The 54798-nt window shown below is 73.4% G+C and carries 56 protein-coding genes and 1 tRNA gene; 33 read left to right on the top strand and 24 right to left on the bottom strand.

Annotated elements, in window-relative coordinates; translation table 11 throughout:
• The first annotated feature begins 99 nt into the window (after positions 1-99).
• A complete protein-coding gene (locus ACWEMJ_RS10550) occupies positions 100-852 on the top strand; it encodes an MBL fold metallo-hydrolase (protein WP_452136604.1) in 753 nt (250 codons plus the stop codon).
• Here ACWEMJ_RS10550 and ACWEMJ_RS10545 read toward each other — a convergent pair.
• The gene (locus ACWEMJ_RS10545; RefSeq protein WP_452136603.1) at positions 801-1757 is read right to left on the bottom strand and encodes a branched-chain amino acid transaminase; all 957 of its coding nucleotides are present in this window, start codon (positions 1755-1757) and stop codon (positions 801-803) included. The genes ACWEMJ_RS10550 and ACWEMJ_RS10545 overlap by 52 nt on opposite strands.
• A gap of 141 nt (positions 1758-1898) precedes the next feature.
• On the opposite strand from ACWEMJ_RS10545, the gene ACWEMJ_RS10540 reads away from it, so the two are divergent.
• Positions 1899-2846 (top strand): LuxR C-terminal-related transcriptional regulator, encoded by a 948-nt coding sequence (locus tag ACWEMJ_RS10540; protein ID WP_452136602.1) that lies wholly within the window; start codon positions 1899-1901, stop codon positions 2844-2846.
• A gap of 3 nt (positions 2847-2849) precedes the next feature.
• Here the strand turns inward: ACWEMJ_RS10540 and ACWEMJ_RS10535 are convergent, their stop codons facing one another.
• Positions 2850-4094: a PTS transporter subunit EIIC gene (locus ACWEMJ_RS10535; protein ID WP_452136601.1), complete on the bottom strand. Its 1245-nt coding sequence runs from the start codon at positions 4092-4094 to the stop codon at positions 2850-2852.
• Positions 4095-4276: 182 nt separating this feature from the next.
• Positions 4277-5569: a PTS transporter subunit EIIC gene (locus tag ACWEMJ_RS10530; protein ID WP_452136600.1), complete on the bottom strand. Its 1293-nt coding sequence runs from the start codon at positions 5567-5569 to the stop codon at positions 4277-4279.
• 362 nt (positions 5570-5931) lie between these two features.
• Between ACWEMJ_RS10530 and ACWEMJ_RS10525 the strand changes: the two genes are divergently transcribed.
• The 4 genes from ACWEMJ_RS10525 (at position 5932) to rdgB (ending at position 8195) form a co-directional block, all read left to right on the top strand.
• Positions 5932-6165: a glucose PTS transporter subunit EIIB gene (locus tag ACWEMJ_RS10525; protein ID WP_452136599.1), complete on the top strand. Its 234-nt coding sequence runs from the start codon at positions 5932-5934 to the stop codon at positions 6163-6165.
• A 139-nt stretch (positions 6166-6304) separates the two neighbouring features.
• A complete protein-coding gene (gene rph, locus ACWEMJ_RS10520) occupies positions 6305-7030 on the top strand; it encodes a ribonuclease PH (RefSeq protein ID WP_452136598.1) in 726 nt (241 codons plus the stop codon).
• A gap of 101 nt (positions 7031-7131) precedes the next feature.
• Entirely contained in the window at positions 7132-7560 is a 429-nt protein-coding gene (locus ACWEMJ_RS10515) for a hypothetical protein (protein WP_452136597.1), read from the top strand.
• Positions 7561-7589: 29 nt separating this feature from the next.
• The gene (gene rdgB / locus ACWEMJ_RS10510; protein WP_452136596.1) at positions 7590-8195 is read left to right on the top strand and encodes an RdgB/HAM1 family non-canonical purine NTP pyrophosphatase; all 606 of its coding nucleotides are present in this window, start codon (positions 7590-7592) and stop codon (positions 8193-8195) included.
• A 57-nt stretch (positions 8196-8252) separates the two neighbouring features.
• Here rdgB and ACWEMJ_RS10505 read toward each other — a convergent pair.
• Positions 8253-8339 (bottom strand) — tRNA-Leu (locus tag ACWEMJ_RS10505).
• Positions 8340-8815: 476 nt separating this feature from the next.
• On the opposite strand from ACWEMJ_RS10505, the gene ACWEMJ_RS10500 reads away from it, so the two are divergent.
• On the top strand, positions 8816-11155 hold the full coding sequence (locus ACWEMJ_RS10500; RefSeq protein WP_452136643.1) for a chitinase C-terminal domain-containing protein: 2340 nt from the start codon (positions 8816-8818) through the stop codon (positions 11153-11155).
• A 69-nt stretch (positions 11156-11224) separates the two neighbouring features.
• On the opposite strand, the gene bcp is transcribed toward ACWEMJ_RS10500, so the two are convergent.
• The gene (gene bcp / locus ACWEMJ_RS10495) at positions 11225-11698 is read right to left on the bottom strand and encodes a thioredoxin-dependent thiol peroxidase (RefSeq protein ID WP_452136595.1); all 474 of its coding nucleotides are present in this window, start codon (positions 11696-11698) and stop codon (positions 11225-11227) included.
• A gap of 153 nt (positions 11699-11851) precedes the next feature.
• Here bcp and ACWEMJ_RS10490 point away from each other — a divergent pair, with 153 nt between their 5' ends.
• The 10 genes from ACWEMJ_RS10490 (at position 11852) to ACWEMJ_RS10445 (ending at position 21394) form a co-directional block, all read left to right on the top strand.
• Positions 11852-12193 (top strand): DUF3618 domain-containing protein, encoded by a 342-nt coding sequence (locus ACWEMJ_RS10490; RefSeq protein WP_452136594.1) that lies wholly within the window; start codon positions 11852-11854, stop codon positions 12191-12193.
• 139 nt (positions 12194-12332) lie between these two features.
• The gene (locus ACWEMJ_RS10485; RefSeq protein ID WP_400899763.1) at positions 12333-12635 is read left to right on the top strand and encodes a GroES family chaperonin; all 303 of its coding nucleotides are present in this window, start codon (positions 12333-12335) and stop codon (positions 12633-12635) included.
• A 164-nt stretch (positions 12636-12799) separates the two neighbouring features.
• The gene (locus ACWEMJ_RS10480; protein WP_452136642.1) at positions 12800-13600 is read left to right on the top strand and encodes an ABC transporter permease; all 801 of its coding nucleotides are present in this window, start codon (positions 12800-12802) and stop codon (positions 13598-13600) included.
• A complete protein-coding gene (locus ACWEMJ_RS10475; RefSeq protein ID WP_452136593.1) occupies positions 13593-14426 on the top strand; it encodes an ABC transporter permease in 834 nt (277 codons plus the stop codon). Before ACWEMJ_RS10480 ends, ACWEMJ_RS10475 begins: the two co-directional genes overlap by 8 nt.
• Positions 14427-14442: 16 nt before the next feature.
• The gene (locus tag ACWEMJ_RS10470) at positions 14443-15411 is read left to right on the top strand and encodes an ABC transporter ATP-binding protein (protein ID WP_452136592.1); all 969 of its coding nucleotides are present in this window, start codon (positions 14443-14445) and stop codon (positions 15409-15411) included.
• 61 nt (positions 15412-15472) lie between these two features.
• Entirely contained in the window at positions 15473-16675 is a 1203-nt protein-coding gene (locus ACWEMJ_RS10465) for a glycosyltransferase family 2 protein (protein WP_452136591.1), read from the top strand.
• A 41-nt stretch (positions 16676-16716) separates the two neighbouring features.
• Positions 16717-18015, top strand: a complete 1299-nt coding sequence (locus tag ACWEMJ_RS10460; protein ID WP_452136641.1) for a nucleotide sugar dehydrogenase — start codon at positions 16717-16719, stop codon at positions 18013-18015.
• Between the two features lie 64 nt (positions 18016-18079).
• Positions 18080-19360 carry a DUF445 domain-containing protein gene (locus ACWEMJ_RS10455; RefSeq protein ID WP_452136640.1) on the top strand — a complete coding sequence of 427 codons (1281 nt, stop codon included), beginning with the start codon at positions 18080-18082 and terminating at the stop codon, positions 19358-19360.
• Between the two features lie 113 nt (positions 19361-19473).
• Complete coding sequence (locus ACWEMJ_RS10450; protein WP_452136590.1) at positions 19474-20277, top strand: hypothetical protein; 804 nt, start codon at positions 19474-19476, stop codon at positions 20275-20277.
• Positions 20278-20353: 76 nt separating this feature from the next.
• Entirely contained in the window at positions 20354-21394 is a 1041-nt protein-coding gene (locus tag ACWEMJ_RS10445) for an adenosine deaminase (RefSeq protein WP_452136589.1), read from the top strand.
• 76 nt (positions 21395-21470) lie between these two features.
• Here the strand turns inward: ACWEMJ_RS10445 and ACWEMJ_RS10440 are convergent, their stop codons facing one another.
• The 3 genes from ACWEMJ_RS10440 to ACWEMJ_RS10430 form a co-directional block, all read right to left on the bottom strand.
• Entirely contained in the window at positions 21471-22538 is a 1068-nt protein-coding gene (locus tag ACWEMJ_RS10440; protein WP_452136588.1) for a Gfo/Idh/MocA family protein, read from the bottom strand.
• A gap of 9 nt (positions 22539-22547) precedes the next feature.
• The gene (locus ACWEMJ_RS10435; RefSeq protein ID WP_452136587.1) at positions 22548-22808 is read right to left on the bottom strand and encodes a hypothetical protein; all 261 of its coding nucleotides are present in this window, start codon (positions 22806-22808) and stop codon (positions 22548-22550) included.
• Positions 22809-22980: 172 nt separating this feature from the next.
• Entirely contained in the window at positions 22981-23553 is a 573-nt protein-coding gene (locus ACWEMJ_RS10430) for a CGNR zinc finger domain-containing protein (RefSeq protein WP_452136586.1), read from the bottom strand.
• A 161-nt stretch (positions 23554-23714) separates the two neighbouring features.
• On the opposite strand from ACWEMJ_RS10430, the gene ACWEMJ_RS10425 reads away from it, so the two are divergent.
• From ACWEMJ_RS10425 to ACWEMJ_RS10410, 4 genes are read left to right on the top strand one after another with little or no spacing between them, the layout of a single operon-like run.
• Positions 23715-24170 (top strand): VOC family protein, encoded by a 456-nt coding sequence (locus ACWEMJ_RS10425; protein WP_452136585.1) that lies wholly within the window; start codon positions 23715-23717, stop codon positions 24168-24170.
• Positions 24171-24203: 33 nt separating this feature from the next.
• Positions 24204-25127, top strand: coding sequence for a pyridoxamine 5'-phosphate oxidase family protein (locus tag ACWEMJ_RS10420; protein WP_452136584.1), 924 nt, complete (start codon positions 24204-24206; stop codon positions 25125-25127).
• A 10-nt stretch (positions 25128-25137) separates the two neighbouring features.
• Positions 25138-25335 (top strand): ferredoxin, encoded by a 198-nt coding sequence (locus ACWEMJ_RS10415; protein WP_452136583.1) that lies wholly within the window; start codon positions 25138-25140, stop codon positions 25333-25335.
• The gene (locus ACWEMJ_RS10410; protein WP_452136582.1) at positions 25332-26546 is read left to right on the top strand and encodes an NAD(P)/FAD-dependent oxidoreductase; all 1215 of its coding nucleotides are present in this window, start codon (positions 25332-25334) and stop codon (positions 26544-26546) included. The genes ACWEMJ_RS10415 and ACWEMJ_RS10410 overlap by 4 nt, the downstream gene beginning before the upstream one ends.
• Positions 26547-26572: 26 nt before the next feature.
• Here ACWEMJ_RS10410 and ACWEMJ_RS10405 read toward each other — a convergent pair whose 3' ends face one another.
• From ACWEMJ_RS10405 to ACWEMJ_RS10390, 4 genes are all read right to left on the bottom strand, one after another.
• Positions 26573-27352 (bottom strand): HAD-IIA family hydrolase, encoded by a 780-nt coding sequence (locus ACWEMJ_RS10405; protein WP_452136581.1) that lies wholly within the window; start codon positions 27350-27352, stop codon positions 26573-26575.
• A gap of 155 nt (positions 27353-27507) precedes the next feature.
• The gene (gene mycP / locus ACWEMJ_RS10400) at positions 27508-28935 is read right to left on the bottom strand and encodes a type VII secretion-associated serine protease mycosin (protein ID WP_452136580.1); all 1428 of its coding nucleotides are present in this window, start codon (positions 28933-28935) and stop codon (positions 27508-27510) included.
• A gap of 89 nt (positions 28936-29024) precedes the next feature.
• Positions 29025-30632 (bottom strand): WXG100 family type VII secretion target, encoded by a 1608-nt coding sequence (locus ACWEMJ_RS10395; RefSeq protein WP_452136579.1) that lies wholly within the window; start codon positions 30630-30632, stop codon positions 29025-29027.
• A gap of 38 nt (positions 30633-30670) precedes the next feature.
• Positions 30671-31207 (bottom strand): hypothetical protein, encoded by a 537-nt coding sequence (locus ACWEMJ_RS10390; protein ID WP_452136578.1) that lies wholly within the window; start codon positions 31205-31207, stop codon positions 30671-30673.
• Between the two features lie 183 nt (positions 31208-31390).
• Between ACWEMJ_RS10390 and ACWEMJ_RS10385 the strand changes: the two genes are divergently transcribed.
• Both ACWEMJ_RS10385 and ACWEMJ_RS10380 read left to right on the top strand, forming a co-directional pair.
• Positions 31391-32515 (top strand): low temperature requirement protein A, encoded by a 1125-nt coding sequence (locus ACWEMJ_RS10385; RefSeq protein WP_452136577.1) that lies wholly within the window; start codon positions 31391-31393, stop codon positions 32513-32515.
• Positions 32516-32594: 79 nt separating this feature from the next.
• Positions 32595-33302 carry a uracil-DNA glycosylase gene (locus ACWEMJ_RS10380; RefSeq protein WP_452136576.1) on the top strand — a complete coding sequence of 236 codons (708 nt, stop codon included), beginning with the start codon at positions 32595-32597 and terminating at the stop codon, positions 33300-33302.
• A gap of 59 nt (positions 33303-33361) precedes the next feature.
• On the opposite strand, the gene ACWEMJ_RS10375 is transcribed toward ACWEMJ_RS10380, so the two are convergent.
• Together ACWEMJ_RS10375 and ACWEMJ_RS10370 are read right to left on the bottom strand one after the other, a co-directional pair.
• On the bottom strand, positions 33362-34003 hold the full coding sequence (locus tag ACWEMJ_RS10375) for a 3-oxoacid CoA-transferase subunit B (protein WP_452136575.1): 642 nt from the start codon (positions 34001-34003) through the stop codon (positions 33362-33364).
• Positions 34000-34767, bottom strand: a complete 768-nt coding sequence (locus tag ACWEMJ_RS10370) for a CoA transferase subunit A (protein ID WP_452136574.1) — start codon at positions 34765-34767, stop codon at positions 34000-34002. The genes ACWEMJ_RS10375 and ACWEMJ_RS10370 overlap by 4 nt, the downstream gene beginning before the upstream one ends.
• A gap of 261 nt (positions 34768-35028) precedes the next feature.
• Here ACWEMJ_RS10370 and ACWEMJ_RS10365 point away from each other — a divergent pair, with 261 nt between their 5' ends.
• Genes ACWEMJ_RS10365 through ACWEMJ_RS10340 form a run of 6 tightly spaced genes read left to right on the top strand, consistent with a single transcriptional unit; the run spans position 35029 to position 40534 of the window.
• Positions 35029-36267, top strand: coding sequence for a substrate-binding domain-containing protein (locus tag ACWEMJ_RS10365; RefSeq protein WP_452136573.1), 1239 nt, complete (start codon positions 35029-35031; stop codon positions 36265-36267).
• A gap of 5 nt (positions 36268-36272) precedes the next feature.
• A complete protein-coding gene (locus ACWEMJ_RS10360; protein ID WP_452136572.1) occupies positions 36273-37031 on the top strand; it encodes an ABC transporter ATP-binding protein in 759 nt (252 codons plus the stop codon).
• A complete protein-coding gene (locus ACWEMJ_RS10355; protein ID WP_452136571.1) occupies positions 37028-37753 on the top strand; it encodes an ABC transporter ATP-binding protein in 726 nt (241 codons plus the stop codon). Before ACWEMJ_RS10360 ends, ACWEMJ_RS10355 begins: the two co-directional genes overlap by 4 nt.
• A complete protein-coding gene (locus tag ACWEMJ_RS10350) occupies positions 37753-38619 on the top strand; it encodes a branched-chain amino acid ABC transporter permease (RefSeq protein ID WP_452136570.1) in 867 nt (288 codons plus the stop codon). The genes ACWEMJ_RS10355 and ACWEMJ_RS10350 overlap by 1 nt, the downstream gene beginning before the upstream one ends.
• Positions 38616-39689, top strand: a complete 1074-nt coding sequence (locus ACWEMJ_RS10345; RefSeq protein ID WP_452136569.1) for a branched-chain amino acid ABC transporter permease — start codon at positions 38616-38618, stop codon at positions 39687-39689. Before ACWEMJ_RS10350 ends, ACWEMJ_RS10345 begins: the two co-directional genes overlap by 4 nt.
• Positions 39686-40534: an alpha/beta fold hydrolase gene (locus ACWEMJ_RS10340; RefSeq protein ID WP_452136568.1), complete on the top strand. Its 849-nt coding sequence runs from the start codon at positions 39686-39688 to the stop codon at positions 40532-40534. Before ACWEMJ_RS10345 ends, ACWEMJ_RS10340 begins: the two co-directional genes overlap by 4 nt.
• A 67-nt stretch (positions 40535-40601) precedes the next feature.
• On the opposite strand, the gene ACWEMJ_RS10335 is transcribed toward ACWEMJ_RS10340, so the two are convergent.
• From ACWEMJ_RS10335 to ACWEMJ_RS10320, 4 genes are all read right to left on the bottom strand, one after another.
• Positions 40602-41336: a choice-of-anchor P family protein gene (locus tag ACWEMJ_RS10335; protein WP_452136567.1), complete on the bottom strand. Its 735-nt coding sequence runs from the start codon at positions 41334-41336 to the stop codon at positions 40602-40604.
• A gap of 132 nt (positions 41337-41468) precedes the next feature.
• Positions 41469-42800, bottom strand: coding sequence for a glycosyltransferase family 2 protein (locus tag ACWEMJ_RS10330; protein ID WP_452136566.1), 1332 nt, complete (start codon positions 42798-42800; stop codon positions 41469-41471).
• The gene (locus ACWEMJ_RS10325) at positions 42797-43378 is read right to left on the bottom strand and encodes an archaeosortase/exosortase family protein (protein ID WP_452136565.1); all 582 of its coding nucleotides are present in this window, start codon (positions 43376-43378) and stop codon (positions 42797-42799) included. The genes ACWEMJ_RS10330 and ACWEMJ_RS10325 overlap by 4 nt, the downstream gene beginning before the upstream one ends.
• Positions 43379-43444: 66 nt before the next feature.
• A complete protein-coding gene (locus ACWEMJ_RS10320) occupies positions 43445-43645 on the bottom strand; it encodes a hypothetical protein (RefSeq protein ID WP_452136564.1) in 201 nt (66 codons plus the stop codon).
• 343 nt (positions 43646-43988) lie between these two features.
• Here ACWEMJ_RS10320 and wecB point away from each other — a divergent pair, with 343 nt between their 5' ends.
• Positions 43989-45218, top strand: coding sequence for a non-hydrolyzing UDP-N-acetylglucosamine 2-epimerase (gene wecB / locus ACWEMJ_RS10315; protein WP_452136563.1), 1230 nt, complete (start codon positions 43989-43991; stop codon positions 45216-45218).
• Here wecB and ACWEMJ_RS10310 read toward each other — a convergent pair.
• Positions 45134-46399, bottom strand: coding sequence for a hypothetical protein (locus ACWEMJ_RS10310; protein ID WP_452136562.1), 1266 nt, complete (start codon positions 46397-46399; stop codon positions 45134-45136). The two genes, wecB and ACWEMJ_RS10310, sit on opposite strands and share 85 nt — an antisense overlap.
• A 232-nt stretch (positions 46400-46631) precedes the next feature.
• Complete coding sequence (locus tag ACWEMJ_RS10305; protein ID WP_452136561.1) at positions 46632-47249, bottom strand: DedA family protein; 618 nt, start codon at positions 47247-47249, stop codon at positions 46632-46634.
• A gap of 412 nt (positions 47250-47661) precedes the next feature.
• On the opposite strand from ACWEMJ_RS10305, the gene ACWEMJ_RS10300 reads away from it, so the two are divergent.
• Positions 47662-48741, top strand: coding sequence for an LLM class flavin-dependent oxidoreductase (locus ACWEMJ_RS10300; protein WP_452136560.1), 1080 nt, complete (start codon positions 47662-47664; stop codon positions 48739-48741).
• Here ACWEMJ_RS10300 and ACWEMJ_RS10295 read toward each other — a convergent pair.
• Together ACWEMJ_RS10295 and ACWEMJ_RS10290 are read right to left on the bottom strand one after the other, a co-directional pair.
• On the bottom strand, positions 48728-50635 hold the full coding sequence (locus tag ACWEMJ_RS10295; protein WP_452136559.1) for a putative bifunctional diguanylate cyclase/phosphodiesterase: 1908 nt from the start codon (positions 50633-50635) through the stop codon (positions 48728-48730). The genes ACWEMJ_RS10300 and ACWEMJ_RS10295 overlap by 14 nt on opposite strands.
• A gap of 340 nt (positions 50636-50975) precedes the next feature.
• Positions 50976-51401 carry an OsmC family protein gene (locus ACWEMJ_RS10290; RefSeq protein ID WP_452136558.1) on the bottom strand — a complete coding sequence of 142 codons (426 nt, stop codon included), beginning with the start codon at positions 51399-51401 and terminating at the stop codon, positions 50976-50978.
• Positions 51402-51685: 284 nt separating this feature from the next.
• On the opposite strand from ACWEMJ_RS10290, the gene ACWEMJ_RS10285 reads away from it, so the two are divergent.
• Entirely contained in the window at positions 51686-52027 is a 342-nt protein-coding gene (locus ACWEMJ_RS10285; RefSeq protein ID WP_452136557.1) for a chorismate mutase, read from the top strand.
• 88 nt (positions 52028-52115) lie between these two features.
• A complete protein-coding gene (lepB, locus tag ACWEMJ_RS10280) occupies positions 52116-52802 on the top strand; it encodes a signal peptidase I (RefSeq protein ID WP_452136556.1) in 687 nt (228 codons plus the stop codon).
• A 6-nt stretch (positions 52803-52808) separates the two neighbouring features.
• On the opposite strand, the gene ACWEMJ_RS10275 is transcribed toward lepB, so the two are convergent.
• A complete protein-coding gene (locus ACWEMJ_RS10275) occupies positions 52809-53861 on the bottom strand; it encodes a transporter (RefSeq protein ID WP_452136555.1) in 1053 nt (350 codons plus the stop codon).
• Positions 53858-54556, bottom strand: coding sequence for an ABC transporter ATP-binding protein (locus ACWEMJ_RS10270; protein WP_452136554.1), 699 nt, complete (start codon positions 54554-54556; stop codon positions 53858-53860). The genes ACWEMJ_RS10275 and ACWEMJ_RS10270 overlap by 4 nt, the downstream gene beginning before the upstream one ends.
• Positions 54557-54798 lie beyond the last annotated feature (242 nt).

Genomic DNA, 54798 nt, shown 5'->3' with positions numbered 1-54798 from the left:
CCGCCCGGCCCTTACCCTCGACACTCGAAGAAGCCGCTCCGCCACCGGGCGGCGCGGACGGCCGCGGACGTTGGCCCGACGGGGCGGGAAGGGCTCGGCATGAAACTGACCGTGGTGGGGTGCTCGGGGAGCTTCCCGTCCGTGGAATCCCCGTGCTCCAGCTACCTGGTGGAGGCCGACGGCTACCGCCTGGTGGTCGACCTCGGCAACGGCGCCCTCGGCAACCTGCAGAAGCACACCGGCCTGTACGACGTGGACGCCGTCCTGCTCAGCCACCTGCACGCCGACCACTGCATCGACCTGTGCGCCTACTGGGTGGCCCGCAACTACCGGGTCGAGGGCTGCCCCGCACCGCTGCCCGTCTACGGACCGACCGGCACCGCCGAGCGCCTGGCCCGCGCCTACGACATGCCGGAGAAGCCCGGCATGACCGAGGTCTTCGACTTCCGCGACCTCGCCGACGGCGCCCGCCTGCGACTCGGCCCGCTCACCGTCACCGCGGCCCTGGTCAACCACCTGGACACCGAGGCGTACGGCTTCCGGATCGAGCACGGCGGCCGCAGCCTGGTCTACTCCGGCGACACCGGCACCTGCCAGGACCTGGTCGAACTCGCCCGCGACGCCGACCTGTTCCTGTGCGAGGCGGCCTACACGCACGGCAAGGAGACCGCCGAGGCCATCCACCTCAACGGGCGGCAGGCCGGCGAGCACGCCGCCCGGGCCGGCGCCAAGCGGCTGGTGCTCACCCACATCCCGCCGTGGACCGACGCCGAACGCAACCGCCGGGACGCCGCGGCCGTCTACTCCGGGCCGGTCGAGCTGGCCCGCGCCGGCGCCGTCCACGAGCTGTGAACCGGCGTCAGCCAGTGCCGGTAGCGCGGGTCCTCGCCGTGCACCGCCGCCCGGTAGGCCTGCGCCAGCTTCTTCGTCAACTCGCCCTGGTGCGACGGTAGTTCGCGGTTGTCCAGGGAGCCGACCGGGACCACCCCGGCGGCCGTCCCGGAGAGGAACACCTCGTCGGCCGCGTACAGGTCCGAGCGCAGCAGCGGCTCCACCCGGACCTCCGCGCCCAGGTCGCGGGCCAGCGTCAGCACGGTGTCCTGGGTGATCCCCTCCAGCGCCCCCGCGCTCGCCGGGGTGGTCCGCAGCACGCCGTCGCGCACCGTGAACACGTTCTCCGAACTGCACTCGCTGACCGTCCCGTCCGGGGCCAGCAGCAGCGCCTCGTCGAACCCGGCGTCGGTCGCCTCCCGGCGGGCCAGCGCCGAGTTCAGGTACGGGCCGGTCGCCTTCGCCGCCGGGGGAACGGAGTTGGGGTCGGTGCGCCGCCAACTGCTGGTCATCAGCCGCAGCCCGCGCCCCGCCGGCAGGTAGGCCGGCCACTCCCAGGACGCGATCGACACGCCGACGGGCGAGTGGCGCATGTCCAGCCCCATCGAGCCGTAGCCCAGGAACGCCAGGTGCCGCAGGTAGCACTCCCGGTGGCCGTTGGCCGCCACCAGGGCCACCGTGGCCGCCGCCAACTCCGCGGTGGAATAAGGGAGTTCCATGCGCAGCATACGGGCGCTGCGGTCCAGCCGGGCCAGGTGCTCGGGCAGCCGGAACACCGCCGGGCCGTCGGCCGTGTCGAACACCCGGGTGCCCTCCAGCACCCCCGTGCCGTAGTGCAGCGCGTGGGTCAGCACATGGACGCGCGCCTCCCGCCAGGGCACCAGCGCGCCGTCGAACCAGATCACCGAGGACTCTTCGATCGCCATGCCGCCATCCTGGACAGCCCGGCCCGGTGCGCGAAGGGCCGCGGGCGCGCCGGATCCGGCCATGGCCGCCACCGGCGCAGCCGTCTCGCATGCTGAAAAGAAGGCGTCCGCCCACCGGTCGCGGCCCTAGGCTCCGGAAGGGTGGAGACCAGCACCGCCCTGTACGCCCGCCTGCTCGCCGAACCCGGCTGCCCACTGGACGCGCTGCGGGCCGAACTCGGCTGCGAGGAAGGGGAGTTCGAGCGGGCGCTGGAGAACCTGCGGGAGCTCGGGCTGCTCCGGCCGACCGGCGCCACCGCGAACGGCGTGGCCGCCGTCTCCGTCGACACCTCCGTGCGCCGCCTGCTCGCCGACTCCGACCACCGGCTCGCCGCCCTGCTCGACGAGGCCCGCCGCACCCACGAACAGGTCGAGCACCTGCACCGCCACTACCTGCCGCTGCGCACCGCCGCCGCCCACGAACTCGTCCGCGGCCCCGACCGGATCGCCGCCCTGCTGGAGGACGCCGCCCGGGCCGCCCGCACCGAGGCGCTGTCGCTGCGGCCCGGGCAGGACCAGTCCGAGACCGGCCTCGCCGAGAAGCTCGCCCGCGAACGGATCGCCCTCGCCCACCGGGTGGCGCTGCGCACCATCTACCCCGCCGCCGCCCTGCACCAGGGCGCCGTGCTCGCGCACGTCCAGGAGCTCACCGCCGCCGGCGCGAGGATCCGCGTCGCGCACACGCTGCCGCTGTGGCTGATCGTGGTGGACGCGCACCTGGCGGTGCTGCCCGCGCCCGGCGAGCCGCCGGGCACGGCGGCGGTAGTGGTGCGCGACCCGGCCGTGGTGTCGGTGGTGCGGGAGCTGTTCGAGCACTTCTGGGCGGCCAGCTGGGTGCCGTCCGAACTGCTGGGGCGGGCCGCGCCGGACGACCGGCACCGGGAGGTGCTGCGGCTGCTGGCGGCGGGGCTGACCGACCAGGCGATCGGGCGGAAGCTGGAGATCTCGGACCGCACGGTGCGGCGGCTGGTGGCGGACCTGACCGCGGCGCTCGGGGCGCAGTCGCGGTTCCAGGCGGGGGTGCACGCGGCGCGCCTGGGGTGGATCTGACCGCTACCCGTCCTCGAACCCCTCCTCCTCGCGTCCCGGCGTCCTCAGGTCGAAGCGGAGGATGACGAAGCGGAAGGTCGTGTAGTAGACCACCGCGACCACCAGCCCGATCGGGACGATCAGCCAAGGTCTGGTGGCGTAGCCCCAGTTGAGGACGTAGTCGATGACGCCGGCGGAGAAGGTGAAGCCGTGGTGGACGCCGAGCGCCCAGCTGGCGGCCATGGAGATGCCGGTGAGCAGGGCGTGGGCGGCGTAGAGCGCGGGGGCGATGAAGACGAAGGCGAACTCGATGGGCTCGGTGATGCCGGTGACGAAGGAGGTGAGGGCGAGCGAGACCATCATGCCGAGGACGGCCCGGCGGCGTTCGGGGCGGGCGCAGTGGGCGATGGCGAGGGCGGCGGCGGGCAGGCCGAACATCATGACCGGGAAGAAGCCGGTCATGAACTGGCCCGCGCCGGGGTCGAACTGGAAGAACCGGGTCTGGTCGCCGTGGAAGGTGCGGTCGCCCACCGTGTAGGAGCCGGCCTGCTGCCAGAAGAAGGTGTTGGCGAACTGGTGCAGGCCGAAGGGCAGCAGGCCGCGGTTGATCAGGCCGTAGACGCCGGAGCCGAGCGCGCCGAGGCCGATCACCCAGTTGCTGAAGTCGTCGACGACGGAGCCGATCGGGCCCCAGCACAGGCCGAAGAAGACGCCGAGGCCGGTGCCGACGAAGGCCATCACGATGGGGACGAGCCGGCGGCCGTTGAAGAAGCCCAGCCAGTCGACCAGTCGGGTGCGGTGCAGGCGCTGCCACAGCACGGCGGAGAGCAGGCCGACGACCACGCCGCCGAGCACGCCGGGGTCCTGGTAGGTGGCTTCGATGTCCTTGCCGGGCAGTTCGACGTAGCCGGTCTTCGGGAACGCGGTGAGCACCTGGTGGTAGGTCAGGAAGCCGACCAGGGCGGCCAGCGCGGTGGAGCCGTCGGCCTTCTTCGCGCAGCCGATCGCGATGCCGACGCAGAACAGCAGCGGCATCCAGTCGAAGACCGCGTGGCCGGAGGCGGCGAAGACCTCGGCGACCTTGGTCCAGCCGAGTCCCTTGGGGCCGAAGACGTCGTCCTGGCCGAGCCGGAGCAGGATGCCGGCGGCGGGGAGGACGGCGATCGGGAGCTGGAGGCTGCGGCCGATCTTCTGCAGGGCCGGGAAGACCCGGGTGAGCAGGGCCCGTATCCCCGGCGCCGCCTGCGAGTTCGGTGCGGTCGTACTCATAGCGGGCGGTTCCTCACGGCAGCGCGATCCTGGTCTAGACCACTGGTCCGGTCCAGATTCTGGCACGCGCCGTACAGGCTCCGTAACCCTCCGAGCGGCCGCCCCCGGCAAGCGCTGCGCAATCGAAACCTGCGCCCCCGGTGGGGAATTGTCTCCCACCGGGGGCGCGCGGGGCGAATCCCTCAGGCCTTGGTGACGTCCTCGACCTCGTCCTCGTCCTCGCGTCCGGGGGTCTTCAGGTCGAACTTGACGATGATGAACCTGAACAGCACGTAGTAGACCACCGCGAAGCACAGGCCGATCGGGATGATCAGCCAGGGTTTGGTGGCCAGCCCCCAGTTGATCACGTAGTCGAGCAGGCCGGCCGAGAAGCTGAAGCCGTCATGGACGCCGAGGGCCCAGGTGATGGCCATCGAGGCGCCGGTGAGCAGGGCGTGCACCCCGTAGAGCAGCGGGGCGACGTAGGCGAAGGAGTACTCGATGGGCTCGGTGACGCCGGTGACGAAGGAGGTCAGCGCGACCGAGGTCATCAGGCCGTAGATCTCCTTGCGGCGGTGCGGCTTGGCGGCGGCGGCGATCGCCATCGCGGCGGCGGGCAGCGCGAACATCATGATCGGGAAGAAGCCGGAGAGGAACTGGCCGGCGGTCGGGTCGCCGGCCAGGAAGCGGCCGATGTCGCCGGTGGCGGTCTTGCCGGTGTCCGGGTTGGTGTACTCGCCGAACTGGAACCAGACGAAGGTGTTCAGCAGCTGGTGCATGCCGATCAGCAGCAGTGCGCGGTTGGCGACGCCGAAGATGCCGGAGCCGCCCGCGCCCAGGTCGGACAGCCATTTGGAGAAGTCCGTCAGCCCGGTGCCGATCGGCTGCCAGATCCACACCATCAGCGAGCCGAACAGCAGGCCGACCAGCGCGGTGATCATCGGGACCAGCCGGCGGCCGTTGAAGAAGCCCAGCCAGTCGACCAGCCTGACCCGGTGGAAGCGCACCCACAGCCAGGCCGAGAAGAGGCCCATCAGGATGCCGCCGAGCACGCCGGGATTCTGGAAGTCCACCTTCACCACCGATTTGGCGGCGAAGTCCACGCAGACCGTCCCCTGGAGCACCGAGGGGGCCGGGCAGGACTTCGGGAAGGCCTGCAGGACGGCGTAGTAGACCAGGAAGCCGGCCACCGCGGCCAGCGCGGTGGAGCCGTCGGCCTTCTTGGCCATGCCGATCGCCACGCCGATGCAGAACAGCAGCGGCAGGCCGAGGGCCGGGTTGAGCAGCGCGCCGCCGGCCGCGCCGATGGCGGCGGCGACCTTGTCCCAGCCGAGGCCGTCCTTGCCGAAGATGTCGTCCTGGCCGAGCCGGTTCAGGATGCCGGCGGCGGGCAGCACGGCGACCGGCAGCTGGAGGCTGCGGCCCATCTTCTGCAGGCCGCCGTAGAAGGTGTGCCACCAGGTGCTCCGATGAGCGGTGGCGCCCGTTGAACTCATGCGTCGGCCCTCCGTGTCCGTGCCCGTCCGGTCTGGCGTGGGCGGGGCAGGAACACCGGCGGACCGTCCGGCGTTGTCGGAGTACACCTACAATTGGTGTAGACCATTTATAGGGCCGGAGGAGGTCCGCCGGGTTCGAACACCCGCTGGTCGTCATCCTCGGGCGGCCCCGGAGCGGGCCGCGCGCGGAGCTGGTCCGAACGTGGACCTACCTGGCAAATCGTCCGGAATCGGGTGATGCTGGTCGCGCCGTCGGAACGCCCGGCAGACTGATCCCGAGTCACTTCCGGCCGGTACCACGCACACGCAGGACGGCACCCGGCGACCGACCGCCGGAGCGCCGAGACAGAGGGAGAAAGACCATGGCCAGCAAGGCTGAGAAGATCGTCGCCGGTCTCGGCGGTATCGACAACATCGACGAGGTCGAGGGCTGCATCACCCGGCTGCGCACCGAGGTCCACGACGCCTCCAAGGTCGACGAGGCGGCGCTCAAGGCCGCCGGCGCCCACGGTGTGGTGAAGATGGGCACGGCCATCCAGGTCGTCATCGGCACCGACGCCGACCCGCTCGCAGCCGAGATCGAAGACATGATGTGAGAGCCGCCTTCCCGACGGCCCGCCCCCGGAACTCCGGCGGCGGGCCGTCGCGCGTCCCGCGGCGGGCCGCCGCGCGTCCGGCGGGCGTCCGGTGGGGACGGCGAGGAGGCCGGGAGCCGGACGGGATACGCTCGTTCGCATGTCACGCATCGACGGCCGCACCCCCGACCAGCTCCGCCCCATCACCATCGAACGGGGCTGGAGCAAGCACGCCGAAGGCTCCGTCCTGGTCTCCTACGGCGACACCAAGGTGCTGTGCACCGCCAGCGTCACCGAGGGCGTCCCGCGCTGGCGCAAGGGCAGCGGCGAGGGCTGGGTCACCGCCGAGTACGCCATGCTGCCCCGGGCCACCAACACCCGCGGCGACCGCGAGTCGGTGCGCGGCAAGATCGGCGGCCGCACCCACGAGATCAGCCGGCTGATCGGCCGCTCGCTGCGCGCCGTGGTCGACCACCGGGCGCTCGCCGAGAACACCTTCGTGCTGGACTGCGACGTCCTGCAGGCCGACGGCGGTACCCGCACCGCGGCCATCACCGGCGCGTACGTGGCGCTGGTCGACGCGGTCTCCTGGGCCCGCGACAAGAAGCTGCTGCGCGCCAAGGGGCAGCCGATCACCGGCGGCGTCAGCGCCGTCAGCGTCGGCATCATCGACGGCGTCCCGATGCTCGACCTCCGCTACGAGGAGGACGTCCGGGCCGAGACCGACATGAACATCGTCTGCACCTCCGACGGGCGCTTCGTCGAGGTCCAGGGCACCGCCGAGGGCGCCCCGTTCGACCGCGACCTGCTCAACCAGCTGCTCGACCTGGGCAGCCTGGGCTGCGCCGAGCTCGACGAGATCCAGCGCAAGGCGCTCGGTCTGTAACTCTCCCTCCCGGGAACCGCGGTGGCCCGAAAGGCCGTCAGAAGCGAGGGGCCGGCCCGCGTGTGCTGTACAGCCGCGCGGGCAGACCCTTAACGTTCGCTGTGAGCCCGCACACCCTCCTGGAGGACTCGCCGATGCAGCAGCCGCTCAGCATCAACCGCACCACCGCGCTGGCCGTCGCCGCGCTGGTGCTGATCCTGCCGCTGAGCGCGGTCAGCTGTTCCGCCGCGGAGAAGGCGGTGAGCTGCGCCAACACCGCCGTGCAGCTCTCCACCGACGTGGCCCAGCTCGGTACCGCGTTCAACAACGCCGACCAGGACCCGGAGGCCGCCGGCCAGGCCGTGCAGCAGCTCAAGGCCGACCTGGACAAGATCGGCCGCAACTCCGGCGACGCCGACCTGAGCAAGGCCGTCGGCGACCTGCAGAGCCAGGTCGACAAGGTGCAGCAGGCGGTCGACAACAACCAGGTGCCCGACCTCGGGCCGCTCGGGGACGCCGTGGGCCGGGTCGGCAAGGTGTGCGCGGGCTGAGCCCGCGGCGGGTGGTTAGGCTTGCGGGCATGACCAAGCGCCTCGTTCTCGCCACCCGTAACCAGCACAAGGTCGCCGAGCTGCGCGACATCCTCGGCGCGGCCGGGCTGGACGTCGAACTGGTCGGCGCGGACGCCTACCCCGAGGTGCCGGACGTTCCCGAGACCGGCGTGACCTTCGCCGAGAACGCCCTGCTCAAGGCGCACGCGCTGGCACGCGCCACCGGACTCCCCGCGGTCGCCGACGACTCCGGGCTGTGCGTGGACGTGCTCGGCGGGGCGCCCGGCATCTTCTCCGCCCGCTGGGCCGGCCGGCACGGCGACGACAAGGCCAACCTGGACCTGCTGCTCGCCCAGCTCGGCGACATCGCGGCCGAGCACCGCGCCGCGTCCTTCGCCTGCGCCGCCGCGCTCGCGCTGCCCGACGGCACCGAGCGGGTCGTCGAGGGCCGGCTGCACGGCACCCTGCGCACCGAGCCGGCCGGTTCCAACGGCTTCGGCTACGACCCGATCCTGCAGCCGCTCGGCGAGAGCCGGACCTGCGCCGAGCTGAGCGCCGAGGAGAAGAACGCGATCAGCCACCGCGGCCAGGCGTTCCGCTCGCTCGCCCCGGTGGTCGCCGAACTGCTCGGCTGAGCCCGCCGCTCCGACGACGAGGGCCCGCCCGGAACGCTCCGGGCGGGCCCTCGCCGATGGTGCGGCCTGAGGGACTCGAACCCTCACGAGATTGCTCTCACGGGCACCTAAAACCCGGGCGTCTGCCAATTCCGCCAAGACCGCAGGCAGCGACTTCCCCGTCATGCTACTTGGCCGTCACCTCGGCGTGCACCACCCTTTCGGGCGGCGTCCGGGGCCCGTTCGGGGCGGCCGGGAATTGGTACAGACCTATTGGGCTCGCACTGCGTCGGTCCTCCTCGCGGGCAGCGGGTCCACTCGTCCGGGGCGTCGGCCGCCGGCATGAGGTGGCGTCAACTCGCCCTGTGGAGGGCCGGATCGTCCGAGTGCGGACGGTTCGGCCTTTCTTGCCAAGTTGGTACAGACCTGTTGACGCGGGTGGTCCAGACCTTTTAAGTTCGGCGGAACTTCCCCCACATGTGCATGCCCTCCCACAGGCGTGCCCACGACACTCTCTCCCGGAGGACCGAGTGTTGATCCGACACACCACGGCGCAGCGCCCCACCGCTGCCGGCCGTCAGAGGACCGGCCGCAAGGTGGCGTTCGCGACCACCGCCGCGGCGGGCCTGGCGGGCCTGCTGATGGGCACGCTCGGCGTCGCCCCGTCCGCCGCCGCCGTCGACAACCAGGCGTGCCGCCCCGACGGCATGTACACCACGCCCGGCGTCGACGTCCCCTACTGCAACGTCTACGACACCAGCGGCCGCGAGCAGATGGGCGCCGACCACCAGCGCCGCGTCATCGGCTACTTCACCAGCTGGCGCACCGGCAAGGACGGCACCCCCGCCTACCTGGTGAACAACATCCCGTGGGACAAGGTCACCCACCTCAACTACGCGTTCGCGCACGTCGGCAGCGACAACACCCTCTCGGTGGGCACCGACGGCCCGAACAACGCCTCCACCGGGATGACCTTCCCGGGCGTGGCCGGCGCGGAGATGGACCCCTCGCTCCCGTACAAGGGCCACTTCAACCTGCTGACGAAGTACAAGAAGCAGTACCCGAACGTCAAGACCATGGTGTCGGTGGGCGGTTGGGCCGAGACCGGCGGCTACTTCGACGACTCGGGCAAGCGGGTCAACTCCGGCGGCTTCTACTCGATGACCGTCAACGCGGACGGGTCGGTCAACCAGGCCGGCATCAACACCTTCGCGGACTCCGCCGTCAACTTCATCAAGAAGTACGGCTTCAACGGCGTCGACCTCGACTACGAGTACCCGACCTCGATGAAGGACGCGGGCAACCCGCTCGACTACTCCATCTCCAACGCCAAGCGCGCGTCCCTGATGAAGGGCTACGCGGCGCTGATGAAGACCATGCGCGAGAAGCTCGACCGGGCCTCCGCCGCCGACGGCAAGTACTACCTGCTGTCGGTCGCCGCCCCGTCCTCGGGCTACCTGCTGCGCGGCATGGAGACCTTCCAGGTCACCCAGTACCTGGACTACGTCAACATCATGTCGTACGACCTGCACGGCGCGTGGAACAAGTACGTCGGCCCGAACGCCGCGCTGTACGACGACGGCAAGGACGCCGAGCTGGCGGCCGCCAACGTGTACGGCACCTCGCAGTACGGCGGCATCGGCTACCTGAACGGCGACTGGGCCGTCCACTACTTCCGCGGCGCGATGCCGGCCGGCCGGATCAACCTCGGCGTGCCGTACTACACCCGCGGCTTCCAGAACGTCCAGGGCGGCACCAACGGCCTGTGGGGCACCGCCTCCACCACCAACTGTCCGGCCGGCTCCGGCCTGACCACCTGTGGTGACGGCGCCGTCGGCATCGACAACATCTGGCACGACCTGGACGACAACGGCAAGGAGTCGCCGGCCGGCTCCAACCCGATGTGGCACGCCAAGAACCTGGAGAACGGCGTCGTGCCGGACTACCTCTCCAAGTACGGCGTCACCGACACCTCGCTCAAGGGCAGCTACGCCCGCAACTACAGCGCGGCCCTGGCCTCGCCGTGGCTGTGGAACGCCGACAAGAAGGTCTTCCTGTCCACCGAGGACGACCAGTCCATCGGCGCCAAGGCCGACTACGTGGTCAACCAGGGCGTCGGCGGCGCGATGATCTGGGAGCTCGCCGGCGACTACAAGTGGGACGCCACCGCCAACGGCGGCAAGGGCGAGTACGTCCAGGGCAACACCATGACCTCGCTGCTGTACGACAAGTTCAAGTCGGCCTCGGCGTACGGCGCGACCCGCTCCACCATCGCGCTGCCGCAGCAGACCCTGCCGATCGACGTGTCGTTCACCAACTTCGCGTTGGGCGACAACAACTACCCGATCAACCCGAAGATCCACATCGTCAACAACTCGACGGTCACGCTGCCCGGCGGCACCGAGTTCCAGTTCGACTACTCGACCTCCGCGCCCAGCAACGCCGCCGACCAGTCCGGCTTCGGCTCCAAGGTCGTCCGGGCCGACCACACCGGCAACAACATCGGCGGGCTGAAGGGCACCTACAACCGCGTCTCGCTGAAGCTGCCCACCTGGCAGTCGCTGGCGCCCGGCGCCTCGGTGGACGTCGCCTTCGTCTACTACCTGCCGGTCTCCACCCCCGCCAACTGGACCGTCAACGTCGGCGGCACCCTGTACGGCATCGCCGGCGACTACACCCGCGGCACCACCACGAGCACCGGTTCGCCGTCGCCGAGCACCTCGGCCTCCGCCTCGGCGTCCCCGTCGCAGTCGGCCTCGCCGTCGGCGTCCGCGTCCGCCTCGGCTTCGCAGTCGGCCTCGCCGTCCGCGTCGACCGGCACCTGCTCGGCCGCGCCGAGCTGGAACGCCGCGACCGCCTACGCCACCGTCACCAAGGTGTCGTGGAAGGGCCACTACTACCAGAACAAGTGGTGGACCACGGGCGAGGACCCGTCGCTGAGCGGCGCCTGGGGCGTCTGGACGGACCTCGGGGCCTGCTGATCCCGAGCCCATGAACGGCGGTGGCGGTCGACCCGGTCGGGGGGTCGGCCGCCACCGCTGCTCCACCGGCTACTGGCCGACCTTCAGGTCCTTCAGCAGCTTCGCGACGTGGCCGGTGGCCCGGACGTTGTACAGCGCCCGCTCGACCTTGCCCTGCTCGTCCACGATCACCGTGGAACGGATCACACCCTGGTACGTGCGGCCGTAGTTCATCTTCTCGCCGAACGCGCCGTACGCCTGGAGCACCTGGTGCTCCGGGTCCGACAGCAGCGTGACCTTCAGGTCCTCCTTCTCGCGGAACTTCCCGAGCTTCTCCGGCTTGTCCGGCGAGATGCCGATCACGTCGTAGCCCGCGCCCGCGAAGACCTCCAGGTTGTCCGTGAAGTCGCAGGCCTGCTTGGTGCAGCCCGGGGTCAGCGCCGCCGGGTAGAAGTAGACGATCACCTTGCGGCCCAGGTGGTCGGCCAGCGACACCTGGTTGCCGTCGGCGTCGGACAGGGTGAAGGCGGGGGCGGTGTCGCCCGCCTGCAGGCGCTCGCTCACGATGGTGCTTCTCTCCTCTGGGCCAGGACGGGGCAGTCGTGCTGCCAGCCAACCTACCTCCGTTGGTGGGTGGCGCTGCGCGAGTGGGACGGCGAGCTGACAGACTGTCGGTGCAGAGACGTACCTAGCGGTAACAGAGATGGGGTGGCCCCAGTGGCAGCGAGGAGCAAGGACACGTCGGCACCGCGCACGACGGCCCAGATCGAGGCGGACATCGCCGGGGCCAGGGACCGGCTCGCCGCGACCCTCGACGAGCTCGCCATGCGCGTCCACCCGGCCACCGTCGCCGCCCAGACCAAGGCCAAGCTGCGTGCCGCGGTCGAGCAGAAGGCCGGCAAGGCGTACGTCGCCGCGAGCGGCGCCGTGGAACAGGTCAGGTCGAAGTTCGTCGACGAGGACGGGCGGCCCAGGGCCGAGCGGATCGTTCCGGCCGCGCTGGTCGGCGTCGGGGTGGTGCTGCTCGTCGCGTCCGCGCGGCGGCGGCGCAAGGGCTGAGACGCGCTCCGCGGACGGCGGGGCCCCGGGTTCGGACGCCCGGGGTCCCGCCGTTCGTGCTGTCCGGTACGGTCGGGGCGTGAGTGAGAACGACGCGCAGAGCAGACACGACCGGCTCGGGGAGAAGCTTCCGATTCGGATGCTGCACGACCGGGTCCTGGTCAGGACCGAGACCGGCGAGGGCGAACGCCGCTCCACCGGCGGCATCCTGATCCCCGCCACCGCCGAACTGTCCCGCCGCTGCACCTGGGCCGAAGCCGTGGCCGTCGGCCAGAGCGTCCGCTCCGTGGAGCCCGGCGACCGGGTCCTCTACGACCCGGAGGACAAGCTGGAGGTGGAGGTCCGCGGAGCGACGTACGTCCTGCTCCGGGAGCGCGACCTGCACGCGGTGGCGGCGGGACGCTTCGGCGATCTCGAAGGGTCGACCGGGCTGTACCTGTAACGGGGAGAGGCTTGCGCGAGCGGATGGGCACGAAATCAGGGGCGCGGGGAACGGCGCGACAAGCGCAAGGCCCGTCCGCAAGGTCGCGATTACGTGCAGGTCACTGTCGTGCGTCGCGATCTTGCGGACGGGGCGTCTTCCGCTTCGCGCAGTTCCTCGCGCCCCTGACGGTGTTCCTCGTCGTCGCGCGGGGCGCGTTTCGGCGGTATTCGACGTATCGGGCCGCGACGGTGGCCGGGGTGGTCACGAACAGTGTGTTCGGGGCCGTCCTGGCGTCGACGATGCTCGCGTTGTGGCATGCGCGGCCGGGGCTCGGCGGGTACGACGCGCGGCAGGCGGTGACGTACGTCTGGATCAGTCAGGCGTTGCTGATGACGGTCGCGGTGTGGGGCGGCGGGTTCCAGGACGATGTGCAGGCGCGGTTCCGGAGCGGGGACATCGCGATCGACCTGTACCGGCCGGTGGACTTCCAGGGGTGGTGGCTGGCGACGGACCTGGGGCGGGCGGGGTTCCAACTGCTGACCAGGGGCGCGGTGCCGCTCGTGCTGGGGTCGCTGATCTTCGAACTGGCGCTTCCCCGGGACCCGTTGGTGTGGGCGGAGTTCCTGCTGGCGGTGCTGCTGGCGGTGGTGGTGAGCTTCGGGGTGCGGTTCCTGGTCTCGGTGGCGGGGTTCTGGCTGCACGACTCGGAGGGGGTGCGGGCGGCGATGACGGTGCTGTCGATGTTCTTCTCCGGGATGCTGCTGCCGCTGGCCCTGTTCCCGGGCGCGCTCGGGGAGTTGGCCCGGGTGCTGCCGTTCTCGGCGATGGTGCAGCTGCCCGCCGACGTGCTGCTGCAACGGCGCACCGGGCACAGTCTGGTGACCCTGTACGCGTTCCAACTGGCCTGGTCGGTGGCCCTGTTGGGCTTGGGGCGAGTGGCGCAGGCGCTCGCCGTGCGCAAGGTGGTGGTGCAGGGTGGTTGAGCGCGAGTCGCTCGCCGCCCGGGCGGGCTGGGCGGTGCGGTCGTGGTGGCTGATCGCCGGGATGTGGGCCCGCTCGATGCTGACGTACCGGACGTCGTTCCTGCTGGGCCTGGCCGCGAACACGCTGATCACGTTCCTGGACTTCGCGGTGCTGATCCTGATGTTCCGGCACACCCGGCAGCTGGCCGGCTGGACGCTCGCCGAGACCGGGTTCCTGTACGGGACGAGTTCGGTGGCGCTCGGCGGGGCCAACCTGCTGGTCGGTTCGGTGAGCGGGCTGGGCGAGCGGGTGCGCTCCGGGGCGCTGGACACCATGCTGATCCGGCCCGCGCCCGCGCTGGCCCAACTCGCCGCGGAGCGCTTCTCGTTGCGCCGGCTGGGCCGACTGCTGCAAGGGCTGGCGGTGCTCGGCTGGTCGCTCACCGCGCTGGACCTGCGGTGGACCTGGGACCGGGTGCTGATGGTGCCCGGCCTGCTGCTGTGCGGGGTGGTGATCTTCTGCGCGGTCCTGGTCGGCTGCTCCTGCGTGCAGTTCTGGTGGGGCGACGCCGCCGAACTGCAGAACTCCGTCACCTACGGCGGCGCCACGCTGCTGCAGTACCCGCCGACGGTGTTCGCCAAGGAGATCGTCGCGGGCACTGTCTTCGGCGTGCCGCTGGCGTTCGTCAACTGGCTGCCCGCGCTGTACGTCCTGGGCCGGCCCGACCCGCTCGGGCTGCCCGTCGCGTTCGAGTTCGCTGCGCCGCTGGTGGCCGTGCTGTGCGTGCCGGCGGCGGGCCTGGCCTGGCGGACGGGACTGCGCGCCTACCGCTCCACCGGAAGCTGACAGAGGAGGGGACCGCATGGCGGTGATCGAGGTGGAGGACGTCCGGCGGACGTTCACCGTCCGTACCAGGAACGGCCGTTGGCGGCGGGAGAAGCGCGAGGTGCGGGCCGTCGATGGGCTCACCTTCCAGGTCGAGGAAGGGGAGTGCGTCGGCTGCATCGGGCCGAACGGCGCAGGCAAGTCGACGACGGTGAAGATGCTCACCGGCATCCTGGTGCCCAGCGGCGGACGGCTGCGGGTGGCCGGAGTGGACCCGGCGGCCAGGCGGACCGCGCTGGCCCGCCGGATCGGCGTGGTGTTCGGCCAGCGCACCACCCTGTGGTGGGACCTGCCGCTGCGCGACAGCTACGAACTGGCCCGCCGGATCTACCGCATCCCCGACGCCCGCTACCGGGCCAACCTCGACCGGTGCGTCCAACTCCTCGACCTGGCCGACCTGTTGGACACCCCCGTGCGGCAACTCTCGCTCGGCCAGCGGATGCGCGGCGACCTCGCCGCCGCCCTGCTGCACGACCCCGGCGTGCTGTACCTCGACGAGCCGACCATCGGACTCGACACGATCAGCAAGACCAAGGTCCGCGAGTTCCTCCGCGAAACCAACCGCGAACAGCGCACCACCGTGCTGCTCACCACCCACGACCTCACCGACATCGAGCAGCTGTGCGGCCGGGTGATGGTGATCGACCACGGCCGGCTGGTGCTGGACGGCCCGCTGGAGGACCTGCACGCCGCCGGCGAGAGCGAACGCACCCTGGTGGTCGACCTGGCCGCCCCGCACCCGCCGATCGACCTGCCCGGGGTCCGCACCGTCAAGGTCGAGGGCCCGCGGCAGTGGCTGGCGTTCCCGGCCCGGCAGAGCGCCGCCCCGCTGGTCGCCGCCGTCGCCGAACGCTACCCGCTGGTCGACCTGTCGGTGCGCGAACCCGCCATCGAGGACGTCATCGCCCGGATCTACACCCGCGGCGCCGCCGAACCGGCCCGCTGACCGGCTCACCCGATCGGGTGGGCGAGGTGACCGAACGGCCGGTACGGGAGTTGGCACTCTCGTGACCGAGCCCGAACCCGACGTCAGCGTGGTGATCGCCGTCCACGACACCATGCCCTACCTCACCGACTGCCTGAACTCGCTGGTCGAACAGACCATCGGGGCGGACCGGATGGAGGTGGTCGCCGTCGACGACGGGTCGAGCGACGGCAGCACCGAGGAACTCGCCCGGTTCGCCGCCGCCCACCCCCGGCTGCTTCGCACCGTGCGGCAGCCCGCGTCCGGCGGCCCCGCCAAGCCCACCAACCGCGGCACCGACCTGGCCCGCGGCCGCTACCTGCTGTACCTCGGCGCCGACGACTGGCTCGGCCGCGAGGCGCTGGAGCGGATGGTCGACGCCGCCGACCGCTGGCAGTCCGACGTGCTGATCCCCAAACTCGTCGGCGAGAACGGCCGGATCGTCCCGCAGGGCATCTTCGAGCGCACCGCCGAACACGTCGACTTCGCCGACTCCGCGCTCGCCTGGGCGCTCGCCGACACCAAGCTGTTCCGCCGCTCCCTGGTGCTCAGCCACGGACTGCGCCGCCGCGAGGACCTGCCGGTCTGCTCCGACCAGCCGTTCACCCTCGGCGCGCTGCTGGGCGCCCGCAAGGTGTCCGTGCTCGCCGACTACGACTACTACCACCTGGTGCTGCGCCAGGACCGCTCCAACGTCACCCACCGGGCCGGACCGATCGACCGGCTGCGCGCCATGGACGCCGTCCAGGACGTCCTGGAACGCAACACCCGGCCCGGGCCGGCCCGCGACGCCGTCCGGACCCGCTACTTCAGCTGGGACGTCCCGCAGCTGCTCCAGGAGCAGTTCCTCGCCGAACCGCCCGCCATGCAGCGGCGCATCCTCGGCGAGATCGGCCGGCTCATCGACCGGCACTGCCCGACCGCCGTGTTCGCCGCCGCCCCGGTGCCCGCCCGGCTGCGCCTCGCCCTCGCCCGGCGCGGCGAACTCGCCCCCCTGTGCGAACTGATCGACTGGGAACGGCAGCACGGCCCCGCCCCCCTCGAACGCCGCGGCGGCCGGCTGTACGCCCGCTACCCGCTCTACCGCGACCGGCGCCTCGGCCTGCCCGACACGCTGTTCGACGCCGGCCGCGCCCCCGGCCCCGCCGGCGGCTGGCGGCTGGTCCCCGCCCCGGTCCGCCGCGCGCTGCGCCGCACCCGGCAGACCTGGCACGGCCGGGACACCACCCGGCGGGCCGCCCGATGACCCGGCCGCCGGCGGACAGGAGGGACGACGCGGTGACGGAACTGCACGTCTGCGTGGTCGGACTGGGCAAGATCGGCCTGCCGCTGGCCGTCCAGTTCGCCACCAAGGGACACCGGGTCACCGGCGCCGACATCGCCCCCGGGGTGGTCGCCGCCGTCACCGCCGGACGGCCGCCGTTCCCCCGCGAGGCCCGCCTCGACGAGCTGCTCGCCGAGACCGTCGCCGCCGGCCGCCTGCACGCCACCACCGACACCGCCGCCGCCACCGCCCGGGCCGACGCCGTGGTGATCGTCGTACCGCTGCTCACCGACGCGGACGGGAACCCCGACTTCGCGCTGCTGGACGCCGCCACCGACGCCGTCGCCGCCGGACTGCGGCCCGGCACGCTGATCAGCTACGAGACCACGCTGCCGGTCGGCACCGTGCGCGGCCGGTTCGCCCGCCGCCTGGAGGCCGGCTCCGGGCTGACGGCCGGCCGGGACTTCGCGCTGGTGTTCAGCCCCGAACGGGTCCGCACCGGCCGGGTCTTCGCCGACCTGCGGCGCTACCCCAAGCTGGTCGGCGGCATCGACGCGGAGTCCACCCGGCGCGGCGTCGAGTTCTACCGGGCGGTGCTGGACTTCGACCCGCGCCCCGACCTGCCGCGCGGCAACGGCGTGTGGCCGCTCAGCGGCGCGGAGGCCGCCGAGTTCTCGAAGCTCGCCGAGACCACCTACCGGGACGTCAACATCGCGCTGGTCAACCAGTTCGCCCGGTTCGCCGACCGGGTGGGCGTCGACCTGGTCGAGGTGATCGACGCCTGCAACTCGCAGCCCTACAGCCACCTGCACCGCCCCGGCATCGCCGTCGGCGGGCACTGCATCCCGGTCTACCCGCGCCTGTACCTGTGGAACGACCCGGACGCGACCGTGGTGCGCACCGCCCGCGAGGCCAACGAGCAGGTCCCCGCGTACGCGGTCGGCCTGCTCGCCGGCGCGCTCGGCCCGCTGGACGGCGTCCCCGTCACCGTGCTCGGCGCGTCCTACCGGGGCGGCGTCAAGGAGACCGCCGTCTCCGGAGTGTTTCCGCTGGTCGCGGCGCTGCGCGCGGCCGGCGCCCGGGTCGGCGTCAGCGACCCGCTGTACACGCCGGAGGAACTCACCGCGCTCGGCCTGCCGCCCGACGACGGCAAGCCCGCCGCCGCGCTGGTCGTCCAGGCCGACCACCCCGAGTACCGCGAGCTCGGCGCCGTCGACTTCCCCGGCGTGCGGGTGCTGCTGGACGGCCGCCGGGTCACCGACCCGGCCCGCTGGGAGGGTGTGCGGCGGATCGTCCTCGGGGGAGGGAGCGCCCCGCAGTAGCGGCGGGACTTCGCGGGGCGGCGGTCGCTGCGTGCGGTCGGTGTGCCAGGCTGGCGGGGTGAGTGTGGACGAGACGGCAACCGGAGTCAGCTTCACCGCGGCCGACGAGGCCAAGCGGCACGGCGTACGGCGGATGAAGACCATCGCCACCGGCCTGTTCGGCCTGGCCACGGTCGTCTTCGGGCTCGCCACCTGGGCGGGCGCCGCCGGCGCCGGCAGCTGGGCCGGCTACGTGGCAGCCGCCGCCGAGGCGGGCATGGTCGGCGCGCTCGCCGACTGGTTCGCCGTCACCGCGCTGTTCCGCCGCCCGTTCGGGCTGCCGATCCCGCACACCGCGATCATCCCCACCAAGAAGGACGCCTTCGGACGCTCGCTCGGCGACTTCGTCGGCGACAACTTCCTCTCCGCGAAGGTGGTCCGGGCCCGGCTCGGCAAGATCGGCGTCGCCCGGCGGCTCGGCGAGTGGCTGTCCGCGCCCGGCAGCGCCGAACGCGTCACCCACGAAGCCGCCGCCGCGCTGCGCGGCGTCCTCGCGGTGCTGCGCGACGAGGACGTGCAGGCCGTCGTCGCCGAGGCGATCACCCGGCGGGCCGCCGCCACCTCCGTCGCCGAACCCGCCGGCCGGCTGCTCGGCAGGATCGTCACCGACGGCGGCCACAAGGGCGTCGTCGACCTGATCGCCGTCCGCGCCCGCGACTGGCTGGTCGAGCACCACGTCGACGTGGTCGGCCGGGTCACCGCCAAGACGCCCGGCTGGACGCCCCGGTTCATCGACCACCAGGTCGGCGAACGGGTCTACAAGGAGCTGCTGCGCTTCGTCACCGACGTCCGCGACGACCCCGAGCACCCCGCGCGCGGCGCCCTCGACAACTTCCTCGCCGACTTCGCCAAGGAACTCCAGCACGACCCCGAGACCATCGCCCGGGTCGAACGCGCCAAGTCCGACCTGCTCGCCCGCTCCGAGGTCCAGGACCTGATCGCCTCCTCCTGGTCGGCCGTGCGCACCCTGGTGCTGAACGCCGCCGAGGACCAGGACAGCGAACTGCGCCGCCGCATCACCGACGGCCTGCGCTCGCTCGGCAGCCGCCTCGCCGGTGACGCCAAGCTCCAGGCCAAGACCGACGGCTGGCTGCTCGACGCCGCCGAGTACGTGGTCTCCACCTACCGGCAGGAGATCACCTCGCTGATCTCCGACACCGTGGCCGGCTGGGACGCGGACGACGCCTCCCGCAAGATCGAGGCCAACGTCGGCCGCGACCTGCAGTTCATCCGGATCAACGGCACCGTGGTCGGCGCGCTGGCCGGCCTGCTCATCCACACCGTCAGTACGGCGCTGGGTGGTTGACGAACCGTCGGCCCGCACCCCGGTGGGCCGGTGTCCGGGCCTGCCGGTAGGGTGATCGACCGATCGGCGCGGCCAGGGGGGTCGAGGCCTTGTATTCCATGGGGGAGTTGACCGTGAAGACGGTTCACGCACGCACGCTCGGACTGCGCATCGCCGCCCTGGCGGCGGCCGGCCTGGTCCTGACCGCCTGCAACGAGGACGACGTGGCCACGGGGGCCGCCGGCCAGACCACGCCGAGCGCGGTGGCCTCGGCCCCGGCCTCGGCGAAGGCCAGCGGCAAGGCGAAGGAGCCGGCCAAGCCCAGCACCCGGCCGAGCAGCACCGCGGCCGGCGGCGACGCGGCGGCCGCGCAGAAGAAGACGGACCGGATCGCGCTGACCGCCGAGGAGTGGGACAACGCCTTCGTCTCCAACGGCGACGACGGCACCGGCCTGGGCGACTGGGTCCTCGACAAGTCCTGCAAGGGCAAGAGCGTGGACAGCGCCGTCAAGGGCCTGGTCGCCACCACCTACCGGTACGTGCGCCAGGACCACGAGAAGGACAGCACCATGGCGAACACCGTGGCGAGCCAGTTCACCACCGCCGACGCGGCCGCCAAGTACATCGCCGAGCTCCGCGACAACACCAAGCGCTGCGAGAACTACACCGACACCGACAACAACGACGACTTCCAGAGCGTGCACGACATCGAGTCGCCGAAGGTGACCGGTGCCGACGAGGTGTACTCCGAGGAGGGCCTCGCCGTGTACGTCACCACCGACGGCGGCAAGACCGATCCGCGCCCGTTCTCCTACGTCGTCGCCCGCAAGGGCTCGACCATGGTGTCGGTGTTCGTCGACGTCGACCCCGAGCGCCAGGTCTTCGAAGGCCGGGGGCAGGCCCGCGAGGCGCTGAAGAAGCTCACCGCCAAGTGGTGACCCCGTCCCGCCGCGCGTCGCGGCGGGTTAGCATGCGAGGTCTGTCCGGGTCCGGGTGAGTAGACGGGAGCGTGCCGTGGCCGAGGGTGTCCAGGGGATCGAGGCGTTCATCGCCGGAATGCCGAAGGCGGAGCTGCACGTGCACCACGTCGGCTCGGCCTCGCCGCGCGTCGTCGCCGAGCTCGCCGCCCGGCACGCCGGCCGCACCAAGGTCCCGGCGGACCCGCAGGCGCTCGCCGAGTACTTCACGTTCACCGACTTCGCGCACTTCATCGAGGTGTACCTGAGCGTCGTCGACCTGATCCGCGACGCCGAGGACGTGCGCTCGCTCACCTACGGCGTCGCCGAGGACATGGCCCGGCAGAACATCCGCTACGCCGAGCTCACCGTCACCCCGTACTCCTCGGTCAGCCGGGGCATCCCCGACGTCGCCTTCATGGAGGCGATCGAGGACGCCCGGCTGGCCGCCGAGCGGGAGCTCGGCGTCGTGCTGCGCTGGTGCTTCGACATCCCCGGCGAGGCCGGCCTGGCCTCCGCCGAGGAGACCGCCCGGCTCGCGCTCGACCTGGCGCCCGCCGGGCTGGTCTCGTTCGGCCTGGGCGGGCCCGAGATCGGTGTGCCGCGCCCGCAGTTCAAGCCGTACTTCGACCGGGCCCGGGCGGCCGGCCTGCACAGCGTGCCGCACGCCGGCGAGTCCACCGGGCCGGAGACGGTCTGGGACGCGATCCGGGTGCTCGGCGCGGAACGCATCGGCCACGGCACCCAGTCGGTCAAGGACCCGGCGCTGGTCGACCACCTCGGCGAGCACCGCATCCCGCTGGAGGTCTGCCCGACCTCCAACCTGGCCACCCGCGTCGTCGAGCGGATCGAGGACCACCCGATCCGGCAGATGGTCGACGCCGGCCTGCTGGTCACCGTCAACAGCGACGACCCGCCGATGTTCGGCACCGACCTGAACACCGAGTACGCCGTCGCCGCGAAGCTGCTCGGCCTGGACACCGCCGGAATCGCCGCACTCGCCCGCAACGCGGTGGAGGCCTCCTTCCTGGACCCGGCCGGCAAGCGCCGCCTGACCGGCGAGATCGACGGCTACCTGGCGGCCTGGCCCACCGCCTGACCGGCCGCGAACGCGCGACGGCGGGACGCCCGGAGGAGTCGGGCGTCCCGCCGTCGCGCGTCCTGGGCCGCGGGGATCAGGGGAGGCGGACGACGTTCGCGGTGGCGGCGGAGGCGCGGGCGGCCTCCAGCACGGTGAGGGTGGCGACGGCGTCCCACGGGTCGACGGGGGGCGGGGTGCGGTCGGCGAGGGAGGCGGCGATGCCCGCGTAGAAGGCGGGGTAGTCGCCGGGGGCGGTGGGGAAGGACTCGGCGTCGCCGTCGGCGCCGAGCAGGCCGTACGCGGCGGGGTCGTCGTCACCCCAGTGGCTGTCCGGCCCGGGGCGGCGGCCGGCGCGGAGGGCGGCCTCCTGCGGGTCCATGCCGAACTTGACGTAGCCGGCGCTGTCGCCGAGCACCCGCAGGCGCGGGCCGGCGAGCGGGGCGAGGGCGCTGGTCCACAGCTGGGAGCGGACGCCGCCGGTGTGGGTGAGGGCGAGGAAGGCGTCGTCGTCGACCACCGCGCCGTCCCGGCGGACGTCGACCTCCGCGTACACCGTCTCGACCGGCCCGAACAGCGCGAGGGCCTGGTCGACGAGGTGGCTGCCCAGGTCATAGAGGGTGCCGCCGACCTCGGCCGGGTCGGCGAGCTCGCGCCAGCCGGGCTTGGGCTTGGGGCGGAAGCGCTCGAAGCGGGACTCGAAGCGGTGCACCCGGCCGAGGCGGCCGTCCTCGATCAGGCGGCGCACGGTGAGGAAGTCGCCGTCCCAGCGGCGGTTCTGGAAGACCGACAGCAGCAGGCCGGACTTCTCGGCGAACTCGCACAGGTCGCGGGCCTCGGCGCTGGTCGCGGCGAGCGGCTTGTCGACCACGGTGGCCAGACCGGCCAGCAGGGCGGTGCGGGCGAGCGGCACGTGGGTGCGGTTGGGGGAGGCGATGACCACCAGGTCGTAGCGGTCGGCGTCCTCGAAGAGCTGGTCGGGGGTGTCCAGGGCGCGGGCGCCGGGGTGCTCGCGGTTCAACTGGGCGCGGCGTTCGGGGTTGGCGGTGACCACCGCGTCCAGGCGCAGTCCGGGGGTGGTGGCGATCAGCGGGGCGTGGAAGGCCGAGCCGGCCAGGCCGTAGCCGATCAGGCCGACGCGGAAGGGGGCAGGGGGCGTGCTCATGACCCCCACTCAACCATCCCCGTCCCCGCGGGCGACGGACGCCACCCGGTCCGTCCGCGCAGGTCGGGACGGTCCGGCGGGCCCGGCGCAGTGGCGGCGCGCGCTGGCGGCGGCCGCGCCGGCGAGCAGCAGCGCCGAGCCGAGCGACAGCAGCACGCCGTGCGCGGTGCCCCCGCGCGCGACGGCGGCGACGGCGCCGGGCTCGGCGGTGGCGCCGGCGAGCAGGGCGGCGGCGGACAGCAGGACGGCGGTGCGGCGGACGGCGGCCACGGGCCGGGCTCCTTGCGTCGTGCGGCGGGTGTCGTCCGGGACGCTAGTCCTTTGCCGCAAGGAAGTTGACGGCTCGTCAGGTCGGTTAGGCGCGGCTTAAGGCGGCCTTGAGGCGGCCCCCGCCCGGTGCGACGGGGCGGGGTCGGGCGGTCACGCGCCGTCGTCCGTCCGGTCAGGCGTTCCTGTGGCGGGCGTAGTGGCGCTGCGCCTTCGCGCGGTTTCCGCAGCCGGCCATCGAGCACCAGCGCCGGGTGCCGTTCTTGGACACGTCGTAGAAGTGCAGGACGCACTCCGGGTTCCCGCACGCCCGCACCCGCTCGGGGCGGTCGCCGAGCAGCCGCAGGTAGCTGACGGCGGCGTGCCAGGCGGGCAGCCAGGAGTGCTCGTCCACCTCGACGTAGCTGTCCGGCCCGGTGGGGCGCAGCAGGTGGCCCGTCCGGCCGTGCGCCAGAACGGAGTTGAGGGCGTCGACGGCGGCCGGCCCCGGCTGCTGGGGGTCGGCGACCATCCCGTCGAGGGCGGCGCGCGCCCGGAGCAGCCGGTCGAGGGTGTCCCGGTCGGCCCGGACGGGTGCGCCGGCGAGGGCCTCGGCCACCAGCGGGCTGTGCAGCCAGGTCGCCAGGCCGTCGAGGGAGTCCAGCAGGTCGTGGCGGCCGGCGGCGTCGATCCAGCGGGTGTTGAGCAGGTCGATGCCGAGGGGTTCGTCGGTCAGCGGACGGGGGTCGGTGCCCGGGGTCGGCTCCACGGTGCGGGGTCCTTCCTTCGTGGTCACGGCAGGTTCACCCCACCACCATAACCGGTCAAGTGCCTGTGAGTGGTTGACGGCCTTCGGATCTAACCCCTAAAGTCAGTTTCAACGGTTGCGGGACGGGCTCGCGGCCGACGAGCGAAGGCATGTGATCCCCCATGGCCAAGGCCAAGACCCTGAAGACCGGCCACGTCGGGCTGAACGTCACCGACCTGGACCGCTCGACCGCCTTCTACCGCGCGGTCTTCGACTTCGACGTCCTCGCCGAGGGCAAGGAGGACGGCCGCCGCTGGGCGTTCCTCGGCCGCGACGGCCAACTGCTCGTGACGCTGTGGCAGCAGAGCGAGGGCGCCTTCGCCACCGACCGGCCGGGCCTGCACCACCTGTCGTTCCAGGTGGAGACGGTCGAGGAGGTCCGGGCCGCCGAGGAGGTGCTGCGCGGCCTGGGCGCCGGGTTCGCGCACGACGGCGTCGTCCCGCACGGCGAGAGCGGCACCTCCGGCGGCATCTTCTTCACCGACCCCGACGGCATCCGGCTGGAGATCTACGCCCCCACCGGCGCCGACCCGGCCGACGCCCCCACCCCCGGCGCCCCCACCTGCGGCTTCTTCTAGGCCTGGGACCCGAATGCTCGGAGAGGACACGTCATGGCCACGTACCACAGCGGTGAGATCGCGGTGCAGGAGCGCGCCGGCCTCGGCCGGGAGGCGGGCCACTCGCGCGGCGCGATCGGCGACACCGTGCCGCCGGTCGCGCGGGACTTCCTCGCCGAGCAGCCGATGATCGTGGTCGGCGGCGCCGACGCCGCCGGCCGGATCTGGGCCACCCAGCTGACCGGCGACCCCGGCTTCCTCCGGGTGCCCGACCCCCGCACCGTCCTGATCGACGCGCTGCCGCTGCCCGAGGACCCGCTGGCCGACGTGCTGGCCGGCGGCGGCCCGCCCGCCCAGGTCGGGATGATCGCCATCGAACCCGCCAGCCGGCGCCGGATGCGGATCAACGGCCGGGCCCGCCGGGACGGCGACGGCCTGCGCGTCGAACTCGACCAGGTCATCGCCAACTGCCCCAAGTACCTCCAGAAACGCGACTACCACCGGGTCGGCCCGGGCGAGGCCGGGGTCCGCACCGCCACCGACGGCACCGCGCTCACCCCGGCCCAGCAGCGGGCCGTCCGCGCCGCGGACACCTTCTTCGTCGCCACCGCCTCCGACCGCGGCGACGCCGACGCCTCCCACCGCGGCGGCAACCCCGGCTTCGTCCAGGTGCTCTCGCCGACGCTGCTGCGCTGGCCCGACTACGTCGGCAACGCGATGTTCCTGACCCTGGGAAACCTGCTGGTCAACGCCTCGGCGGGCCTGCTGGTGCCGGACTGGGCCACCGGCGCGACGCTCCACCTGTCCGGCACCGCGCGCACCGTGTGGGACGCCGAGGAGATCGCCCGGGTGCCCGGGGCGCAGCGCCTGGTCGAGTTCTCCGTCGAAGCCGTCCGGGAGATCACCGCGGCCTCGCCGCTGCGCTGGAGCAGCCCCGCCTACTCGCGCTTCAACCCCCCGACCACCGACCGGCCCTGAGGAGCACCCCATGCGGATCACCGTCGACATGAACCTCTGCGAAAGCCACGGGCAGTGCGTCTTCGCCGCGCCGGAGATCTTCTCCTTCGACGAGGACGACTACCTCCAGTACCGGGCCACCGTGCCCGACACCCTGCGCGACAAGGCCGAGCAGGCCGCGGCCGCCTGCCCCGTCCGCGCCATCCTGCTCACCCCGGACGCGCCGTGAGCACCGAACGCCGACTGCTGGTCGTGGGAGCCTCGTTGGCCGGCCTGCGGGCCGCCCGCACGCTGCGCGAACGGGGCTTCACCGGCCCCCTGACCATCGTCGGCGACGAGGCGCGCCGGCCCTACGACCGGCCGCCGCTGTCGAAGCGGGTGCTGACCGCCCCCGACGCGCCGCCCGACGTCGAACTCCCGCTGCCGGACGGCCTGGACGCCGACTGGCGGCTCGGGCGGGCCGCCGTCCGGCTGGACGCCGCCGCCCGCACCGTCACCCTCGCCGACGGCGCCCGGCTCCGGTACGACGGGCTGATCCTCGCCACCGGCTCCACCGCCCGCGCCTGGCCCGCCGACCGGCCCCCGCCGCCCGCCGGGGTGACCACCCTGCGCACCCTGGACGACGCGCTCGCGCTGCGCGCCGAACTGCGGCCCGGACGGCGGCTGGTCGTCGTCGGCGCGGGCTTCCTCGGCGGCGAGACGGCCGCCGCGGCCCGGGAGCGCGGGCTCGACGTCACCCTGGTCGAAGCCGCCGCCCAGCCCCTGCGGCGCGCCGTCGGCGCGGTCGCCGGCGGCTTCCTCGCCGCCCTGCACCGCGCGGCGGGCATCGATCTGCGCACCGGCACTACCGTCCTCGGCTTCGCCGCCGGCGCCGACGGCCGGCTCACCGGCGTCCGCCTCTCCGACGGCAGCACCGTCCGCGCCGACCTGGCGGTGCTGGCGCTCGGCGGCCTGCCCGCGACGGACTGGCTGGCCGGCTCCGGCCTCGCCCACCGCGGCGGCGTCCACTGCGACCCGTACCTGCGGGCGCTGCGCGCCGACGGCACGGTGCTGCCGGACGTGGTCGCGGCCGGCGACGTCGCGCGGGTGCCGCAGCCGCTGGCCGACGGCGAACCGATGGCGCTCGGCCACTGGACCAACGCCGCCGACCAGGGCGAGGCCGCCGCCGCCACCCTGCTCGCCGGGCCGGTGCGGCCGTTCGCGGCGGTGCCGTCCTTCTGGTCGGACCTGCACGGCGCCCGGATCCGCTCGGTGGGCCTGCCGTCCGTCGCCGACGAGGCCCGCGTGGTCGAACACGACCTGGCGGGACGCAAGTTGGAGATCTCCTACCACCGGGCGGGCCGTCCGGTGGGTGCGCTCACCATCGGACGGACGGGCCGGCTCGCCGGGTACCGCGCCGCCCTGGCGGAGCGGTCGGCCCCGGTCGGCCGCCCCGCCTGAACTCCCGGGCGGGGCGGCCCACTCGGTCAGATCAGCTCGACCAGGTCCGCGATGGAGTCCACCACCCGGGTCGGGCGGTACGGGAAGCGGTCCACCTCGGAGGCCTGGGTGAGGCCGGTCAGCACCAGGAAGGTCGACATGCCGGCCTCCATGCCGGACACGATGTCGGTGTCCATCCGGTCGCCGATCATCGCGCTGTTCTCCGAGTGCGCGCCGATCGCGTTCAGACCGGCCCGCATCATCAGCGGGTTCGGCTTGCCGACGAAGTACGGCTCCACCCCCGTCGCCTTGGTGATCAGCGCCGCGACCGCACCGGTCGCCGGCAGCGCGCCCTCCGCCGACGGGCCGGTCTCGTCCGGGTTGGTCGCGATGAACCGGGCGCCCGCGTCGATCAGCCGGACCGCCTTCGTCATCGCCTCGAACGAGTAGGTGCGGGTCTCGCCCAGCACCACGAAGTCCGGGTCGGTGTCGGTCAGCACGTAGCCGACGTCGTGCAGCGCCGTGGTCAGACCCGCCTCGCCGATCACGTACGCGGTGCCGTTCGGACGCTGGTCCGACAGGAACTTCGCGGTCGCCAGCGCCGACGTCCAGATGTGCTCGGCCGGGACGTCCAGACCCATCCGGGACAGCCGCGCGTGCAGGTCGCGCTGGGTGTAGATCGAGTTGTTGGTGAGCACCAGGAACGGCTTGCCGGACTCCCGCAGCCGCTTGATGAAGGCGTCGGCCCCCGGGATCGGCACGCCCTCGTGGATGAGGACTCCGTCCATGTCGGTCAGCCAGGTCTCGATGGGCTTGCGGTCTGCCACGGTGGGTCTCTCCTCGGTCTTGCGACGGTCGAACGATCAATGTGCATCGCTCCGACCGGACACCGCTGGCCGGCCGGGCGCCACTGGCTGCCCCAACGCCGCTCAGCCTAGTGCGCCCCACCGGCCGCCCATCGGGGCGGCCGGGCCCTGCGGCCTCAGCCCGCGTACGGGTTGCCACCGCCGGGCGGCTGCTGGCCGTACGGGGGCTGCTGACCGTAGGGCGGTTGCTGGCCGTACGGCTGCTGCCCGTACGGGGGTTGGGGCGCCTGGCCGTACGGCGGCGGCTGCTGACCGGGGAACGGCGCCTGCGGCGGCACGGGGGCGGCGGCCGGGCGGCGGTTGCGCTGGGCGATCACCACCACCACGATCACCAGCACCACGACGGCTGCCCCGGCGCCGATCAGCAGCGGCACGGTGTTCGACTTCGAGGACGTGTCGGCGCTCGCCGACGGCTGCGACGCCGCCCCGTCCTGGTCCGGCGTGGCACCGGCCGGCGCGCTCGCCGAACCGCTGGGCTTCGCCGCGCCGGTGGACTTCTGCGGCTCGGGCGAGGACTTCGCGGCCGTGGGCAGCGGGCTCACGTCGGGCGCGCCCGGGTCACCGGGGTCGGTGAGGGCGACGCGCGGGCGGACGATGCCGTAGCCGAGGTAGTCGCTGCGTTCCTTGGGGTTGCTGGCGGTGTTGATCAGGACGCGGAGGACCTGGTTGGCGGTCCAGTCGGGGTGCTTGGACCAGATCAGCGCGGCGGAGGCGGAGGTCAGGGCGGTGGCACCGGAGGTACCGGTGCCCTTGCAGTAGCCGGACGGGCCGGTGCACGCGCCGTAGATGTCCACGCCCGGCGCGGCGAGGGTCACCTGCGGGCCGTACTCCGACACTGCCGCGACCTTCCCGTCCTGGTCGGTCGCGCCCACGCCGATCACGCCGCTCATCGCGGCGGGGTACTCCACGTGGTTGTCGGTGTTGCCGGAGTTGCCGGTCGCGGCGAACAGCAGGACTCCCCGGGAAGTCGCGTGATCAACAGCAGCCTTGAGCTTGGCGATGTCGGTGGGCTGCAGCGAGATCTCGGCGACGCCGAGCGACATGTTGACGATCTTCGCGTGGTGATCGACGGCGTACGTGATGCCTCGGGCGATCTCGTCGACGAATGCGCTGTCGTGGGCTCCGCCGGTCGTCATGTCGATCTTGATCGGGAGGATCTTCGCTCCGGGTGCGAGGCCGTACGCGCCCTTGCCGCCCAGGCCCTTGCCGGTGCCGGCGATCAGGCTGGACATCTCCGTCCCGTGGCCGTCGCTGGGAGAGAGCTCACTGCCGGACTGCGTGCTCAGGTTCGTACCGGCCACCAACTGCCCGGCCAGGTCGGGTGCGTCGCCCTTCACTCCGGAGTCGATCACGGCCACGGTGATGCCGGACCCGGTGCTGGTCCGCCACATCTCGTCGGCGTGCATCGCGTCCAGGTGCCACTGCTGTTCGCGGATCGAGTCCGCCGCGAGCGCGGGTCCCGCCGTCCACCCCCACAGGACGCCGGCGACCGCCGCCGCTGCGGCGAACCGCTGCCCCCGTCCCGCCCCGCCCGTTCGCCGCATCCCCTGCTCCTTCACACGCCGTCATGTCCGCACGGTGCTGCCCGGCCGCAAGGGCGGAACTCCCCTGCGGCCGGGCAGCGATGCGGTCCTTACTCGATCACATTCGGGTTGACCGGGCCCATGCCGGACGTCCAGGTGTTCTCGTCCTCGGTCAGGTAGTCGGGGCGCTTGCCCTGCGGCTTGCCCTTGCGGTTCGCACCGCCGATGCCGCCGCCGAACCCGCCCTGCCCCGCCCGGCCGTCCGCGCCGCGCTCGGCCCGGCCGCGAAGCCCGGTGCCGCCCGGCGTGAACTCGCGGCCCGAGGCAGGCCCGCGCTGTCCACCCACGGTGCCGCCGGCCCGGCTGACCAGGCCGCCGCCGCGCGCACCACCGGCACCGCCCGCGGCACCGCCGCCGCCACCCATGCCGCCACCGCCGTGCGGCATGCCGCCCATGCCCGGGGTACCGGCGCGTCCGGCCTGGCCGGTGCCTGCGGACGCCGCAGCGGCCCCGCCGGTCCGACCGCCCGCACCGGGGGCACCACCGGTACCCGGCACGCCACCGGTGCCCGGTGTGCCGCCACCGACCCGGCCACCGCCGGTCGTGCCACCGCCCGGATAGCCGCCACCGATCGGGACGCCACCACCCGGGTAGCCACCACCGTGCACAGGGCCGGTCCCGGTGCCGCTGCCGCCGTAGTCGCCCGAGCCGATCCCGCCGCCGCCGGGGAGCGGAGTCCTCGGGTTCGGAAGCGTCGGCGCGGTGGGCGTGCTGTCGAGTCCCGTACCCGGGTCCTTGACCGGACCGGGAGGCATCGGAGGCGTCGGCCCCGGGGCGGGCATCGGAACCGGGTTGTGCGGCGGTCCGGGCGTCTGCCCCGGGTGCGGCGGATTCGGCGCCGGGCTCGGCGCGGGCGTCGGCAGCGGTTGCCTCGGCGGCGCCGGCGGAGCCACCCGGGGCGGTTGCGGCATCGTGGTACCGCCACCGGGGCCACGACCGGCGCCACCACCGTCCCCGCCGATCGGGACGTCCACCAGGTCCGTACGCCCACCGGTGCCTTCCGGCAACGGCGGAAACACCGGCGGCGGCACCGAGTTGAGCCGCGTCGTCGACTGCTCGTACGCCTGCGTCAGCCGGGTCATCTGCTGTACGGCCTCGTTGTGCGCCTGCTCGACCCGCCGCTGCGCCGCCTGCGCCTCCTCCTTGGTGACCCAGTCGGAGTCGACCATGTCGGCGATCTTGTTCGCGCCCCAGCTGCCGATCGCCCCGCCGACGCCCGGGATCACGCTGCCGATGATCGCCCCGCCGGTGCTGACGGCGCCGTTGGGCTGCCCGTCGTAGCGGCTGACGGTCTCCATGTCCTGGTGCGGCACCGGCGGCATGCCGGACTTCACGGCGGCGAGGGTCTCACCGGCGGAGGCCATGTACGTGCCGGCGTTCCGCGAGTACGAGGCGAGCTCCATGGTGGACGAGGAGACCTTGCTGCCCCAGGTCTTGAAGCTCTCGGCCGCGTCGCCCTGCCAGTCGAGGCCGCTCATGTGCGCGTGCAGCTCGTTGCTGATCTCGTCCATCTTGTTGGCGGCTTCCAGCAGTCGCTGGCTCACCTGCATGACGGCGATCGGGTCCGTGTGCTGGACCATGGTGAGCAGTTCCTGGTGGCTGGCGCCGTCGATCCCGCCCTCGTGGCGGACCGCCCGCACAAAACGCCTCTCGGTCATCTGTCATCTCCCCCGTTTCCCCGTTGCCGGAGACCTCGTCAGTATGCGCCTTGCCGGGTGCCGGTGGCCGGTGCCTGCGGGGCCGAGTACGCGGCCCTCGGGTCGGCGGCCGGGGCCGGCGAGCCGGTGTTCGCCATCGCGCTGAACCGGGCTTCCTGCTCGGCGTCCGCGGTGCTGTAGGTGCCGGCGGCGCGGCCGATGCTGGAACTCATCGCCGCGATCTGGGCGGCGAGGTGCTGCGAGAGCTGCTCCAGGTTGCTGTGCACGTTGTTGTACGCGGTCATCAGGTCGCCGGCCTGGCCGAAGTTCTGGCCGAGCTGTCCGGAGGCCAACTGCTGCTGGGAGAGCTGCCCGTGGCTGGCGGGCGAGCCGTCGAGCTCGCGCAGGATCTGGTCGACCTTGTTCTTGAAGGTCTGCAGGTTCTCGACCTCGACCTGCACCGCCCCGCCGCCGACCTGGCTGATCAGGGCCTGGGCCTGCGAAGCGGCGACCATGGACTGCGTCTGCACGGCCGTCGCCGCCGACACCGCGTTGTAGATCAACCCCGACCATCCGTTGCCGGAGACGTCGCTCATCACCGATCCCCCTCCCCCTTGGCGGACCCACCCCCGTGGTGGCCCGCCCGTGGCACTGGCCGCGTTCAAGATAGCGGTACGAACGGACGGACCGTCAGGGGGCACCGGGTCACGGTCCGGGTACCCTGTGCCGGTCGCCCCCGGGCTGGGGCGTCAAAACGGGTGCGGTGCGGGGGAGTTGGGATGGGGGAGAAGCGCGTCACCTGGGCGGAGCTCTACTTCGACCTGGTGTTCGTGTTCGCGGTGACGCAGGTGTCGGCGCTGCTGCACCACCACCACGACTGGGCGGGCTGCGGACGGGCCCTGGTGGCGTTCGTGCCGGTGTACTGGTGCTGGGTGGGCACCACCGTGCAGGCCAACATCCGGGACGTGGACAACCCGCGCGACCGGATCGGGATCTTCGCGGTGGGCCTGGCGGGGCTGTTCATGGCGCTCGCCCTGCCGGGGGCGTTCGGCGACCGGGGCGTGCTGTTCGGCGGCGCGTACTGGGCGGCCCGGCTGGTGCTGATCGGGCTGCTGGCCCGCCGGGTGCGGCGGATCTGGCTCGGCCCGTACGGGGTGGCCGCGTTCGTCAGCGGGCCGCTGCTCGTGGTCGGCGGCCTGCTGCCGTCCCCGGCACGGGAGTTGCTGTGGGCGGCGGGCGCGACGGCGGACCTGTCGGCGCCGCTGGTGTTCCGCCGACGGCTCGCGGCGGTCGACTACCACCCGGGCCATCTGCCGGAACGTTTCGGCCTCTTCCTGCTGGTGGCGCTCGGCGAGTCCATCGTCGGTATCGGCGCCCCGGTGGCCGGCGCCCCGCTGCACCCGGGACAACTGCTGTCGGTGGCAGTGGCGTTCGTGATCTCCTGCGCGCTGTGGTGGCAGTACTTCGGGTACGCCGCCGACGCGATGCGGCACGTCCTGGAGACCGCGACCTCGCGCCGCGACGTGCTGCGACGGGTGTTCTCGTACGGGCACCTGGCGCTGATCGCCGGGGTGATCACCGTCGCGGTGGGCTTCGGCGAGACGGTCGCCCGGCCCGGGGCGGCACTCGGCGGCGGGGCGCTCGGGCTGCTGTACGGCGGCAGCGCGCTGTACCTGCTGGCCTTCAACTACACCCGCTGGATGATGTTCCGCCGACTCTCGCCGACCCGGCTGTCGGCCGGCCTGCTGGTCGCCGCGCTGCTCGCGCTGCTGCTGCTCACCCCGCTGCACCGGCTGCCCGCGCTGGCCGTGCTCGGGCTGCTGGCGGCCGTGCTGGTCGGCGTGAGCGGCTGGGAGGAGCTGCGGGTCCGGCGGGAGGCCCGGGCTGTCGGCGCGACTGTGTAGCGTTCTTCGCAGCGGGTCCGCCACGGGCCCGGAGACGATCGAGCGGTCGCCGTGCGGCGCGGCCGGTGGGAGGTTCAACGTGACGGAGCTGGCCGAGGCGTCCGTGGGCGGCGCGCTGGAGCTGCCGGAGTCCTGGCGCGCGGTGCTCGCCGAGGAGACCGGCAAGCCGTACTTCGCGCAGCTGTCGGAGTTCCTGGCGGCCGAGCGGGCCGAGCACGAGGTGTTCCCGCCCGCCGGGCAGGAGTTCTCGGCGCTCAGTGCCACGGCGTACCAGGACGTCAAGGTGCTGCTGCTCGGCCAGGACCCGTACCACGACAACGGGCAGGCCCACGGCATGAGCTTCTCGGTGCTGCCGGGCGTGAAGACCCCGCCGTCGCTGCGCAACATCTACAAGGAGCTGCACACCGACCTCGGCCTGCCGGTGCCCGACAACGGCTACCTGATGCCGTGGGCCGAGCAGGGCGTGCTGCTGCTCAACGCGGTGCTCACCGTGCGCGCGCACGAGGCCAACTCGCACAAGAACAAGGGCTGGGAGAAGTTCACCGACGCGGTGATCAAGGCGGTCTCCGCCCGCGAGGAGCCGTGCGTATTCGTGCTGTGGGGCGGCTACGCGAAGAAGAAGCTCGCGCTGATCGACACCGAGAAGCACGTGGTCGTGCAGAGCGGGCACCCGTCGCCGCTGTCGCAGAAGACCTTCCTCGGCACGAAGCCGTTCTCGCAGATCAACGCCGCGCTGGAGGGCTTCGGCCAGAAGGCGATCGACTGGAGCATCCCGAACGTGAAGTAGCGGGCGGCGCGGGGGCGGTGGGCACGGGGGGTGCCCACCGCCCCCGCGGCGTTCCGGGCTCAGGGGACGAGCACGTCCGGCTCCGTCGCCGCCCGCAGCTGCTCCAGGCTCACGCCGTCCGCCAGTTCGACCAGGCGGAGACCGTCCGGGGTGACGTCGAGGACGGCGAGGTCGGTGACGATGCGGTGGACGACGCCCCGGCCGGTCGCGGGGAGGGTGAGCTCATTGACGATCTTCGGCGTGCCGTCCTTCGCGGTGTGCTCCATCACCACGATCAGCCGGCGGGCCCCGTGCACCAGGTCCATCGCCCCGCCCATGCCCTTGACCATCTTGCCGGGGATCATCCAGTTGGCGAGGTCGCCGGAGGCCGAGACCTGCATCGCGCCGAGCACCGAGACGTCGATCCGCCCGGAGCGCACCATGCCGAAGCTGAACGCCGAATCGAAGTACGCCGCACCGGGGTTGACGGTGACGGTCTCCTTGCCGGCGTTGATCAGGTCGGGGTGGACGTCGGCGTCCCGCGGGTAGGGGCCGACGCCGAGGATGCCGTTCTCGGAGTGCAGGACGACGTGGACGCCGGCCGGCAGGTGGTTGGGGATCAGGGTGGGCAGGCCGATGCCGAGGTTGACGTACTGGCCGTCGCGCAGTTCGCGGGCGGCCCGGGCGGCGAGCCGCTCGCGCGGGTCGAGCTGCGTGGTCATCGGGACTCCTTGGTGGCGGTGCTGACGGTGCGGCGCTCGATGCGGCGGTCGGCGGGGTCGGCGGCGACCACCCGGTCGACGTGGACGCCGGGCAGGTGGACCGCGTCCGGCGGGATCTCGCCGGGTTCGACGATCCGGTCGGCCTCGACGATCGTGCGGCGGCCGGCGGTCGCGCACAGCGGGTTGAAGTTGCGGGCGGCGGCGTGGAAGACGCAGTTGCCGTGCCGGTCGGCGATCTCGGCGCGGACCAGGGCGAAGTCCGCGACGATGGCCTCCTCCAGCAGGTAGCGGCGGCCGCCGAACTCGCGGACCTCCTTCGGCGGGGAGGCCACCGCGACCGAGCCGCCGCCGGGCGCGTACCGCCAGGGCAGGCCGCCCTCCTCGACCTGGGTGCCGGTGCCGGCGGGGGTGTAGAAGGCGGGGATGCCGGCGCCGCCGGCCCGCAGGCGCTCGGCGAGGGTGCCCTGCGGGGTCAGCTCGACCTCCAGTTCGCCGTTCAGGTACTGGCGGGCGAACTCCTTGTTCTCGCCGACGTACGAGGAGGTCATCCGGGCGATCCGGCCGGCCCGCAGCAGCAGGCCCAGGCCCCAGTCGTCGACCCCGCAGTTGTTGGACACCACGCGCAGTCCGGTGGTGCCGGCGTCCACCAGCGCGCCGATCAGGGTGGACGGGATGCCGCACAGGCCGAAGCCGCCGACGGCGAGCACCGCGCCGTCGTGAATGTCCCCGACCGCGCGGGCGGGGGAGTCCAGGACCTTGTCCAAGGGGGCCACCTTCTCGAAGGGGGAGGGCTGACTGCGGCACCACACTCGCCGCAGGCCCCGGCGCTTTCCATGGCGGACGACGCTATGGAGCAGGGGCGATCCATGTGCCCGGCGCACACCTCCGGGCGGCCGACGCCCGGACATGTCGCCGGGCCACACAGTCCGGGCCGCTGATGCGTGCTCCCGTCACATGTCGTCTTCCCGGCGGCCCCCCTACGGTTCCGGCATCCCACCAGACCAGGCACGTCAGGAGCCCGCCCCATGTCAGTCACGGACGCCACCCCCAGACGACCCGTCCGCAGGCTCGCCGCGCTGGCCGCCTGCGTGCTGCTCGCGTCCGCTTGCGCCAAGGCCGGTACGGCGGGCACCTCGGCCGAGGCGGGCAAGGGCGACAAGACCCCGGTCAAGGTCGGCCTGGTGTACTCCAAGACCGGTCCGCTGGCGGCCTACGGCAAGCAGTACCTGGAGGGCTTCAAGGCGGGCCTGGCGTACGCCACCAAGGGCACCGGCACGGTGGACGGCCGCCCGGTGGAGATCGCCGAGCAGGACGACGCGGGCGACCCGGCGAAGGCCGTCTCCGCCGCCAAGGACCTGATCGGCAAGGGCTACAAGATCCTGGCCGGCTCCACCGCCTCCGGCGTGGCCCTCCAGGTCGGCCCGATCGCCGCGCAGAACAAGGTGCTGTTCATCAGCGGCCCGGCCGCCGCCGACAAGGTCACCGGCCTGAACAAGTACACCTTCCGCTCCGGCCGCCAGTCCTACCAGGACACCAGGGCTGCCGCATCCTTCATCGGCGACGCCAAGGGCAAGAAGGTCACCGTCCTCGCCCAGGACAACGCCTTCGGCCAGGCCAACGTGGCCGCCGTCAAGGACGTCCTCGGCGCCGAGGGGGCGACCGTGGACGCCGTGCTGGCCCCGCCGTCCGCCACCGACCTGACGCCGTTCGCCACCCAGGCCAAGGCCGCCAAGCCGGACCTGCTGTTCGTGGCCTGGGCCGGCGACACCGCCTCCGCGCTGTGGACCTCGCTCAACCAGCAGGACGTGTTCTCCGCGACCAAGGTCGTCACCGGTCTCGACGTGGCCGCCTCGTACCCGCTGTTCGGCCCCGCCGCCGAGAAGATCGACTTCCTGAACCACTACTTCTCCGGCGCGGCCGGCGGCACCGAGGCCGAGCTGGCGATGAACGAGTTCGTCACCAAGAACGGCTCCAAGTCCGACCTGTTCACCCCGGACGGCTTCACCGCCGCGCAGCTGGTGGTGCACGCGCTGGAGGCCAACAAGGGCTCCGACGCGGACACCGACGCGCTGGTGAAGTCCCTGGAGGGCTGGAGCTTCGACGGCGTCAAGGGCAGGCTCACCGTCCGCGCCGAGGACCACGCGCTGCTCCAGCCGATGTTCCAGGTGAAGCTGTCCGGCACCGGCGCCGACGCCAAGCCCACCGCCGAGAAGGTGCTGTCCGCCGAGCAGGTCGCCCCGCCGGTCGCCAAGATGGCGGGCTGACCGCGATGAGCACCCCCGCCCCGGTCCTGCGGCTGGACGGCCTCGGCTGGTCCGTCCGCGGCGTCCCGATCGTCCAGGACGTCACCCTCGACGTCGCCGAGGGAGAGTTCGTCGCCTTCATCGGCCCGAACGGGGCGGGCAAGACCTCCCTGTTCAACCTGGTCTCCGGGATCTACCCGGCCAGCCACGGCACCCTCCACCTGGACGGCGCCGACATCACCGCCCTGCCGGTGCCCGCCCGGGCCCGGCGGGGCCTCGGCCGGACCTTCCAGACCTCCTCGCTGTGGCCCGGCCTGACCGTCGCCGACCACGTCCGCCTCGCCGCCCAGGCCGCCGCCGGGCCCGCCGCCTCCTACCGGATCTGGCGGCGCGCCGAGCGGTACCGCACGCAGGTCGAGGAGACCCTGGAGCGCACCGGCCTCGCCGACCGGGCCGACGACCTGGCCGGCTCCCTCTCGCACGGCGGCAAGCGGAAGCTGGAGCTCGCCGTGCTGCTGGTCGGCGACCCCCGGCTGATCCTGCTCGACGAGCCGATGGCCGGGGTGAGCGCCGAGGAGGTGCCCGCCCTGGTCGAGCTGATCCGCTCCGTCCACCAGGAGCAGGGCCGCACCGTCCTGATGGTCGAGCACCACATGGACGTGCTGCTCGGCCTCGCCGACCGGCTCGCCGTGATGCACCACGGCACCCTGCTCGCACTCGACACCCCCGAAGCCGTGATGGCCGACGAAACCGTCCAGGGGGCCTACCTCGGGGAGGCGCTGTGAAGCAACCCCTGCTCGCGGTACGCGAGTTGAAGGTGGTGATCGACGGGCTGCACATCCTGCACGGGGTGGACCTGGACGTCGCCGCCACCGGCGTCACCGCCCTGCTCGGCCGCAACGGCGCCGGCAAGACCACCACCGTCAAGGCCGTCATGGGCCTCGTCCCGCGCACCGGCGCGGTGGTCCTCGACGGCGCCGACATCGGCCGGCTGCCCACCCACCTGGTGGTCCGCCGGGGCATCGGCTACGCCCCCGAGGACCGCGGCATCTTCGCCGGCCTGACCGTCGCCGAGAACCTGCGCCTCGCCGAGCGGGACGGGACGCCCGCCTACGACCTGGTCTTCGAGCTCTTCCCCGAGCTGAAGCAGCGCCACAAGCAGGCCGCCGGCACCCTGTCGGGCGGCCAGCAGCAGATGGTCGCGATCGCCCGCACCCTGCTCAACGGCAACCGGCTGATCATCGCCGACGAGCCCACCAAGGGCCTCGCCCCGAAGATCGTCACCGAGGTCGCCGACGTGCTCGCCCGGGCCGCTGAGACCGTCCCCGTGCTGCTGGTGGAACAGAACCTGGCGCTGGTCCGCCGGGTCGCCGGCCACTGCGCCGTCCTCGCCGACGGCCGCACCGCCCACCAGGGCGACGCCCGCGAACTGCTCGCCGACGAGGACGCCGCCCGCCGCCTGCTGGGCGTCGGCAGCCACCGCCCCGCACCCGAGGTGACACCCTGATGAACACCGTCGTCCTGCTCGCCTGCACCGGACTGGGGCTCGGCGCGCTGTACTTCCTGGTCGCCTCCGGCCTCTCGCTGATCTTCGGCCTGATGGACGTGCTCAACTTCGCGCACGGCGCGCTGCTGTCCATCGGCGCGTACGCCGCCTGGTGGGCCGCCACCGACGGCGGGCTCGGCTTCTGGCTGGCCGTCCCGTTCGGCACCGCGGTCGGCACCGCCGCCTCGGTGCTGCTCGAACTCGCCCTGATCCGGCCGCTGTACGCCCGCCCGCGCGACCAGATCCTCGCCACCGTCGGCGTCGGACTCGCCCTGCCCGCCCTGATCATGGGCATCTGGGGCGCCGACGCCCGGCCCTTCCCGCAGCCCGCCGCGCTGGCCGGCACCGTCGACCTGCTCGGCGCGACCGTGCCCGTCAACCGCTTCGTGCTGATGGCGGCCGCGCTGGTCGTGCTGGTGCTGCTGCGGCTGTTCCTGGCGAAGACCCGCTACGGCCTGATCGTCCGGGCCGGCGTCGAGGACCGCGCCATGGTCACCGCCCTCGGCATCGACGTCCGCAAGGCCTTCACCCTGGTCTTCGCCATCGGCGGCGCCGCCGCCTCGCTCGGCGGGGCACTGGCCGGCCTGTACTTCGGCTCGATCAACCCCGGCCAGGGCACCGGACTGCTGATCTTCGCCTTCGTGGTCGTGGTGATGGGCGGCATGGGCTCCGTCACCGGCGCGGCCGTCGCCTCCGTCGGCGTCGGCCTGGTCCAGCAGTTCGCCAACTACTACACCGCAGCCGGCCTCGGAGACCTGTCCGTCGTCGTCCTGCTCGCCGTGCTGCTGCTGGTCAAGCCGCGCGGACTGACCGGGAGGCTCGCATGACCACCCGCCTGCGGCGCTGGTGGCCGCTCGCGCTGCTGATCGTCCTGCTGGTCGCCCCGTACAGCACCCTGCCGCTGCCCGGCCTGCTGGACGGCCCGCTCGGCAGCCCCGGCAGCCTCCAGCTGATCGCCCTGTGCCTGGTCTACGGCGGCCTCGCCACCGGCTACGACCTGCTGCTCGGCCGCACCGGCCTGCTCTCCTTCGGCCACGCCCTGTACTTCGCCACCGGCCTGTACGCCACCGACCTGGCGATGCTGGAGTTCGGCCTCGGCTTCGTGCCCGCCGCCGGGTTCGGCGTCCTCTGCTCGATCGCGCTGGCGCTGCTGCTCGGCTCGGTCTCGCTGAAGGTCACCGGCATCGGCTTCTCCATGGTCACGCTGGCCTTCGCCCAGGCCGGCGCGATCCTGGTGCAGCGCAACCCCGGCGGCCTGACCGGCGGCGAGGAGGGCCGCTCGGCGCCCGCCGAGCACCTGCCCGACGCGCTGATCGGCATCCAGAACACCGCCAACCTGTACTGGATCGCGGTGCTGTACCTGGTCGTCACGCTCGCCGTGGTGCACTGGACGGTCTCCTCGCCGACCGGCCGGGTGTGGGCCGGCATCCGGGAGAACGAACGCCGCGTCGAGGTGCTGGGCCTGCGCCCGTACGGCTTCAAGCTGGTCGCGTTCACCGTCTCCGGCGGCCTGGCCGGCGCGGGCGGCGTGGTCTACCTGCTGCTCACCGGCGGCGCCACCCCGCAGGCCGCGAGCTCCGACGCCACGCTGGCGCTGCTGGTGATGGTGGTGCTCGGCGGCTCCGGCACCCGGTGGGGCCCGCTGCTCGGCGGCGTGCTGTACACCTGGGCGGCGCACCGGCTCGGCGACCTCGCCAACTCCGCGTCGATCGCCGAACTCCCGTCCGTGCTGCGGGTTCCGCTCTCCCAGCCGCTGTTCCTGCTCGGTACGCTCTTCGTCGCCGTGGTCTACCTGCTGCCCGGCGGCCTGGCCCGGCTGCCCGCCCGGCTGCGGGCCGGCCGCGCCGGCAGGGCCGCCAAGGCCCCCGTCACCGCCGTCCCGGAAGGCGCCGCATGACCGCCCCTCAGCACCTCACCGTCCCCGTCGACGGCGGCGACCTCGCCGTCCTGCACTGGCCGGCCGCCCACCCGGACGCGCCGGTGGCGGTCGCCGTGCACGGCATCACCGCCAACGCGCTCGCCTGGGGCGGCCTGGCCCGCCTGCTCGACGGCCGGGTCGCGCTGTACGCCCCCGACCTGCGCGGCCGGGCCGCCAGCCGCGACCTGCCGGGCCCGTGGGGCATGGGCCGGCACGCCGAGGACGTCGCCGCGCTGATCCGCCGCCTGGACGCCGGCCCCGTCCGGCTGGTCGGCCACTCGATGGGCGCCTGGGTCTCCGCCGTCACCGCCGTCCGCCACCCCGAGCTGCTCGCCGACCTGCTGCTGGTCGACGGCGCGGTCACCTTCCCGCTGCCCGAGGGCGTCAGCGAGGACGACGCGCTTGCCGCGGTGCTCGGCCCGGCGCTGGCCCGGCTGTCGATGACCTTCGAGAGCCGGGAGGCCTACCGCGCGTTCTGGCAGGCGCACCCCGCGTTCGCCGACTGGAGCGAGGACCTCGACGCCTACACCCAGCGCGACCTGATCGGCGAGGCCCCCCACCTGGTCTCCTCCTGCGTCCACGAGGCGATCGCCGCCGACGGCGCCCAGGTCCTGCTCGACGGGGAGGCCGCCGGCGCGATCCACCGCCTCACCGTCCCGTCCCGCTTCCTGTACGCCGAGCGCGGCCTGCTGAACGAGCCCCAGGCGCTGTACGACGAGGGCCGGCTGGCGGCGGCGAGGCTCACCGTCCCGGCCGAGCTGGTCGCCGGCACCAGCCACTACTCGATCATCCAGTCCGGGCGGCTGGCCGAGCTGCTGGTCTGAGCACACGCCGGCGCCCTCCGCCTCCGCGTCCGGAGGGGGAGGGCGCCCGGCTGTCCGGCCCGGTGCGTCAGGCGCGGCGCCGCAGGTACAGGGTGCCGAGCACGGTCGCGGCGGCCAGCGAACCGCCGATCACACCGACCTGGGTGTTGACCATCGGAACGGTCACCACCGGTACGGAGCCGCCGCACTCGACGTGGCCGATGATCAGGTTCGCGCCGCCGAGCGCCGGCAGCAGGGTGAGGTGCACGGCGTTGACGGTCAGCACGCCGTTGGCGTCGGTGGACTGCTCGTTGAGGATCAGGTCCCCGAGGCCGGGAACGGTGACGGCGGTGTTGACCGGGGCGTTCGCCTGCAGGGTGGTCGGGATGCCCAGGACGGTGACGGTGCCGCCCGCGATGACACCGTTGCCGGTGGCCCCGTTCGGAGTGGCGTCACAGGTGGAGTTGACGCCGGTCAGCGACCCGGTCAGCCCCGGCCCGAAGGTGAGGCCCAGTTGGTCGACGGTGGCCGACGCCGAGGAGGTGCCGGTCGTCGGGTCGCCCGCGGTGGTGGCGGTCAGCGTGGAGTTGGTCGCGAACGGGCCGACGGTCAGGCCCACTTCGGTCTGGGTGCCGCCGGGGGGATAGGTGGAGAGCGGTTGCGGCGGCACGGCCGCCGCGCCGTTCAGAGCGTCGGCTGAGACCACGTACGCCGTCGCCTCGGGCGAGGTGAGCGCGGCGAACGCGGGTGCGGCGGAGCAGAACAGGCCTGCCGCGAGGGCTGCGCCGGCGAGGACGCGGGTGCGGGTGGAGACGGTGGTCACGAACGGACCGCCTTTCTGGGGGAGAGGGTGAGCTGCCGTCCATTGGCTGTCGATCAATTCCCTTGAACGACAAGCGATTTATGTGAAAAGTCGGAAAATCCGGTCGAATGGAGTAGCGGCCGCGACGGGCCGTCAGCGCGCCGCCGTCCGGGCGGTCTTGTGCCACCCCCGCTCCCCGCGCACCAGCCGCCAGAACGCGCGCACCGCGACCAGGTACGTCCCGAACGCGTAGACCGCCAGCGCCAGCCCGTAGCCCAGCGCCGAACCCCGGCCGATGTCCCGCTCGCAGCGCCGCCGGTACAGCGGGCCCCAGACCGCGAACTCGGCGATCCCCAGCACCAGGTACATGGTCAGCAGCAGCGCGCCGCCGTGGGTGAGGAAGTCCATGGTGAACTCCGGGTAGGCCCAGGCGTGGTAGCCGAAGACCCCGATCGGCAGCAGGTAGGCGAACATCCCGACCACCTGGAGCCAGGGCTGCGCCATGAAGTAGCCCACCTCCAGGAAGCCCAGCGCGGTGAACTCCCGGGAGCCCCAGATCCGCGGCAGGTAGCGGGCGCACTGCATCGAGCCCTGCGCCCAGCGGACCCGCTGGGTGAGCAGCTGCCGCACGCTCCACAGCGCCTCCTGCTCGACCCAGGCGGTGGTGGTGTAGCCGTTGCGGTGGCCGGTCAGCATCATTCGCAGGCCCAGCTCGAAGTCCTCCAGCAGGGCCGTCCCCCAGGGGCTGCCGGTCTCGGCGGCGACCGCGCGCAGCGCGCTGAGCCGGTTGGCCTGCCCGTTGCCGCCGACGTTGACGGTGCCGGTGCGGCGCCGGGTGATCTGCATCGCGGAGATCGGCCCGCGGAACTCCAGGTCCTGCAGCCGGGCCAGCAGCCGGGCGCGGGCGTTGGCGGCCCGGCTGCGGCCGGGCAGCGGTGCGGCCACCGCCCGGTTGGACATCCGGACCTCCACCTGGACGGCGCCGACCGCCGGGTCGCCGAACGAGGCCGGCCCGGCCAGCACGTGCAGCAGGTTCGGCGAGGGCCGGCCGTCGGCGTCCACCACGGTCAGCACCACCCGGTCGGGGTCGGCGTCGGCCGGCAGCCAGTCCTCCAGCGCGTGGTACGCGGCGTTCAGCGCGTCGCCCTTCCCGGTGCGGGCGTGCGGCAGCCGGCGCCGCACCAGGTGGACGGGCAGCCCGGCGGCGGCCCGGGCGAGCGCCACCTCGGCGGTCCGGTCCGAGGAGTGGTCGTCCACCACCCACAGTCGGGCGGCGGGGAACAGCCGGTGCAGGTGGTCGAGGGTGTCGCCGAGCACCGCCTCCTCGTCGCGGCACGGGACGGCGAAGTGCCACTGGTAGCCGGACGGATCGCCCGGCGCGTCCGGCCGGGCGCGCAGGAACCCGGAGACGATCACCCCGACGTAGGCGAGGAAGCCGACGCCGAGGACGAAGGACAGGCAGACGGAGAGATCGAGCAGGCTCACGGGGCGGCGTCCTCGGCGGGGTCGGAGCCGCGGGCGACCACGGCCAGGCAGAGCAGCAGCGCCGCCAGGGCGGCGACCATCATCAGCAGCGAGCCGAACAGGACGTGCGTCCACTCGAATCCGGCGCTGCCGTAGCGGTGCTGCATGGCGACGATCAGGGTGAGCCGGCCCAGGTTGGTGCCGGCCAGCAGCGCGGCGGCCAGCCCCAGGGCCAGCAGCAGCCGTCCCGGGCGGCGGTGGCCGAACAGCAGCAGCAGGCCGAGGACCAGCGCGAACGGCGCGATCAGCAGGGCGCTGCTGCAGCCGGTGGTCAGCGCGATGCCGCGCTCGAAGTGGTCCGGCCCGCCCGCGTACAGCACCGGTGCGCTCGGGCTCGGCAGCAGCAGGGTGCGCAGCCCGAGCAGGTGGGTGGCCACCTGGGCGACGGCGGTCAGCTCCAGGTTGCGGTACATGTGTTCGCCGCCGACCAGCAGGCCGGCCAGGGCGAGGGCGAGCGGGCCGCACACCGTGCCGAGGAGGCCGGGGCGGGAACGGGCGGCCGGTCGGGCGGGCAGTCCGGACAGGGCGGTGGCAGGCATGGGCGGCTCCACGCGAGGGGCGGACGGGCCGGACCCGGCGGGCGCGCCACCCGGGTCCGGGGGCGGTCAGGGGCGGCGGTCCGGGTCGGGGCGCTCGGAGCGGGGCCCGGTGGCGGCCAGTCGGCCGCGCCGCACCAGCAGCACGCCGGCCAGCAGCAGGCCGGTGGCCGCGGCGGCGGCCAGGCCGAGTCCGGGCGAACCGGTGGAGGCCAGCACTCCGCCGCCCGCCGCGGCCGGGGGGATTCCGCCGGTGATGTGTCCGTACACGGTCGTCTCCTCTCGTCTCGACCCGGTGGCTTCCAGGCCGAGCCAAAGGTGACCGCCAGGCAGATCATCAGACCGCAGCGACGCGCGCTTCGGGCGGAAGTCCACCCGGACGCCCGACGCCGCGGCCGGGGGCGCTCCGCCGTCGGTGCCAACGGCGGTGACGGCGTGTCACGGCGGGCGGCCGTTGGGCCGGGCGGGTGGTCGTGGAACACGAACGGTCGACAAGGGCGCGGCGGGCGGTGATCGGCGAGAAGGCGTCATGACCATGTGATCGCCATTCAAAAGTCTTTTCTGTTCATATCTCGGCACTCGGTCCGTCATCCCGTCCCACCCACGGAGCACCATGACCTCCCGCGACCTCGCCCTGGTCCTCGGAACCCGACCGGAGATCGTCAAACTCGCCGCCATCACCCGGCTGTTGGGGCCGCGCGCCCGACTCGTGTGGACCGGACAGCACTGGGATCCGGCGCTCACCACCGCCTTCTTCACCGGCTACGGCCTGCCCGCCCCGCACCACCGGCTGGACGGCGTCGGCGGCGAACCGCGCGGCCTGCAGATCGGGCGGATGATCGGCGAGCTCAGCCGCCACTTCGCCGAGCACCCGCCCGCCGCCGCCATCGTCCAGGGCGACACCAACACGGCCGCCGCCGGGGCGCTCGCCGCGCACTGCGCGGGCGTTCCCGTGGTGCACGTCGAGGCGGGCCTGCGGTCCTTCGACCGCGACATGCCCGAGGAGGCCAACCGGCGGGTCATCGCCCCGCTCGCGGACCTGCACTGCGCGCCCACCAGGACCGCCGCCGACCACCTGCTGCGCGAGGGCGTCGACCCCGGGCGGATCCTGGTCACCGGCAACACCGTGGTCGAGGCCACCCTCGCCACGCTGCCCGGCGCCGCCGCCGCCCGCGCCGTCCTCGCCCGGTACGGCGTCACCCCCGAGAACTACCTGCTGGCCACCGTCCACCGGCCCGAGAACACCGACGACCCGGGGCGGCTGGCCCGGCTGCTGGGCCAGCTCGGCGGACTCGACCTGCCGGTGCTGCTGCCGCTGCACCCCCGCACCCGGGCCGCGGCCGCCGCCGCCGGGCTGCTCGGCGGCGCGGGGCGGCTGCGGCCGATCGAGCCGCTCGACCACGCCGCGTTCCTGGCGCTGGCGCGGCACTGCCGGCTGCTGGTCTCCGACTCCGGCGGCGTCCAGGAGGAGTGCACGGTGCTCAAGCGGCCGCTGGTGGTGGTCCGCAACTCCACCGAGCGCCCCGAGGCGGTCCGCGCCGGGTTCGCCCGGCTGGCCCGGCCCGGGGCCGAACTCGACGCCGCGCTGCGGGAGTTGCTCGCCGACCGGGGCATCACGGCGCGGCTCGCCGAGGTGCCCTCCCCGTACGGCGACGGGCGGGCGTCGCAGACCATCGCCACCGCCGTGCGGGCCCGCTACCCGCGGCGCGCGCCCCGGCCGCGCCCCGCGGCGGCCGGGGCGGTCGAGCCGCCGGACCGTCAGGCGGTGCCGAGGAACGCCTGCCAGCCGCCGGCCGGGGCCTGGCCGACGCCCAGGGTGCGCAGCTTGCGCAGCGTGGACTGATCCTGCGCCTCCATCCACTCGACCAGCTGCTTGAAGGAGACCAGGCGGACGTCCGGCTTGCCGGAGATCTGCTTGATGGTCTCCTCGACGGCGTCCATGTAGATGCCGCCGTTCCACTGCTCGAAGTGGTTGCCGACGAAGAACGGCGCGCGGTTGGTGGTGTAGGCGCGCTCGAAGCCCGCCAGGTAGGCGTCCCGGGCCTGGTCGCGCCACTGGCCGTACTTGGCCGGGTCGCCCTTGGTGGAGCCGGCGGACTGGTTGGCCAGGATGTTGTAGTCCATCGACAGCACCTGGAAGCTGTGCCCGGGGAACGGGATGCCCTGCAGCGGGAAGTCCCAGATCTTGCCGTCCTGCACCTTCTGCGGCCAGATCTGCTGCCCGCCCGGCGAGCTGGCGTCGTACTTCCAGCCGAGCTTGGCGGCGGTCGGCAGCAGCGTCTTCTGGCCCTCCAGGCAGGGGGTGCGGCCGCCGATCAGCTCCTTCTTGTAGTCGAAGGGCAGCGGGTCGACGTCGGTGATGCCGGTGTTGGTCCTCCAGCGGGTGACGAAGTCGACGGCCTGCGAGATCTCGCTCTCCCAGTCCTCCGGCGTCCACTTGTTGACGCCGTTGCCGTCGGAGCGGGTCGAGCAGAAGTGGCCGTTGAAGTGGGTGCCGATCTCGTGGCCGGCCAGCCAGGCCTGGCTGATCAGCTTCAGCGTGTTGCGGACGGCGCCCTCGGACAGGAACGGGATGTCGGAGGCGCCCTGCGAGTGCTTCGGCGGGTGGTAGAGGGACGCCTTCTCCTTCGGCAGCGTGTAGATGCCGGAGAGGAAGAACGTCATGGTGGCCTTGTGCTCCTCGGCGACCTTGAGGAACCGGGCGAACTGGTTGTCGTCGGTGCCGCCCGCGCCGTCCCAGGAGAACACCACGAACTGCGGCGGCGTCTCACCGGGCTTCAGCTTCTCCGGCTTCGGCTGGTTGGGCTGCGGGCCGGTGTCGGCGTTCGAGCCGTCGCCGATCGGGGTGCCCTTGGCGGTGGGCCGGCCGGGCGAGGGCGTGCCGCTGCCGCCGCCGCTGCCCGCGCCCGCGTCGGAACCCGGGCGGCCGCTCGCGCCACCCCCGCTCGAACAGGCCGCGACGGCCCCCAGGGCCGCGGTGGCCGCTGTCGCGGACAGCACTGTCCTGCGCGAGATGGTGCTCATGGTCTCCCCTGCCGCAGTGGGCCCGACCAGAAGGAATCCGGACGCCGGCCGCGCGGCTCCGGAGGTCAACTTCTGGCAAAATCGGACAATTTGACGGTTTCGCCACCCAAGGATGGCATGCCCGGGAGGGCCGGTCCAATGCCGCCCACCCTCAACCAGTCACCACGCGGGGAGAGTTCCGGCGGCTCCCGCCGGGGCCGCCCTGTTGCCGTCCTGAGACACAAAAGCCCTGCTAGGCCGGTTCGCCCTCGACCAGCACCGCCAGTCTGCGGCGCCGGCGCACCAGTTGGACCACCAGGCTGCTGATCACCGTCGCCGCGAGCGAGGAGATCACCAGGCTCAGCCACTCGGCGTCGAACCAGTGCAGGTTCAGCCAGCCGAGGCTGACGATGTACGCTGCCCACACCACCGCGGCCACCGCCGACCAGCGCAGGAAGGTCCACGGGCGGTTCGGGGAGTGGCCCACCGCCAGGTCCAGGACCGTCCGGCCGGCCGGGACGAAGCGCGCCACGATGACGATCGCCGCCGCCGTCCGGCTGGTGGTGCGGCCGGTCAGGGCGTGCTGCACCCGGGCCACGTTGGCGGCCAGCCGCGGCCGGCGCTCCAGGCGGCGGTTCACGGCGGGGGCGCCGCGCCGGGCCAGGTTGAGCAGCAGCAGGTCGCCCAGGAAGGAGGCCACCGCCACGCCCGCGGCCAGCGGCAGCGGCGAGCCGCCCACCTGCCCGGTCTTCAGCACGGCCAGGATCACCAGCGTCCCGCTGGGCAGGAAGGGCAGGAAGGCGTCACCGAGCACGGCGACCATGGCCAGCGCGCAGTACCACGCCGGTGCGACGACCGCGTTGGCGTCCATTGGTTCTCTCCCTCCAGCACGCCCGGGGGAGAGGCAGCTGCAACAGGGGTCAACGCTAGCGCGGACACCTTTCATCACCTGAAGCACCCCCGTGTGGGATGTCGCACATGAGCCCGGGCATGGCTGAGAGCCCCCGGCGGGGTGCCGCTGCGGGGGCTCGGAGAGGACGGGCGGCGCTGGTCGAGCCCGCCGGTCCGGTGCGGTGCGCGGAGCCGGTGGGGCGTCCGCGACGATCACCAGCCTGCCGCATCCCCGCCGCCGGCTCGACCACCGCCACTGGCGACTTCCCGCGTTGGCGTGAACTCGCCAGCAGCCGCGGGGCGCCGTGCGGCGGGAACAGCCGGCCCGGCCGGCGGGTTGTCCTCCGACGAACGCCCGGGCGCCCGGCCGGGCCACCAGGAGGACACACCGCATGAGCACCGCACCGACCGGCAGCCACCCCGGCGACGAGGACCGGATCCGCGGCCGGGCGTCCGGCACCGCGCCCGCCCCGCTGTCCATCCTGGACCTCGCCACCGTCGGGGTCGGCCACACCGCCGGCGAGGCGCTCGCCGCCACCACCGAACTCGCCCGGCACGCCGAGACCTGGGGCTACCACCGCTTCTGGGTCGCCGAACACCACGGCATGCCCGGCGTCGCCTCCTCGGTGCCCGCCGTCCTGCTCGCCCACCTCGGCGCGCACACCAGCACCCTGCGGCTCGGCTCCGGCGGCGTCATGCTCCCCAACCACGCCCCGCTCTCCGTCGCCGAGCAGTTCGGCCTGCTGGAGGCCCTGCACCCCGGCCGGATCGACCTCGGCCTCGGCCGCGCCCCCGGCACCGACCAGGCCACCGCCCGCGCGCTGCGCCGCGGCCTCGCCGACGGCGCCGACGACTTCCCCCGCCAGCTCGCCGAACTCACCCACTTCCTGGACGGCGACTTCCCCGACGGCCACCCCTACGCCCGGCTGGAGGCGGTGCCGCGCTCGGCCTCCCGCCCGCCGGTCTGGCTGCTCGGCTCCTCCGGCTTCTCCGCGCAGCTCTCCGCCCGGCTCGGCCTGCCGTTCGCCTTCGCGCACCACTTCAGCGCCGCCAACACCGTCCCCGCGCTCGACCTGTACCGGGACACCTTCCGCCCGTCCGAGGTGCTGGACGAGCCGTACGCGCTGATCGGCGTCAGCGCCGTCGCCGCCGAGAGCACCGAGCGGGCGCTGTGGCTGGCCCGCTCGGCCGGGCTCGGCATGCTGCGGCTGCGCCAGGGCCGGCCGGGGCCGATCCCCACCCCGGAGGAGGCCGCCGCGCACCCGTACACCATGGTCGAGGAGGACTTCATGGAGTCCTGGCTGGCCAACGTGGTGCTCGGCACGCCCGCCGAGGTCGCCGAGGGGCTGGAGGCGCTGCGCCGCCGCACCGGCGCGGACGAGCTGATGGTCACCTCGCACATCCACGGCCACCGGAACCGGCTGGCCTCCTACGGCCTGATCGCCGAGGCGTACGGGCTCACGAAGAGCTGAGGGAGCGCTCCCGCAGTATCTGCGCGATCCGGTCGGGGCCGCCGGGGCGGGCGAAGTACCAGCCCTGGGCGGTGTCGCAGCCGGTCTGGCGCAGCCGCTCGGCCTGGGCGGCGTTCTCGATGCCCTCGGCGGTGACGGTCAGGCCCAGGGCGTGCGCCAGCTGCACGACGGCGCCGACGATCTGCTCGTCGGCGGCCCGCCGCCGCCCGCCGTCGCCGGGAGCGCTCTCCCGGAACGCCTCGATGAAGGTGCCGTCGAGCTTCAGCGCGTGCACCGGCAGCCGGGACAGGTAGGCGAGGTTCGAGTAGCCGGTGCCGAAGTCGTCGATGGCGATCCGCACGCCCATGTCGGCGAGCGCCTGCAGCGCCTGCAGCGGGCGTCCGCTCGGGCCGAGGATCGCGCTCTCGGTGATCTCCAGCTGCAGCAGCCGGGCCGGCAGCCCGGTGCGCTCCAGCACCTCGGCGACGTCCGCGACCACGTCGGAGTCCCAGATCTGACGGGCGGCCAGGTTCACCGAGACGAAGGTCTCCGCGTCCGGGAACTCGGTCAGCCAGCGCCGGGCCTGGCGGCAGGACTCCTCCAGCACCCACTTGCCGAGCGGCACGATCGCCCCGGACTCCTCGGCGAGCGGGATGAAACGGTCCGGCGACAGCAGGCCGTAGCGGGGGTGCAGCCAGCGCACCAGCGACTCCGCGCCGTGCACCGCGCCGTCCGCCAGGCCCACCAGCGGCTGGTACTCGACGACGAACTCGCCGCGCTCCACGGCCGGGCGCAGCGCCGTCGCCAGCAGGTGGCGGGTCAGCTGGTCGGCGCCCCGGTCGCGGTCGTACAGCGTCCAGCGGGCGCGGCCGTCGGCCTTCGACCAGTACAGGGTGGAGTCGGCGTCGCGGATCAGGTCGGTGGGGGTGGAGCCGCGCACCGGGCGCTCCACCACGCCGATCGAGGCGGTCACCGTCAGCCGGTGCCCGGCCACCTCGAAGGGCCGCTCCAGGGCGTCCATCAACCCGGCGGCCAGGTGCGTGAGTTGCTGGTGGCCGGCGCTGTCGGTGACCAGCACGGCGAACTCGTCGCCGCCCAGGCGGGCCACCAACTGGCCCTCGCCGCCGCCGAATCCGTGCTCCAGCCGGGCCGCGACGGCGACCAGCAGCTGGTCGCCGATGTGGTGGCCGAGGGTCTCGTTGATGGCCGCGAAGCCGTCCAGGTCGACGTAGCAGAGCCCGATCCGGGGCTCGCCCTCCGGCTCCTTCGGCCCGGCCTGCCCGACCGGCTTGAACGCCGCCTCCAGCCGTTCGAAGAACAGCGTCCGGTTCGGCAGCCTGGTCAGCGGGTCGTGCAGGGCCTGGTAGGCCAGGCGGTCGCCGAGCTGCCGCTGCTCGGTGATGTCCTCGACCATCACCAGCGTGTAGTAGGGGAGCCCCGCGCCGTCGCGGATCAGCGAGACGGTGACCCGGCCCCAGACCTCGCGCCCGCCGCAGTGCTTGAGCCGCTTCTCGGTGCGCATCCGGTCGCGCTCGCCGCGCACCAGCTCGCGGTAGCGGCGGCGGGACGGGTCCTCCGGGTCGATGATCTGGTGGATGTGCATGCCGGGGAGCTCGCCGGTCTCCCGGCCGAGCATCGCCGCGAACGCCGGATTGCCCTCGATCACGAAGTCGTCGGTGTCGATCAGCGCCATGCCGATGCCGGCGTCGGAGAACGCGGCGCGGAACCGCGACTCGCTGGCCCGCAGCGCGTCGGCCAGGTGCACGGCGTCGGCGCTCAGCGAGCTGCCGCAGGCGGCGCAGGTCTGGGACGGGGCGGCGCCCGGGGCAGGGGAGTGCGCGCCCTCCTGCGGGCGCGGCGTTTCGGGCCGCCCACCCCGATGGTGTGCGTCGGCCCCGACGTTCCGGCCCGGCACGGCACGCTCCCGTCCGCTGCTGCCACTGATCACGGCCGACACCCATGCGGGCGGAGACCGGCCCGCGGCCCTCGCTCCGCCCCGCCGGCCCCGGGCCGTTGACCGGGGAGCTGTCGGCGGCCTCGGGCCACGCCCGCCGATCATAGGCCGCCGGTGTAACTGTGCGCGACCGCCGCCGGGGTGATTCGGGCGGATTGTCCGCAGATGTCATCCGACATTACGTGCGAGACCCCCGGCGCACACCGGATTTGGTGCACGCCGGGGGCGTACGCCAACGCTCACGCGCCGTGACGGCGCGTGAGCGTTGGCAGGTCGGACGGGATCGTCCGGGTACGGCGGGTCAGGCCAGCGACGCGGAGAGCGTGATGGTGGTGCCGGCCAGCGCCTGGCTGACCGGGCAGTTCGCCTTCGCGTCCTCGGCGGCCTTCACGAAGCCCGCCTCGTCCAGACCCGGGACGGTGCCGACCACGGTCAGGTGGATGCCGGTGATGCCGGTGCCCGGCTGGAAGGTCACGTCCGCCTTGGTCTCCAGCTTGGCCGGCGGGTTGCCGGCGCCCGTCAGGCCGTGCGAGAGCGCCATCGAGAAGCAGGCCGAGTGCGCGGCGGCGATCAGCTCCTCCGGGCTGGTCTTCCCGTTCGCCGCCTCGGCGCGGGACGGCCAGGACACCGGGAACTCGCCGGCGCCGGAGGAGTCGAAGGTCACCAGGCCCTTGCCGTCGAGCAGGTTGCCCTCCCACTCGGTGTGCGCGGTGCGGGTCGTTGCCACGATCAGGTACCTCCTGTAAGGGGAACTGCCGGTCCGAACTGCTCCACCCGCGACCGCACTTGCGGCCGCGGCCCGCCCAGCCTAGGGCCTGCCCGGCCGATCCCGGCGGAGCAGCGCGGGACGGATGTCCCAGGGCCGTCCCACATCCCGGAACGTGCCGGCGACAGGGGCGAGAAGGGCGTGTTTGCCCTGTTAGATTGGCCGTTCGCCCGCGCCCGGGTCGGCCCGTCCGCCGCGCCCCGCCGCGCCCGGGAACCCACCCGACCCGCATCGGAGCCACCCCCATGACGGACCAGCCCACCCCCGCCCCGACGGAGATCGACCCCGCCGTGCGGGTCGAGCTGACCCGCCTGCGGGAGTCGATCGACAACATCGACGCCGCCGTCGTCCACATGCTCGCCGAGCGCTTCAAGGCCACCCAGCAGGTCGGCCGGCTCAAGGCCGAGCACCGGCTGCCGCCCGCCGACCCGGAGCGCGAGCGCCGGCAGATCGCCCGGCTGCGCGAACTGGCCGTCAGCGCCCGCCTCGACCCGGTGTTCGCGGAGAAGTTCCTCAACTTCATCATCGCCGAGGTGATCAGGCACCACGAGGCGATCGCCGAGGACAGCGGCCGCGCCGACGCCTGACGGGGCGTTGTCCGGTCCGCGTAAGGGCCCGATTTCGCGCCGTCCGGCGGGCGGGTTAGCGTGCTGTCCTTCGGAGGAGGCGGTGTCGGTGTCGGTTGCGGTGACCGAGGAGACCACGCAGGCGAAGGGCTGGCGCAAGCGCCGGCCCTGGTACGTGGAACTGCCCGTGATGATCGCCGTCGGTCTGCTGGTCGCGGTGGTGATCAAATCCTGCCTGTTCCAGATGTTCTCCATCCCGTCCGGCTCGATGGAGAACACCCTCCAGGTCGGCGACCGGGTCGCGGTCAACAAGCTCGCCCCGCTGACCGGTTGGGAACCGCAGCCGGGCGAGCCGGTGGTGTTCAAGGACCCGGGCGGCTGGCTGCCGCCCGCGCCGAAGGACGACAACGCCGTCACCGGCGCCCTGCACTCCGGCCTCAGCGCGATCGGGCTGCTGCCGCCCGGCGACGACTACCTGGTCAAGCGGGTCATCGCCACCGGCGGCCAGACCGTCGCCTGCCGCGGCACCACCCTCACCGTCGACGGGCAGCCCGTCGCCGAGCCCTACCTGCACCCCGGCGACGACTCCTGCGCCGGCCTGGACTTCGGCCCCGTCACCGTCCCCGCCGACCACGTCTGGGTGGAGGGCGACCACCGCAGCGACTCCGCCGACTCCCGCTACCACCGCGACGAGCCCGGCGGCGGGGCCGTCCCCGTCGCCGACCTGGTCGGCCCGACCAGCGCCGTGGTCTGGCCGCTGAACCACTTCACCTGGTTCGGCTGGACCGGGCGCTGAGGCCCGCTACGCCGGCACTCCGCGGCGCAGGCGGACGGCGCAGCCCGCGGCGAGGGCCGTCGAGAGCAGCGCCAGCGCCCCCGCCTCCGCCCACTGGAACGGCCAGTAGCGGCCGGCCGGCTGGTACTCGACGCGCTGCGTCAGGTGCATCGCGTCGATCGCCTCCCGGCACTGCGGCAGCGAACCGATGTCCGGACGGCAGACGTCCGGGGCGGCGGCGGTGTACGGCCGGCCGTCGGCGGTCAGCGTCCGCACCGACACCACCCAGGCGCCCGGCAGCGACACCGGAGTGGACACGTACATCCGCCGGCCGTCGATCCGGATCGTCCCCCGCTGCTCCGCGGACAGCACCAGCGCGCTGTCCGCCCGCGCCGGCGCCGCCAGGTGCGGGCGCACCAGCAGCGGCACCAGCGCCTGCGCGGCCGCCAGCGCCACCAGCGTCACCGCCATCGCCGGGACCTGACGGCGCAGCAGCAGACCCGCCGCCACGCCCACCGCGACGCCGAACAGCGCCCAGCCCACCGGCGCCACGCCGTGCGCCGCGAACACCAGCGGCCCGAACCGCCCCGGCAGGACGTCCTCGCCGCCGCCGGGCAGCGCCGCCGCCCGGTCCAGGGGCGCCGCCCACCGGCTCACCACCAGCGACAGCAGCCCCGACCAGAGCACGGCCGCGCCGCCGACCAGCGCCAGCCGGACGGTCAGCCAGCGGGTGCGGGTGACACCCTGCGTCCAGGTCAGGCGGAACGAGCCCGACTCCAACTCCCGTGCCACCAGCGGCACTCCGGCGAACATGCCGAGCACCGCCGGGAGGATCAGCAGCAGCACCACGCCGGCGTAGAACAGCACGGTGACGCTGCTGTCGGCCTGCACCGAGGCGGCGAACGCCGACCGGGCCCGCGCGCAGTCCTCGCCCGTCCCGGCGCAGCCCGGCAGCCCGGCGGAGTCGTACAGGTCCGCGAGGCGGCCCGCGGCGGGCAGGTAGAGCGCGCAGGCGGCGGCGAGCACGGCCAGCGCCGTCCACGCCGGCGCGCGGTACTGGCGCCACGTCAACCAGATCATCGGGCCTCCTCCAGCTGCTCCAGCACGTACTCCTCCAGGTCGCGGCCGCCGGCCAGCAGCTCCGCGAGCGGGCCGGCCGCCCGCACCCGGCCGCGGCCGAGCACGATCAGGTGGTCGCAGTCCCGGGACAGGTCGGAGACCAGGTGCGAGGACATCAGCACCGTCGCGCCGCTCTCCGCGCGGGCCCGCGCCAGGGCGTCCAGGAACTCCCGGCGGGCCAGCGGGTCGAGGGCCGCCACCGGCTCGTCCAGCACCAGCAGCTCCGGGCGCTTGGCCAGGGCGAGGGTCAGGGCGAGCTGGGCGCGCTGGCCGCCGGACAGGCGGCCGGCCCGGCGGGCCGGATCCAGGCCCAGGGCGTCGATCCGGCGCCGCGCCCAGGGCCCGTCCCAGCGGCGGTTCAGGCGGGCGCCCAGGCGCAGGTGCTCGGCGACCGTCAACGACCGCTGCACCGGGGCGTCCTGGCCGACGAAGCCGAGGCGCGCCAGCCGCGCGCCCGACGGCGGGCCGCCGCCCAGCACCCGCAACTCGCCCTCGCTCACGCCCAGCAGACCGACCGTCAACTGCAGCAGCGTGCTCTTGCCCGCCCCGTTCGGCCCGACCAGGCCCACCATCCGGCCGGCCGGCACCTCCAGCGTGCAGCCCCGCAGCGCCCAGCCGCCCCGGTAGCGCCGGCCCACCTCACGTGCCTCGATCACAGCGTCTCCCTCTCCATCGGACCCGCACACCCTCCTGCGCGGCGGGCCCGCGCCGCGTCGGACCGGGGGACAGAACCCGGGCGGCGGCCGTCGCACCCCGGGACGACGGCCGCCGTCGTCCCCCGGTCCGATCCGCCCCGGGGCCGGCGCCGCTACGGTGGCGGCCATGGATCTGCATCCCGACTCATCAGGTGGCGTCCGATGCTCGTTGACTGTCTGTTCGTCCTCGCCGGTGGACTGGC

It is taken from the genome of Kitasatospora sp. NPDC004531 (assembly GCF_053602195.1).
Note: the sequence above shows the minus strand (reverse complement) of the source record. Positions and strands in the feature narration are given on the sequence as shown.

Coding starts and splice junctions, on each gene's coding strand:
- ACWEMJ_RS10550 (WP_452136604.1), top strand. CDS start 100: ATGAAACTGACCGTGGTGGGGTGCTCGGGGAGCTTCCCGTCCGTGGAA.
- ACWEMJ_RS10545 (WP_452136603.1), bottom strand. CDS start 1,757: ATGGCGATCGAAGAGTCCTCGGTGATCTGGTTCGACGGCGCGCTGGTG.
- ACWEMJ_RS10535 (WP_452136601.1), bottom strand. CDS start 4,094: ATGAGTACGACCGCACCGAACTCGCAGGCGGCGCCGGGGATACGGGCC.
- ACWEMJ_RS10530 (WP_452136600.1), bottom strand. CDS start 5,569: ATGAGTTCAACGGGCGCCACCGCTCATCGGAGCACCTGGTGGCACACC.
- ACWEMJ_RS10525 (WP_452136599.1), top strand. CDS start 5,932: ATGGCCAGCAAGGCTGAGAAGATCGTCGCCGGTCTCGGCGGTATCGAC.
- rph (WP_452136598.1), top strand. CDS start 6,305: ATGTCACGCATCGACGGCCGCACCCCCGACCAGCTCCGCCCCATCACC.
- rdgB (WP_452136596.1), top strand. CDS start 7,590: ATGACCAAGCGCCTCGTTCTCGCCACCCGTAACCAGCACAAGGTCGCC.
- ACWEMJ_RS10500 (WP_452136643.1), top strand. CDS start 8,816: ATGGGCACGCTCGGCGTCGCCCCGTCCGCCGCCGCCGTCGACAACCAG.
- ACWEMJ_RS10485 (WP_400899763.1), top strand. CDS start 12,333: ATGCTGCACGACCGGGTCCTGGTCAGGACCGAGACCGGCGAGGGCGAA.
- ACWEMJ_RS10470 (WP_452136592.1), top strand. CDS start 14,443: ATGGCGGTGATCGAGGTGGAGGACGTCCGGCGGACGTTCACCGTCCGT.
- ACWEMJ_RS10440 (WP_452136588.1), bottom strand. CDS start 22,538: ATGAGCACGCCCCCTGCCCCCTTCCGCGTCGGCCTGATCGGCTACGGC.
- ACWEMJ_RS10425 (WP_452136585.1), top strand. CDS start 23,715: ATGGCCAAGGCCAAGACCCTGAAGACCGGCCACGTCGGGCTGAACGTC.
- ACWEMJ_RS10420 (WP_452136584.1), top strand. CDS start 24,204: ATGGCCACGTACCACAGCGGTGAGATCGCGGTGCAGGAGCGCGCCGGC.
- ACWEMJ_RS10415 (WP_452136583.1), top strand. CDS start 25,138: ATGCGGATCACCGTCGACATGAACCTCTGCGAAAGCCACGGGCAGTGC.
- mycP (WP_452136580.1), bottom strand. CDS start 28,935: ATGCGGCGAACGGGCGGGGCGGGACGGGGGCAGCGGTTCGCCGCAGCG.
- ACWEMJ_RS10395 (WP_452136579.1), bottom strand. CDS start 30,632: ATGACCGAGAGGCGTTTTGTGCGGGCGGTCCGCCACGAGGGCGGGATC.
- ACWEMJ_RS10390 (WP_452136578.1), bottom strand. CDS start 31,207: ATGAGCGACGTCTCCGGCAACGGATGGTCGGGGTTGATCTACAACGCG.
- ACWEMJ_RS10385 (WP_452136577.1), top strand. CDS start 31,391: ATGGGGGAGAAGCGCGTCACCTGGGCGGAGCTCTACTTCGACCTGGTG.
- ACWEMJ_RS10375 (WP_452136575.1), bottom strand. CDS start 34,003: ATGACCACGCAGCTCGACCCGCGCGAGCGGCTCGCCGCCCGGGCCGCC.
- ACWEMJ_RS10365 (WP_452136573.1), top strand. CDS start 35,029: ATGTCAGTCACGGACGCCACCCCCAGACGACCCGTCCGCAGGCTCGCC.
- ACWEMJ_RS10360 (WP_452136572.1), top strand. CDS start 36,273: ATGAGCACCCCCGCCCCGGTCCTGCGGCTGGACGGCCTCGGCTGGTCC.
- ACWEMJ_RS10350 (WP_452136570.1), top strand. CDS start 37,753: ATGAACACCGTCGTCCTGCTCGCCTGCACCGGACTGGGGCTCGGCGCG.
- ACWEMJ_RS10345 (WP_452136569.1), top strand. CDS start 38,616: ATGACCACCCGCCTGCGGCGCTGGTGGCCGCTCGCGCTGCTGATCGTC.
- ACWEMJ_RS10340 (WP_452136568.1), top strand. CDS start 39,686: ATGACCGCCCCTCAGCACCTCACCGTCCCCGTCGACGGCGGCGACCTC.
- ACWEMJ_RS10325 (WP_452136565.1), bottom strand. CDS start 43,378: ATGCCTGCCACCGCCCTGTCCGGACTGCCCGCCCGACCGGCCGCCCGT.
- wecB (WP_452136563.1), top strand. CDS start 43,989: ATGACCTCCCGCGACCTCGCCCTGGTCCTCGGAACCCGACCGGAGATC.
- ACWEMJ_RS10310 (WP_452136562.1), bottom strand. CDS start 46,399: ATGAGCACCATCTCGCGCAGGACAGTGCTGTCCGCGACAGCGGCCACC.
- ACWEMJ_RS10305 (WP_452136561.1), bottom strand. CDS start 47,249: ATGGACGCCAACGCGGTCGTCGCACCGGCGTGGTACTGCGCGCTGGCC.
- ACWEMJ_RS10300 (WP_452136560.1), top strand. CDS start 47,662: ATGAGCACCGCACCGACCGGCAGCCACCCCGGCGACGAGGACCGGATC.
- ACWEMJ_RS10285 (WP_452136557.1), top strand. CDS start 51,686: ATGACGGACCAGCCCACCCCCGCCCCGACGGAGATCGACCCCGCCGTG.
- ACWEMJ_RS10275 (WP_452136555.1), bottom strand. CDS start 53,861: ATGATCTGGTTGACGTGGCGCCAGTACCGCGCGCCGGCGTGGACGGCG.